We start from the raw sequence: 54,902 nt of genomic DNA, 5'->3' as shown, positions 1-54,902 counted from the left end.
GCCGCCTCGTGCAGACGTGGGAGTTCGAGGGCAACCCGGGGCATCCGAACCTCGAGATCCTGGAGTTCGCCGACCTCGACGCCGGCCGCAGCCGCCTGACGGGGCTCTCCGTCTTCCCGACGCTCGAGGACCGCGACGGAATGCTCGCCGACATGGACGGTGGCATGGACGAGAACTTCAACCGCCTCGACGGGCTCATCGCCGCGGGCGAGTTGGGCTGAGTGGCCCTCGAGGTTCAGTCGCCGGGCGCCAGCACGAGCAGGTCGCCGACTTCGCATCCGAGTGCGTCACAGATCGCCCGCAGCGTCGAGAACCGGATGGCGCGGGCCCGGTCGTTCTTGAGCACCGAGAGGTTGACGATGGTCAGGGCGAAGGGGTCGGCTCCGGATCGGCCGAGTCCGACGGCTCCGGCGACGGGGTCGGGATGGGGGGAATGCTCAGAGTCGGCTCAGGCTCAGGCTCGGGCTCGGGTGACGGACTCTCCGACGGGGCGGCCGGCTCGTCGCTGGGCTGCTCCGTCGGTGCGGCGGGGGTCTCGGATATTGTCGGCGAAGGGCTGTTCGTCGGCAAAGGTGCCGCAGTGGGGACGAGGCGCAGCAGAACCAGGAGAAGCGCGACGAGGAGTATGAGCGCGAGGGCCCCGAGGATCCAGGGCAGTACGGCCCTGCGCGATCGGGCCGGCGGCGCGGCGAATGCGGGAGCCATGTTGGCATCCGCTTCGCTCCCGGCGATCGGCACGTAGGGGAAGAGCGGCTCGGTGGGGCCCGTGGCCGCTGCCTCGTTTGGCGCGAGCCGATCGTTCGGCGCCGACGGATCGTACGGCTCAGTCGGGGCATCCGGTCCCGCCGGATTCCGTGATGCATCGGGCAACGGCTTCGTCGGCGTAGCGTCGGCGTCGCCTTCAGCGTCGGGCTCCTGCATCCTGTCGTCCATGATCGCCTCCGGCCATAGGCTACTCACCGCTCGTGGATCGAGGCCTCGTGCTCCCAGCAGGCTCCCAGCTTTCCCGGTGAGTCGCTAACGTGGTGAGCGGGGGTTCGGATGCGAAGGCTTCTCGGTGCTTCGGCGACAGCGGCCGTTCTGGCCGTCGTGCTCTCCGGATGCTCGCTGTGGCATGACGGGGAAGACGTCGTCGGGCAGGTGCAGGAGGGCATCGTCGCGCACCAGGTGCTCACGGAACTCACCGATGAGCTGCGCGCCCGTGACGGCGTGGAGTCGGCCGAGTCCAGCGTCGTGCCGATCTACCGGACGGCCAGTGTGACCGTCGCACTCCGGGACGGGGTGCCGGCCAGCACGATCGGCGAGGTCGCGACCCGGATCGACGACGTGCTGCGCGGCCCGGACCTGCAACCGTTCGACCGCGAGTTCTCGGTGCAGGCCGGCGATGCCGGTATCCGCCAGACCTCCTTCGAGCGCACGCCCGTCGACTATGCCGCCGAACTCGCGTATTGGGGTGAGATCCAGTCCGTCGTCGGCACCGGCCTCACCATGACCCTCGGCGCAGACCGCGCGGGAGCGTTGCAGCGCATCCTGTCGACGCAGACGGATGCGACGGTTGCGACGCTCGCCGAACACTACGACGACATCGCGGCGACTGTGCCACCCGCGGGCACCGCCACGATGTGGCGGCTGCCGGGGATCCTCGGCTACGCCGACTGGCTCGGCCCGCTCCCGGAGCGCAGCATCCTGACCTTCATGGCGGCCATGGCGGCCGTCACCAACCTGCTCGACGACTCGGTACAGGAGACGCCGCCGGGGTTCTATACGGTGCTGTCCGACAGCCGGCGCTCGTTCCCGCCGCGGTTCGCCCTGGTCGCGAACGCGCCGGGCACCGAGGTGGATGCCGACGCGACCTGGCAACTCACGCTCAGCATGGCGCGCGGGGCGCTCGCCACCGGGCTGCCGGCCTTCCAGGTCGCCGTTCAGGGCTACGGTGACGACTCCTTCAGCGACGCCAACTTCCACGTCGGCGACTGCGCGGACGTGAACCCGCCGACCGCATCCGACCACAAGCTCGTCGCCGACCTCGCGGATGCCGGAATCCCGCTCCCCGCCGACGCGGCCGCCGGCATCTGCCTGGCCTTCGCCACCCCGTAACCGGGCAGCGCGCGCCTCCCCGCCTCCCCACTCGCCCACACATCCGTTGACTCGGGTCATTCTGCGGGTCGGACTCCACCGCAGGCCGCAGAATGACCCGAGTCAACGGAGGGGGAAGCGGGCATAACGCCGATGGCGAACAGGGGCAGTATCCGCAGCCTCCCCTCGTTACTCTCTTTGTAACGGCACCCACACCTGCGCGGTGCCCGAGGAGATGTGAGATGTTCGAGAGATTCACCGATCGTGCCCGTCGCGTGGTTGTCCTGGCCCAGGAAGAGGCCAAGATGCTCAACCACAACTACATCGGCACGGAGCACATCCTGCTCGGCCTGATCCACGAGGGCGAGGGGGTCGCCGCCAAGGCGCTCGAATCGCTCGGGATCTCGCTGGATGCCGTGCGCGAGCAGGTGCAGGACATCATCGGCCAGGGCCAGCAGCAGCCCACCGGGCACATCCCGTTCACCCCGCGCGCCAAGAAGGTGCTCGAGCTGAGCCTGCGCGAGGCGCTGCAGCTCGGCCACAACTACATCGGCACGGAGCACATCCTGCTCGGCCTCATCCGCGAGGGTGAAGGCGTCGCTGCCCAGGTGCTCGTCAAGCTCGGTGCGGACCTCAACCGCGTTCGCCAGCAGGTCATCCAGCTGCTCTCCGGCTACCAGGGCAAGGAGCAGGTGCAGGTCGGCGCGAACGAGCAGGCCGGCGCGCAGGCAGGCAGCCAGATCCTCGACCAGTTCGGTCGCAACCTCACGCAGGCCGCCCGCGACGGCAAGCTCGACCCGGTCATCGGGCGCGAGAAGGAGATGGAGCGGGTCATGCAGATCCTCTCCCGCCGTTCCAAGAACAACCCCGTCCTGATCGGCGAGCCCGGCGTCGGCAAGACCGCCGTCGTCGAGGGCCTCGCCCAGGCGATCGTGCGCGGCGACGTGCCCGAGACCCTCAAGGACAAGCAGCTCTACACGCTCGACCTGGGCAGCCTCATCGCCGGTAGCCGCTACCGCGGTGACTTCGAGGAGCGCCTCAAGAAGGTGACCAAGGAGATCCGCACGCGCGGCGACATCATCACCTTCATCGACGAGATCCACACCCTCGTCGGCGCCGGGGCAGCCGAGGGCGCGATCGACGCCGCCAGCATCCTGAAGCCGCTGCTCGCCCGCGGTGAGCTGCAGACGATCGGCGCGACGACGCTCGACGAGTACCGCAAGCACTTCGAGAAGGATGCCGCGCTCGAGCGCCGCTTCCAGCCCGTGCAGGTGCACGAGCCGACCCTGCCGCACACCATCAACATCCTCAAGGGACTGCGCGACAAGTACGAGTCGTTCCACAAGGTGTCGATCACGGATGGCGCTCTCGTCTCGGCGGCGAACCTCGCCGACCGTTACGTGAGCGACCGCTTCCTGCCGGACAAGGCCATCGACCTGATCGATGAGGCGGGCGCTCGTCTGCGCCTGTCGATCCTCTCCGCCCCGCCGGAGCTGCGCGAGTTCGACGACCGCATCGCGGGCGTTCGCGGCCAGAAGGAGGCCGCGATCGAGGAGCAGGACTTCGAGAAGGCCGCGTCCCTGCGCGACGAGGAGAAGAAGCTGCTCGGTGAGCGGCTGCGCCTCGAGAAGCAGTGGAAGAACGGCGAGGCCGGCACGACCGGCGTCGTCGACGAGGGCATCATCGCCGAGGTTCTCGCCGCGGCGACCGGCATCCCGGTGTTCAAGCTCACCGAGGAGGAGACCGCGCGTCTCGTCTTCATGGAGAAGGCGCTGCACGAGCGCGTCATCGGCCAGGAGGAGGCCGTCGCGGTGCTCGCGAAGACCATCCGCCGCACGCGGGCCGGCCTCAAGGACCCGAAGCGGCCATCCGGTTCGTTCATCTTCGCCGGTCCGACCGGTGTCGGTAAGACGGAGCTCGCCAAGGCGCTCGCCGAGTTCCTCTTCGACGACGAGAACGCGCTCATCTCGCTCGACATGAGCGAGTACGGCGAGAAGCACACCGTCTCGCGGCTGTTCGGTGCCCCTCCAGGGTTCGTCGGCTTCGAGGAGGGCGGCCAGCTCACCGAGAAGGTGCGCCGCAAGCCGTTCAGCGTCGTGCTCTTCGACGAGATCGAGAAGGCGCACCCCGACATCTTCAACTCGCTGCTTCAGATTCTTGAAGAGGGTCGGTTGACGGATGGCCAGGGCCGCGTCGTCGACTTCAAGAACACCGTCATCATCATGACCACGAACCTCGGGACGAAGGACATCACCGGCGGCCCGGTCGGCTTCCAGGTCGAGGGCGACACCGCGACCGGTTACGACCGGATGCGCGGCAAGGTCGTGGAGGAGCTCAAGAAGCACTTCAAGCCCGAGTTCCTGAACCGTGTCGACGAGACGATCGTGTTCCCGCAGCTCAGCAAGCCGGAGCTCCTGCAGATCGTGGACCTGTTCACGAAGCGCCTGAGCGACCGGATGCTGGACCGCGACCTGACCGTGGACCTCACCCCCGCTGCCAAGGAGCGGCTCATCGACGTCGGGTTCGACCCGGCGCTCGGAGCACGGCCGCTGCGTCGCGCGATGCAGCGCGAGGTCGAGGACCGGCTGAGCGAGCGCATCCTGCAGGGTGAGCTCACGGCGGGCGACCACGTGCACGTCGACTTCGTCGAGGGCGAGTTCGTCTTCACGACGAGCCGGCAGCTGGGTCGCGAGAAGATCGACGAGCTCGAGGCGTCCGCGGCCGCCAAGTAGCGCGCACGTCGCAATATGCATCCGCTTGCCGCGGCGCCCGACGGCCCGGTGGCGATCCCACCGGTCGTCGAGCGGCTCGCGGCGGGCGATGCTGTTACTCCCGTCTGGCGCAACGAGCTGGGTGGGCTCACTTTCCGGCTCGGCGACGATCGGTATGTGAAGTGGTTTGCCGGTGGTCACCCGGAGATCGACTTCGCCGCTGAAGCTGAGCGACTCGTCTGGGCAGGCCCGTTCGTGACGGTGCCCGAGGTGCTCGAGGTCGGCAGGGCTGGCGACGACCAATGGCTCGTCACCGCTGCGATCGCTGGGGGGTCGGCCGTGTCCCCACGGTGGCTCGCGGATCCGCAGCGCGCGGCGGAGGAGCTCGGGCGTGGGCTGAGGATGCTGCATGACACTCTGCCGGTCGCCGCGTGCCCGTTCACCTGGTCGGTGGAGGAGCGCGTGGCACGCTTCGAAGAGCGGGTCGCAGCTGGCCCGGGGCCCGGCGACACGAGGCCCGGCAACACGACGCCCACCGACTGGATGCCCGAACACCGCGGCCTCTCGATCGAGAACGTGCGCGAGACGCTGAACCGGATGCCGCCCCTCGACCTCGTCGTCTGCCACGGCGACGCCTGCGCCCCGAACACGCTCATCGACGACAGCGGCCGTTTCACCGGCCACGTCGATCTCGGTATACTCGGCGTCGCCGACCGCTGGGCCGACCTCGCCGTCGCGGCGTGGAGCACCGTGTGGAACTACGGTCCGGGGTACGAGTCGGCGGTCTACGCGGCGTACGGCGTCGAAGCCGGCGATGCCGACGCGGCGGAGCGCATCCGGTACTACCGCCTGTTGTGGGATGTCTCATAGGCGGCATCTTCGTCGCTCCCGTGACCGGCCATAGGATCGATCCATGACCTTCCCGGTGCGCCCCGCCCGCACGAGCGACGTGTGGTTCATCCGCGAACTCGTCGAACCGCTCGTGCAGCGGCGCATCCTGCTCGGCAAGGAGACGGTCGTCTTCTTCGAGGCGATCCAGGAGTTCCGGGTCGCCGAGGACGGCGAGGGCAACCCGATCGGATGCGGTGCGCTGCACGTCATGTGGGAGGACCTCGCCGAGGTGCGCACGCTCGCCGTGGCATCCGAGTGGCTGCACAAGGGGGTCGGCCACGCGCTCCTCGCACAGCTCGAGGCGGATGCGCGCTCGCTCGGCCTCAGCCGGTTGTTCTGCCTCACCTTCGAGGTCGACTTCTTCGAGAGGAACGGCTTCGAGCAGATGGAGGATGGCGAGATCGACCCGGAGGTCTACTCCGAGCTCGTGCGGTCTCCGGATGAGGGCGTCGCCGAGTTCCTGGACCTCGCGCGCGTGAAGCCCAACACCCTCGGCAACACGCGCATGATCAAGTACCTTAACTAGCGGCACGCCGTCCCCGACCGCCGGTTCCGGCGGCACGCCGTCTACCCTTAGGTCATGTCGACGTTCCGCAATCCCGTCGGCCCCCAGCCGAGCAACGTGTACTGGCGACGGCGCCTCGTCGTCGGACTTCTCCTGCTCGCCGTGATCGTCATTATCATCCTCCTCTTCATCCAGCCGCGCGGCGAGACGCCCAAGACCCCGAACGTCAAGGAGACGAACTCCCAATCGGAGGCCCCGACCGATCCGGATGCCGCGTGCGCCGCGGGCGTCGTCGAACTGGAGGCGGTCACCGACAAGTCGACCTATGCCGCGGGCGAGAACCCGATGATCCACCTCACCGTGACGAACACGGGTGCGACATCGTGCACGATCAACGCGGGCACCACCCAGCAGGAGTACCTCATCACGAGCGGCGACGAGCTCTACTGGAATTCGAAGGACTGCCAGTCGGATGCCGTGGACGCCCCGGTCATCCTGGAGCCGAACGTGCCGCAATCGACGAATCCGATCGCCTGGGACCGCACCCGGTCGTCGCCGACGACGTGCGACACGGATCGCCCGATGGTTCCGGCTGGTGGTGCCAGCTACCACCTCAACATCAACCTCGGCGACCTCAAGTCGAACGATGTGCAGTTCATCCTGAACTAGTACCGCTCCTCTGGGAGCGGCGCAATGACTAGAAGGGTGCAACGCCGCCGGTCGCGGGGAACGCGGCCGCGATGGCGTCCTGCAGCTGGCCGGCCCCCGCATCCAGCACCGTGTCGAAGCCGAGTCGCTTCGCCTCGGCGATCCGCTGCTTCGCATTCGACACCGGCCGGATCTCCCCGGCCAGGCTGATCTCGCCCACTGCGGCGAGCGTGCGCGGCAGAGCCTGCTCGCGGCCGGCGCTCGCCAGGGCGAGGGCGATCGCGAGGTCGGCGCCCGGCTCGGTCACCTTGATGCCGCCCACCGTCGACACGTAGACATCCCTGTCGCCGAGCTTGAGACCTGCGCGCCGGTCGAGCACTGCGAGCAGCATGGCCACGCGCGAGGAGTCGACGCCGTTGACGACCCGCCGCGGCTGCGGGGAGGGGGTCGACCCGATGAGTGCCTGCACCTCGACTGGCAGCGACCGCCGCCCCTCGACTGCGACCATGACGCAGGTCCCGCTCACGGCCTGCTTGCTGCGGCTGAGGAACAGCCCGCTCGGGTCGGTGACCTCGGCGATGCCGTCCCCGGTCATCTCGAAGCAGCCGACCTCGTCGGTCGGTCCGAACCGGTTCTTCTGCGCGCGGATGAATCGCAGCGCGGTCTGGCGGTCGCCCTCGAAGTGGCAGACGACATCCACGAGATGTTCGAGCAGGCGGGGGCCGGCGATCGAGCCGTCCTTCGTGACGTGCCCGACGAGCAGCACGGGCAGGTTGCGGTCCTTCGACACCCGGATGAGCGTCGCCGCCACCTCCCGCACCTGCGATGGGCCCCCCGCGAGCCCTTCGCTCAGCGAGCTCGAGACGGTCTGCACCGAGTCGACGATGAGCAGTTGCGGCCTGACCTGGTCGATCTGGCCGAGCACCGTGGCGAGATCGGTCTCGGCGGCGAGGTAGAGGTCGTCGTCGAGGGCGCCGGTGCGCTGCGCGCGCAGCCGCACCTGGCTGGCCGACTCCTCCGCCGTGATGTAGAGCACGCGCTGACCGGTGCGGGCGGCGCGGCTCGCGACCTCGAGCAGGAGCGTCGACTTGCCGACCCCCGGCTCACCGCTCAGCAGGATCGTCGCCCCCGGCACGATGCCGCCGCCGAGCACGCGGTCGAACTCGCCGATGCCGCTCGGCCAGTGGGCGACATCCGCAGCGCCGATCTCGGTGATGGGACGGGCGGCGCGCTCGTCGGCGACCCGAACCGGCTTGATCGAGCGGATGATCCCGGTCGCCTCGGCCGTGTCGACGATCGTGCCCCACGCCTGGCACTCGCCGCAGCGACCGACCCATTTGACGGAGGTCCAGCCGCACTCGGTGCAGCGATAGTCGGTCGTCGGGCGGGCCATGATGACAGCCTACGGCCGGCCACCGTCATGGATCAGGCCTTTGACCGCGACCGCGACGTCGGGTTGACTGGGCGCATGAGGATCTCAGGAGTCGTGGTCGATGTGGAGGATTCCGTCGAGGCGGCGGACTTCTACGCGACGGTGCTCGGCCTTCCCGTCACCCGCGAACCCGGTGCCGCGGTCGTGCAGGTGGGTGCCACGACACTGACCCTGCGACACAATCCGGAGACCCGCGGAGTGCACCACCTCGCGTTCACGATCCCGTCGAACAAGTTCGACGCGGCCAAACGGTGGGTGTCGCAGCGCGCGGAGGTCATGTCCAGGGGCGGGGAGGACGAGTTCGAGTACGACGCGGGCTGGAATGCCCGCTCGTTCTACTTCGCCGGACCGAACGGCTCGGTGCTCGAGTTCATCATCCGGCGCGACCTCGGCAACGCCGTCGACGGAGACTTCGGCAGCGGCGACCTGCTGTGCGTCAGCGAGGTCGGGGTGGCGGTTCCGGATGTCCTGGCGACGGCCGGCATGCTCGCCGCCGAGGCGGGCGTCGAGCCCTACGGCCTCGAGCCACGGGACCGGTTCGCCCCGGTCGGCGACATCGACGGGCTCGTCATCCTCGTGTCGCCGGACCGTACCTGGTTCCCCGCCGAGGACCGGTTGTCCGCGGAATCGCGGATCCTCATCGACGCGGTGGGAGACCGGCCGGGAGACTTCGCACTCGGCTCCGAGAGCGTGTTGTCGATCCGGAGCGAGTAGCCCCGGTAGCGGTCAGGTCCGGCCCGGCTGGATCCGGCTCACGCCTCGCCGGCCTCCTTCGCCAGGTAATCCAACACGCTGAGGGCCGTGAGGTCATCGGTGACGATGAGCGAGCTGAGCCCGGTCCGTGCGAGGCCGACCAGTGCCGAAACCTTGTCCTCCCCGCACAGCAGGGCGATGGAGGTCTTGATCCTCTTGAGTTGTGGAAGGCTCACGGTGATGAGTCGCTCGGTCCATTCGTGCTGGATGATGTCGCCGTGCACGTTGTAGAGGTGGCCCAGGATGTTGCCCACAACTCCGAGTTCGGCGAACTCCTCGGCGATGAGGGCGTCGTTGCTCCCGGTCCAGGCGTAGGCCGAGGTCTGCAGCATCCCCGGTGCGCCGATCCCGTAGACGGCGGCATCCAGGTGATCCCATCGCTCGGTGGTCTCACGCACGGTGTCGTTGGTCAGGATCGTCGTGCGCGACTCCAGTGAGTCGCACAGTGCGGGGGCGTGCAACGGGTAGCTCGTGGCCTGGAACCGTTCCGCCATGCCCCGCACGAGCGTGTTGGCGTCGAGGTGCGAGTAGGCGGCGTTCCAGCCGCCCATGAGCGGAAGGATGCCGAGGCGGGGCCTTGGCGTCTTGCGCATGGAGGCGAGCATGCCGTTGATGGTGTGTCCCGCCGAGACGCCCACGAGCCCGTCGGAGGGCAGCCTCTCGACGATGTAGGGCGCCGCGGCGGCGCCGCAGATGCGCGATTGCTTGACCGAGTCGACACGATGGCCGGGGGTGATGACGAAGGATGTTCCGAGCTGCGAGCTCAGTCGGATCGCGAGGTCGTCGAAGTCCGATTCTGCGGCGGCCACACTGATCGTCACGACCTTGCGCTCGCGGGCGAGGCGGTTCATCCGGGAGATCGTGGCGGGGGACAGCGAGGTGATCTCGCTGATCTCCTTGAGGTTCAGTTCCCGGATGTAGTAGAGGTGCGCGACCAGTCTGAGCATGGAGTCTTCGTGCGCACTCGCCCTGCGACCCACGGGGGCCTCCTCTCACGTCCGTCGAGGTGACGTTGCCCACTTTAGACCGCGGATACATCCGGAATCCGCGTCATTCTTGACAACGCTCTTCGACGACTGGTAGACACGTCTGAAATGCATATCTTTTTATGAAAACTTTTTCATAGCATACAACGAGGTGTGAGCGGGAGCAATGAGGATTCTGGTCGCAGGTCACGGAGAGTTGCCTGAAGCGTTGGTGAGCAGCGCGCGGATGATCGGTGGCGAACTGCCGGATGTCGCCTCTCTGGGCCTCTTCCCCGGGGAGACGCCGCAGGAGCTCCGGGACCGGATGCTGCAGCTCCTCGCGGACTCGGCCGCCGACCTCATCCTCACCGACCTCGCCGGCGGGACCCCCGACAACGTGGCCAACCTCATCGCCAAGGCCGGCCAGCTCGGCAGCGTGCGCTGGATCGTCGCCGGGGCATCGCTTCCGCTGCTCCTGGAGTTCGCGCTCTCGGCCACCCCCGTCGACGGCGTCGACCCCGCTGAACTCATCGCCGAGACGGGCGCTGTCATCCGCTACACGAACCCCGGACCGCTGGATTGACCAAGCGGGCCCGGGACACCACCCAGTGCAAGGAGGCACTTTTTAAATGACATTATCTCTGGTAAGAGTCGACGATCGCCTGATCCATGGTCAGGTCATCGCCGTCTGGTATCGGGCCCTCGGGGCCGACGTCATCGTCGTCGCTGACGACGAGACGGCGGCCGACGAGTTCCTCTCAGACGTGTTGGTCCTCGCAGCCCCAGCCGGGGTCGAGGTCGAGGTCTACACAGTGGACGACGCAGCAGCCCGGATCACGGAGCTCGCCGAATCGTCCGACCGCGCCTTCGTGCTGGTCCGAAGCCCCATCTCGGTCCTGCGGATGGTGGAGCAGGGAGTGCCCATTCCGTTGCTGAACATCGGCGGAATGGGTGCTGCGTCAAACCGTTCGAAGCTGTATCGCAACATCTCAGCGAGCGCATCCGAAATCGACGCGATGCACGCACTCGAACGGCTGGGAACCAAGGTGGAGATCCGCATAGTCGCGGACGACAGCGCGGTTCCGTTCTCATCAGTTGCCCCTCCGGCAACCAACTCGAATGGAGTCTGAACATGGTTAAGAATCCGAAGGGAGAGCGTCGGCTTTCACGCGGCGCGAAGATATCACTGGTGATATCTACCCTTGTGGTCATCATCGGGATCCCGACAGCGGTCCAGGCGATGACGCTCACGGAGGTCGAGCCGTCCACAACGGTCACGATCTCGCTCTTCCAGTCGATCCTCATCGGACTCGGCTACTACCTGTCGCAGTCCCCGTGGATCGCCGGCCTCAGCTTCTACACGCTGAACCGACCGCTCGTCGCGGGCCTGCTCGTGGGTGTCATCCTCGGAGACCCGGGACAGGGCGCGCTCATCGGTGCGGCCATCAACCTCATCTACCTCGGCTTCATCTCGGCCGGCGGCGCCATTCCGGGTGACCCCGGGCTGGCCGGATGGGTCGGAACGACGATCGCGATCGCCGGAAGCCTCAACTACGGGGCGGCCCTTGCAATCGCAGTCCCGATCGGGCTCCTCGGAACGGTGGTCTGGAACGCGAGGATGACGGTCGACTCGGCCTTCATGCACATGGCGGACCGGGCGGCCGATCGAGCCGACATCGGCGGGGTCGTTCGCGCGAACATCCTCTACCCGCAGGCGTGGCTGTTCCTCATCACCTTCGTGCCGGTGACCATCGCGGTCTTCATCGGCGCAAGCTTCATCGGTGATGTGATCAACGGATTCCCCGTGTGGCTGCTGGGCGGTCTCGCGATCGCCGGAGGCATCCTGCCCGCGATCGGCATCGCCATGAACATGAAGTTCATCTTCCTGGGCTCGGCGATTCCTTACTTCTTCGTGGGCTACCTCGTCATGGTCGTCCTCGGTAACGAGGTGTCGATCATGGTGCTCGCCGTCATCGGTGTCGCGCTCGCCTTCCTCCACGTGGTCTTCCTCGGGGACCGCGTGAGCAATGCCAGCAAACCCAAGTCCGAAAAGCTTCGCTCGGACAAGTCAGCAGAATCGGAGGCAGCACGATGAGCTCCACGGAAACCGCAACCAGCGGTGCGACCGCCGCAGGCGGCGAAAAGAGGATCACCCGCAAAGATCTGCTGATGTCCTGGCTGATCTGGACGTTCTTCTCCCACTCCAACTACAACTACGAGCGGCTTCAGGCGTCGGCATTCGCCCACGCGATGACGCCGATCATCAAGCGGTTGTACGGCGGGGACAAGGAGCAGACCAGGGAAGCGCTCCAGCGCCACCTCGTGTTCTTCAACACGTCACCGGACTTCGGTGCGGTCATCCACGGCGTCACGATCGCCATGGAGGAGCAGAAGGCCAACGGCGAGGAGATCACCGACAACGCCATCACGTCGACCAAGACGGGCCTCATGGGCCCGATGGCCGGCATCGGTGACACGATCGGCCAGGGCATCGTCGTTCCGCTGCTCATCGCACTCGGGATCAGCATCACCGGTCTCGGCGCCCAGGTTCAGCAGAGCGGGGATCTGACCGGCATCACCGGCAATCCGCTCGGCCCGATCCTGTACTTCATCCTCGTCGCCGTGTTCAGCATCGGCGTGACGTACATCATGTACACCCAGGGGTACAAGCAGGGTCGATCGTTCGTCACCTCCGTGCTCAAGTCGGGGTTGATGGACAAGGTGATCCTGGGAGCGAGTGTTCTCGGAAACATCGTCCTCGGCGGCCTGACGGCTCAGTTCGTCAAGGTCTACGTGGGATGGACGGTCCAGGCCGGCGAGACGACGGTGCGTATCCAGCAGGATGTCCTCGACAAGATCCTCCCGGGACTGCTCCCGCTGGCTCTCGTCGTGCTCACCTGGTGGCTGCTCAAGCGCGGCTGGCACCCGATCAAGCTCCTCGTGATCTACGTCATCGTGTGCGTCGTGGGTGCGATCCCGTTCATGGGTCCGCAGCCGCAGTACATCACCGACGCGTGTGGTTCGTCGATCCTGCAGCCCTACGGGCCCTGCGCGGATCCACTTCCGCCGGCTGAAGGGGAGTAGAGAAACCATCATGTCGGATCAGCGACCCGCGACGGGGTGGGCGAAAACCCGCTCCGCAGCCAGTATCGGCGCCCTGCTCGCCGTGCTGACTGCAGCGTCCTACGCGACGGTGAACGCACTCCTGCGTTCCGTCGCCGCGGATGTCGACCCCTTCGCGGGTTCGCTGATCCGGCAGCTCCCCCTCCTGGTGCTTGCCACGACCGCACTCCTCGTGCTGCGGCCTCCGGCCCTCCGGCCCCGGTCGCCGGAGTTCATCGGAGCACGCTTCGTCGGCCTCCTCATGGCGGCTGGCGTCATCAGCTTCCTGGTCGGGAACGTGTTCCTGTTCACCGGCCTCAACTGGGTGGGGCTTGCCGTGGCGACCGCGGCGAGCCAAGGCGGCATCGTGCTCGGCAGCGCGCTCGTCTCCGCCGTCGTGCTGCGTGAACCGCCCACTCGCAGCCAGCTCATCGGCATCGGCATCGTGGCGATCGGCCTCGCCACCATCGCGATCCCCGGCTTCACGAGCATCCAGATCGACGGATTCGCCGTCCTCGGCTTCGTGCTGAGCATGTGCGCCGGGGTCTGCTACATGCTCAGCAACGCGGCCAGCCGCACGGTGCAGCGCCGCCCCCGCACCTTCATTACGGCGTTGGCATTGACCAACCTCGGAGGCGTGATCGCCCTCCTCGTCGCCGTGCTCATCCGCAGCGGCGGCCGCCTGGGCGAGGTGTACAGCGCACTGAGCCCCCACCAGATCCTCATTCTTCTGCTGGCCGGCACGGTCAACGCCGTCGCCCTCGCCTCCGTCACCCTTGCCGTGCGATACACGACGGTGACCTCGGTGAGCGCGCTCGGCAGCCTCGTGATCGTGTTCGGCATCTTCGTGGCCTGGATCGTCTTCCACGAGCAGATCGCCGTCGCCGTCATCGTCGGCGCAGCAATCATCATCCTCGGGGTGCTCATCACCCTCAGACCTCCGGCGACTCCCGCCGGGATGCCGGTCGAACCGGTACTCGACGCTGATTCCGCGACAATCCCGGGCGCGGACGCGTACACCTCGATGAAGGAAGGCACCACATGACAACCACCGCAGAGACTGATGTGAAGTCGAGCTTCCGGGCCGGCGCGATCACCGGCGTGGGGAAGGTCGAACTCGTCGACATCCCCACCCCGACTCCGAACTATGGTGAGGCGCTCATCCGCATCGAGGCGACGGCGATCTGCACCTGGGAGCAGCGCACCTACAGCGGTGCGCAGTCCAACAAGTTCCCGTTCATCGGCGGGCATGAGGTCGCGGGGACGATCGTCTCCTTCGGCCCCGGATACCGGGGGACCCTCGCCGTCGGCGACCGGGTCGCCCTCGGCGGGTCCGCCTGCGGCAGCTGCCACTGGTGCTACACCGGCAAGGATCGCGCCTGCGCCCAGCACTACGACGGTGCGGTGGCGTACGACGAGGGCTGGGGGCCGGGAGGCTTCTCCGAGCTGAAGGTGCACCCCGCGGACGGCCTCTTCCCGATCGGTGAGGTACCTGCGGAGATCGGATGCCTGGCCGAACCGCTCTCCTGCGCGCTGCATGCCGCACGGCTCTCCGGTGCCGAGGTCGGCCAGGACGTCGTCATCCTCGGTGCGGGCGTCATGGGACTCATGAACCTCATCGCGATGAAGAAGCGCGGTGCACGCGTCATCGTCTCCGAAGTCGATGCCGGTCGCCTCGCCAAGGCCAAGGCCATGGGCGCCGACGTCACGATCGACGCCTCCCAGCAGGACCCGGTCGCGGTGGTCAAGGAGCTGACGGACGGACGCGGCGCGGACATCGTCATCGCGGCCATCGGGCACCGGGTCGCCAACGAGCAGGGTATGCAGATGATCGCCGAGCGCGGGACCTTCGTGGTCTTCGCCTCCGCACATCCGGAGACCCCGATCGAGGTCGCGCCGAACGACCTGCACAACAACGAGCGTCGCGTCATCGGCGTCGTCTCGAGCGAGAAGCAGGACTTCTACGTCGCAGCCAAGCTCATCCGTCAGGGGCAGGTCGACCTCACCCCGCTCATCCAGAACCGGTATCCGCTCTCGAACCTGAGCGGTGCGCTCGACGAGGCGATCCTGCCGGGCACCTATCGCATCATCGTCGAGAACTGACGGCGGACCGTCGACCCGCCGTACCAACCGCTTTCGCAATCACAGCAAAGAAAGAAACAGGAGAACCACATAATGAAGCGCAGAATGAAGCAGATCTTCGGGTCAGACGGACGCATGTTGATGGTCGCGATGGACCACACGGCCTTCCTCCAGGAGCCGGTCGATGGCCTCGTGAACTACGGCAAGACGATCAGCGACTCCGTCGCGGCGGGAGCGGACGCGTTCCTCTCTCCGATCGGATCGGCCCAGCGCTATGACGAGGAGTTCGGCCGGTCCTCGGTCGTCGTGAGCGTCGACACCCGCGCACCATTCGCTTCGGAGGCGGTCGCCCGCGCGCTCGCGATCGGCGCGGACGGCATCAAGGCCATGGTCTACCCGTTCGCGGATGAGGACTGGGTGAACCAGTCCGCCGCCCTGGCAGCCCAGGCATCCGCCGTCGGCCTGCCGTACCTGGCCGAGCCGGTTCCGGGCGGATTCTCCCGGTCCGACATGCGCACGCCCGAGATCATCGCCGCGGGTGCTCGGGTTGCCGCAGAGACCGGAGCCGACATGATCAAGACGTTCTACACGGGCGACGCGAAGTCGATGCGCAGGGTCGTCGACTACGCCGGCGTGCCGGTCATCATCCTCGGCGGCCACGCGAAGGACACCCTCGAGGAGTTCTACGGGCCGATCTGGGACGCCATCAACCACGGCGGCGTCGTGGGCGTCGCGGTGGGGACGAACATCTGGTCGTCGAAGAACCCCGGTGGGGTCGTTCGCGGACTCAACGCGATCCTGCACGAGAACGCGACCGTCGAGCAGGCAGTATCGGCGGCGAAGTGATGTCAGCCGCAACATCGAACGACCCGCGCTGGAACCTTCTCGACGGAACGCTTCCCATGCTCGTGGGTGGAGAGCTGGTCACGGATGGCGAGACCTCCGACATCGTGTCGTCGCGGGATCGCCGGGTGGCCGGCCGGTTCGCGGTCGCCGATGAGGCGCTCGTGGAGCGCGCCGTCGCGACCGCGCGCGGCGCGGCGGCCGGCTGGGCCGGACTCACCGGCTTCGAGCGGGGCAAGTACCTGCTCAAGATCGCCGACATCATGGAGAAGCACGCGGCGGACTTCGAGTTCCTCGACGCCATCGACATCGGCAAGCCGGTGACGGCGGTGCGCTACAGCGACATGCCGGTGTCGCTCTCAGCGCTCGCCTACTTCGCGGGTCGCGCGCAGGATCTCGGTGGGCGCAGTGTCGAGGTCGGCGACCCGATGGTGAGCCACCGGGCCCGCCTCGAGCCCTACGGCGTCGTGCTGGAGGTCCTGCCGTGGAACGGGCCGTTGTGGACCGGCGTACAGCGGATGGCCGCCATCCTTGCCGCAGGCAACGTGGCGATCATGAAGCCGTCCGAGCTCGCCTCGGCGTCCTTTTCCTACCTCGCCTCGCTCATCGCCGACGTTCTCCCTCCCGGGGTGCTGACAGTTCTCAACGGTCGTGGGTCGCAGGTCGGCGCGCAGCTGGTGAAGCATCCGGATGTCGCCATGGTGTCGCTGACCGGCGGAATCGAGACGGGCGTACGGATCCTCCAGGACACCGCGGCCCAGGTCAAGCGCGTCTCGCTCGAGCTGGGGGGCAAGAACCCCAACATCGTGCTCGACGACGCGGACCTGGACACGGCGGTCATGTGGAGCACCATGGGCGCGTTCTCGAACTCGGGCCAGATCTGCGTGTGCGGGTCGCGGGTCCTGGTTCAGCGGGGCATCTACGATGCGTTCTCGGCTCGCCTCGTCGAGGCGGCGAAGACCCGCGTCGTCGGGGATCCGCTGCTCGAGAGCACCGAGATGGGGCCGGTCGTCGGCGAGGACCACTACTCCAAGGTCTGGAGCTACATCGATGGTGCGATCGCAGGCGGCGAGGGTGAGCTTCTCGCCGGTGGCCAGCGGTACACCGAGGGTCCGCTCAGCGAAGGCTGGTTCGTTCCGCCCACCGTCTTCGGCGGCGTGGACCCCAGCTGCACCATCGCACGCGAGGAGGTCTTCGGCCCGGTCGTGACCCTCACGCCGGTGGACGACCTGGACGAGGCGCTCAGCATCGCCAACGACACGCGGTACGGCCTTGCCTCCGGCATCTTCACGACGAGTGTGGACAGTGCGGAGAAGGCTGCGCGTGAGCTGCAGGCGGGCCAGGTGTACGTCAACCAGTGGTTCGCCCCTGGCGGTCTGCAGGCGCCCTCGCAGGGATACAAGACGAGTGGGCTGGGTGGCGTCGGGATCGAGAAGTATCTTCAGACGAAGAACATCTTCATCCGGAGCACCCCGGGGAACCAGTAGACGGAGAGCCGTGAACAACAGCATCGAACTCGTCGAAGACGGCGCCGCCGTCAGCGCGGAGGTCATCGTCGGATCGAAGTCCGGGCTCCACGCCCGGCCGGCGGCCATGGTGGTCGCGTTGGCCGGAACGCTGGAGCCCCCGGTCACACTCCGCAAGCCGGATGGCACCGCGGTCAACGCCCGCAGCATCGTCAAAGTGCTCTCCCAGAACTTCTGCCACGGCGATCCCGTCGTGGTGGAGGCGACCGGGGACGGCGCGTGGGAGTCCGTGAGCCAGATGGCCGACCTGGTGTCGAGGGAACTCGATCATGAGGAGCCCTAAGGGGTTCCGGATCAGGGAAGCGCTGTGAAGTACAACGGTCTCGGTGTCGGTCTCGGCGTGGTCGTCGGTCCGGTGCGGCGGATGTTCACCGCCGTGCCGGAGCCGACCGACACCGTCTCCACGCTGTCCACGGAGGAGGAGACCGCCAGGGCGCGTGACGCGCTCGAGCAGGTGGCCGGCGAGCTCGAGGCGCGGGCGCAGCGGGCCGGTGGAGACGCCGCAGACGTGCTCACCGCGCAGGCCATGATGGCCAGGGACCCGGATGTCTGGGAGGACATCGAGGCGCAGCTCGCGCAGAAGAAGACCGCCGAGTGGGCGGTGGCCCAGGCCTTCCGCACGTTCGTCGCCATGCTCCAGTCCCTCGGGGGCACGCAGGCCGAGCGCGCGAGCGATCTCGTGGACGTCTCCCGCCGGACCGTGGCGGCGATCATGGGGGTGTCGGCGGGGGATGTCCCCGATTCCGACGAGCCGTTCGTGCTCGTGGCCGAGGACCTTTCGCCGGCCGACACCGCCGTACTGGACCTGACCCGGGTGCTCGCGCTCGTGACATCCGGTGGCAGCCCGACGGCTCACACGGCCATCCTGGCGCGAGCCAAGGGTCTTGTCGCGGTCGTCTCGGCGGCCGGCGTGCAGGACATCCCCGAGGACGAGATGGTCGTCGTCGACGCGGCCGAGGGGACCATCGAGTGCTCCCCGAGCGAGGAGCGCGTCGCCGAGGTGCGCGCGCGGATGAACGAGGTCGATGACGACGACGCCAGGGAGCCCGGCCGGATGTCCGACGGGACCGCCGTCCCGCTCCTGGCCAATGTCGGCTCGGTGGAGAACGTGCAGAATGCCGTGGCCAAGGGGGCGGAAGGGGTCGGACTCCTGCGCACGGAGTTCATGTTCCTCGAGGAGACCGAAGCTCCCACTGTCGAGGAGCAGATCGCCCGCTACAGCGAGATCCTCGAGGCGCTGGAGGGCCGCAAGGCGGTCGCGCGCACCCTCGACGCCGGTGCCGACAAGCCGCTCGCCTTCCTCCCGCTCGGTAAGGAGGAGAACCCGGCGCTCGGGGTGCGCGGCATCCGGACCGTTCGCGACCACGAGCCGCTCATGCGCGACCAGCTGACGGCGCTCGCCGCCGCTGCGGCCGCGGTCCCGTCCGACCTCTGGGTCATGGCGCCCATGGTCGCCGACGCGACCGAGGCCGAGTGGTTCGCCACCATGGCCCGGGAGGCGGGCGTAGCGAGGGTCGGGGTCATGATCGAGGTGCCGTCGAGCGCGATCGTCGCCGACCAGATCTTCGGCGTCGTCGACTTCGTGAGCATCGGGACGAACGACCTCACCCAGTACACGCTCGCCGCTGACCGCCAGAACGGGGCCGTCGCGTCGTACCAGGATGCCTGGCACCCGTCGGTGCTGCGGCTCATCGGCATGGTCGGCGACGCGGCGACCGCCTCGGGGAAGCCGCTGAGCGTGTGCGGCGAGGCGGCATCCGACCCCCTGCTCGCGGTCGTGCTCGTCGGGCTCGGTGTCACGAGCCTGTCCATGGTGCCGAACGCGCTCAAGGAGGTGCGGGCGACCCTGCTGCGCTACAGCATGGAGGAGGCCCGGATGCTGGCGCAGGTCGCGCTGGCGACAACGGATGCCGGGAACGCCCGGGGCGCGGTCAAGGCGGCGCTTCCGCGGCCGCCCCGCTGATCTCAGGAGGCAGGGATGACCGAATTCGCCGTGAGTGTGACGGGTGTGCGCTTCGAACTCTTCGTGCGGGACGTGGCCACCACGGTCGGCTTCTACCAGGCGACGCTGGGACTCACGCCTCCCGACGGGTGGTCGCCGGACGGCTACGTCCCGCTGCGCTCGGGGGTCGCGACGATCGGCGTGCAGAGCCCGGACAACCTGCATGCCGGCCACCACTTCAGCGCCGAGCGACTGGCCGGGCCGCGGGGAGTCGGTGTCGAGATCGTCCTTGAGGTGGACGACGTCGATGCGGCGTACGCGGCGGCGAGCTCGCACGCGGACGCGCTGGGCGGCGTGTGCGAGCCGCTCAAGGCACGGCCGTGGGGGACCAGGGACTTCCGGCTCGTCGACCCGGACGGCTACTACGTGCGCGTGACCTCGGTGCGGCAGCGGTAGTCGACCGGGTCCGATCGGCAGCGCCCGGCTCGCAGCACCCGTCGTTCACGGTGTCGGTGGTCCGAGTGAGGATGACCGGATGGAGACGACGACCTTCGCGCTGGGCTCTGGACGGGTAGTCGGGGTGACCGAGTTCGGCAACCCCGAAGCCGAGCAGGTCGTCGTGCTCGCGCATCCGGCTCCGGGGTCGTCGCTCTTCGACCCCGATCCCGTGGCGACATCGGGCCGGATCGTGCGTGTCATCGCCGTCGATCGACCCGGATACGGGTTGTCGGAGCCGCTGCCCGAGGGTGAACCCTTCACGATCGCACAGGCTGCGGATGACGTGGCTGAGGTTCTGAGGTCACGGGGTGTCGAGCGGTTCGGCGCGGCAGGGTGGTCGGCGGGAGGTCGCATCGCTCTCGCACTGGCTGCGATGCATCCGGGGCTCGTCGATCGTGTCGCGATTGCCGGCACGCCCGCTCCGGACGGGGAGGTCCCGTGGATACCGGACGACCTCCGGGGAGGTCTTGAAGCGCTCGCGACGATGGCCCCGGCCGATGCACTGATGGCGCTCACCGGGCAGTTCGACGCGCTGGTCGGGGCGAAGCCGACCGGTCGCGACCTCGTGGGTTTCCTCATCCCGCCGGGCGCGGATGAAGCGATGCTGCCGGCAGCCGAGGACAGGCTCGTGGTCATGCTCGACAACGCGGTTCGGCAGAGCAACGCGGGGATGGCGGCGGACATCCTGAGCTACACCGTGCTCGACCAGGGCTTCGACCTCGCGGAGGTGCAGGCGAAGGCCCTCCTGATCTACGGGGCGAAGGATGCGATCGGCGGACGGCATGCGACGTGGTACCAGCGGGCGCTCCCGGATGCGAGGGTCGAGATGGACCCGAACGCCGGCCACCTGGTCGTCGTCCCCCACTGGGACCGGATGCTGTCGCACCTGGCACCGGGGTCGAAGCCGCGCGGGTCGAAGCCGCACCGATGCGTGTACTAAACTCTCTCCCGGTACCGTGTCCGAGCGGCCGAAGGTGCAACTCTCGAAAAGTTGTGTGGGTGAAAGCCCACCGTGGGTTCAAATCCCACCGGTACCGCCAAGGGAAATCCTGTCGACGAGGGGCTGGTCTCCGGCGCCTCGGCTGCCATCAACGGTTCGCTTCCAGCGGATATGGCTCAGGGGGAGTTGGGAGCGCCTGCGCCAGGGATCGCCTAGAGCAGGAACATGGTCGCCAGCAGGCCCACCGTGGTCATGGTGATCGCGTAGGGGAGCGCCATCCACAGCATCCGGACGTATCCCAGTCGCGTCAGAGGCGCGATCGCCGAGGTGAGCAGGAAGAGGAACGCTGCTTGTCCGTTCGGGGTCGCGACACTGGGGATGTTGGTGCCGGCGTTGATCGCGATGGCGAGCAGCTCGAACTGCTCCCGGTCGATGGTTCCCGAGGCGAAGGCCTGAGCCACTTCATTGATATAGATCGTGGCGACGAAGACGTTGTCGCTGATGGCCGAGAGCGCGCCGGATGCGACGAAGATCCCCATGAGCTGCTGCGAGCCGCTCTGTGCGAGCACCAGATCGATGACCGGTTTGAAGAGGTCCTGGTCGTGGATCACGGCCACGATGGCGAAGAAGACGACCAGCAGGGCGGTGAACGGCAGGGCCTCCTGGAAGGCGCGGCCGAGGGTGCGCTCGTTGATCACGCCGTTGAAGGCGGTGGCGAGCACGATGATCGCGAGACCGATGAGCCCGACCTCGGCGACGTGAAGCGCGAGGCCCACGACCAGGAGCAGAGCGGTGACACCCTGCACGGCGAGCCGGGCTCGCTGTTGCGGAGACCGATCCTCACTCTGCTGCTGGTCCCAGCGGACCATGACCTCCCGCACCGACGCCGGCAGCTGGGCACCGTAGCCGAACCAGCGGGTCTTCTCGAGCAGTGCGGTCGTCAGCAGTCCGATGATGAGGACCGGCACCGAGATCGGCACCATCCTCATGAGGAACTCGCCGAAGTTCCACCCGACGGTTTCGCCGATGAGCAGGTTCTGCGGCTCTCCGACGAGGGTGGCGAGACCACCCAGCGCGGTGCCGACCATCGCGTGCATGAGGAGGTTCCGAAGGAACGCGCGAAAGCGGTCCAGGTCGCCGCGAAGCGGGTCGCTGACAAGTTCGTCGTCGTCGTGATCGTGGTCGTCGTCGTAGCCGCGTCCGGACGCGAATCGATGGAACACCGTGTAGAAGCCGAGGGCCACGGCGATGACGACCGCGGCGATGGTGAGGGCATCGAGGAAGGCCGACAGTAGTGCGGCGACACCCGTGAAGGTCAGGGACAGCAGCAGCTTGGACTTCACATGGATGACCAGCTTGGTGAAGACCAGCAGCAGGATGTCCCGCATGAAGTAGATTCCCGCGACCATGAACATCAGAAGCAGGATGACGGAGAAGTTCGCTCGCGCCTCGTCATAGACCGATCCGGCACTGGTCATCCCGAGTGCGACCGCCTCGATCGCCAGAAGTCCGCCGGCCTGCAGCGGGTAGCACTGCAATGCCATGGCCAGGCAGAAGATGAACTCCGCCACGACCAGCCATCCGGCCACGAACGGCCCGGCCAGGATCAGCACGAAGGGGTTGGCGATCAGGAAGCCCAGAATCGCGAGCTTGTACCAGCGGGGGGCACTGCCGAGGAAGTTGCGGCTGAGAGAAGAGGCGACGGTGCGCACCATGTGGGAGTCCTGACGTGGGGTCGGCGAGTGTATCGCCGACCAGTCTTCCCGGCACTCCGGTCTCGAGTCTATCGGCGGCCGCGAGCCAAGGCTCCACGCTCGTGAAGAATGGGCTTTCCCGACCTCGAGAAGAGGTATAACATCATACAAACATGAACCCCAGAGTTGTGGAGCCCAGCAGATGAGCACAGCGTCCCCCGTCGACAAGAGCGCAGCAGGCCTCGATGAGCGCCAGTTTCACATCGGTGTTGCGCCGGGCGAGGTGTCCACCGTCGCCCTCCTCCCGGGGGACCCGTTTCGCGTTCCCCTCGTCGCCGAGTTCCTCACCGACGTGCAGACCGTCGCTCACAATCGCGAGCACATGACCATGACCGGCCTGTACAAGGGTCGCAAGATCACGGCGACCTCCACCGGAATGGGCTGCCCCTCGACCGCGATCGCCGTCGAGGAGCTCATCCGGGTCGGGGTCACCTCCTTCATCAGGGTGGGGTCTTCCGCCGGCCTCCAGCCGGGGGTCAAGCCGGGGGACCTGCTGGTCAGTGAGGGTTCGCTCCGCAACGACGGGACGACCGCCGCCTACGCCCACCACGGTTATCCTGCCGTCCCGGACCTCCGCATCGCGCTCGAGCTCGCCGAGGTCGCCCGCGAGCTCACGAAGGGAACGGATGCCGCCGTCCACTCCGGCATCAATGCGAGTGACGACGCCTTCTACGCCGAGACGCCGGAATGGATCGCCGAGCTCAACCGCCTCGGTGTGCTCAACGTCGAAATGGAAAGCGCTGCGCTGTACGTCGTCGCCCGGTTGCGCGGCGTGCGTGCGGGCATGATCTGCTCTACCTCCAGCAACCTGTTCGACGGCACGAGCCTCTACTCGGGGGTGGAGGAGGCGCTCAAGGAGGGCTGGATGCGCAGCATCGAAGCCGCCCTCGAGGTCGCCGTCCGCCTGGAGTTGTGACGTGCTGATCAACCTGCACAGTCATCTCGAAGGGCGCGTGCGTCCGGAGACGGCGGCAGAGTTGGCCGCGATCGAGGGGTTGCCGACTCTCAGTGACGGTTGGCAGCGGGCCATCCGACTGGGCGGCCCGGCCGATCTCACGGTGTATCTGGAAAAGGTCGCGTCGACCTATCCGTTCTTTCGGACGCCGGATGCCGCGCGCCGCATCGCCCGTGAGGCCGTCGAGGATGCCGCCGCATCCGGTCACGACTACCTCGAGCTGCGCTTCGGCCCGGCGACCCACGCACGGGACGAGCGGCGGATGCGCGATGTCGTGCTCGCCGTCGCTGAGGGGATGCGCGAAGCGAGCACGGCAAGCGGTGTTCCCAGTGGACTCGTCCTGGCGGCACTTCGCCATCACACCGCCGAGGTCAACGAGTCGGTTGCCCGGGTCGCCGCATTGTGTGCGGGGGCCGGCGTGGTCGGCTTCGACCTGGCCGGCGACGAACTGCTCCATCCCGCACTCGAGCCACACATCTCCGCTTTCGACATCGCGCGTGCAGCAGGACTCGGCATCACCTGCCATGCCGCAGAGGCGGCGAGCGCGCACGCCGCCCGCGAGGCCGTGACGCTCCTCGGGGCCACGCGAATCGGCCATGGTGCGCACATCATCGATGATCCCGAGGTGCTCAGCTGGGTGGCGGATGCCGGGGTCGTCGTTGAGATCTGCCCCACCTCGAACTGGTACACAGGCGCCATCGCGTCCGTCGCAGACCATCCGGCGCCGGCGTTCCGCGACGCGGGGGTGCGGCTCGTGCTGGGTGATGATAACCCGATGCAGACCGGGGCCGACCTCCGCTATGAGCGTGCGGTGCTGACTGCGGACCTGGGCTTCGACGATGAGGATCTCGATCTCCTCGACCGCACGAGCGTCGAGGCCGCCTTCCTCGAGGACGGCACGAGAGCGAGGCTGCGCGGCCGACTCTCCCCTTAGAGCTCGTTTCCTCGTTGCGCACGCGAGGATAAGAGGTATAACTTCATACAACCTGACTATCACAACCACCAGAACTGGAGACACCATGCGAAGAGGCACCACAGTCACCACACTCGTCTCGGTCGGCGCACTCGTCGCCCTCGCCCTGAGCGGATGTGAGGGGGCCCCTGAGGCACCCTCGTCCGGCGAGCTCGGCGCGAACGATTTCCTCGCCTGCGCCGTGTCCGACCTCACCGGATTCAAGGACAAGGACTTCAACGAACTCACCTACAACGGTGTTCAGGCCGCCGTCGACGAGCTCGGCGCGAAGATCGCCAGCGCCGAGTCCTCCTCCGAGGACCAATACGCCGGAAACATCTCCGCTCTCGTCGGCGAGGGCTGCGATCTCATCGTCACGGTCGGCTTCGCGCTCGCGAATGCGACGCGAGATGCGGCCAAGGTCGAGACCGATGTCGACTTCGCGCTCATCGACAGCACAGTGAGCAACGACGACTTCAGCCCCCTCGAACTCGACAACGTCAAGCCGGTGCTCTTCGACACGGCCCAGGCCGCCGCCCTCGCCGGCTACCTGGCGGCGGGTGCCACCAAGACCGGCACCGTCGGCACATTCGGCGGTATGCCGTTCCCGTCGGTCACGGTCTTCATGGATGGCTTCGCCGACGGCGTCGCCCACTACAACACGGTGCACGGCACGTCGGTCAAGCTCGTCGGGTGGGACAAAGCAACCCAGAACGGGGTCTTCGTCGGCAGCTTCGATGACCAGAACCAGGCGAAGACGATCACCGAGGGGATGCTCGACCAGGGCGTCGACATCGTCATGCCGGTCGCCGGAACCCTCTTCAAAGCATCGATCCAGGCGATGCTCGACCACAACGTCGACGGCGCGATCATCGGAGTCAACTCGGACGCCTATGTCAGTGCCCCCGAGTTCCAGTCCTACTACCTGACGTCGGTGCTCAAGAACCTCACCCGCGCAGCGCAGGAGGTCACTCTCGCGACCGCCAAGGGCGAATTCGACAACACGCCGTATGTCGGCACCCTCGCCAACGATGGTGTCGGAATCGCGCCGACGCACGATTGGGAGGCGAAGCTCGATCCGAAGCTCCTCGACGAGGTGCAGCAACTGCAGGCAGACATCATCTCCGGCGCCTTCAAGGTCGAGTCCCTGTCATCGCCGCAGGGATGACCGGGTCGCAGGGAGACCCGGCCCCACCCGGTCTGGTCTCCCTGCGCACCGACATCGCCGCTTTCGCAGGGCTCACCGGCTGGGGGTACTTCCCGGTCGCCTTCGTCGGCAGGGTGCCGTTCGCGATGATGATCATCGGCGTGCTGACCATGATCGCCACCGTGCGAGAGTCGGTCGCGGAGGCCGGTGTGGCGGCCGCGTGCGCCGGAATCGGCACCGCGGTGCTCGGTCCCAGCATCGGCTGGCTCGCCGACAGGTTCGGCGAGCGAACGGTTCTCCTGATGGTCAGCGTCATGAGCATTGCGACGGTCGGCCTGTTCCTCGCCCTGGTTCTCGCTGGCGCCCACTTCATCCTGATCGCTGTCGTCGCCGGCCTGCTGGGCGGAACGACACCGCAGGTCTCTCCCTTCTCCCGCGCTCGGTTGGCTGGGATCGCTGCTCGCCCACGCAGTGTCCAGCGGCGCACGCGGGCGGTCTCCGTGGTGATGAGTTACGAGTCCGCCATGGACGAGGCATCCTTCGTGATCGGCCCTGTACTGGTCGGGCTCCTGACAGCATTTTTCGCGCCGTGGGCGCCCCTCGCACTCGGTGCCATGCTCACGGCGTTCGTCGTGGTCGCCTTCGCGCTGCACCCCACGGCACGCCGGATGCCAGCCGCTGAATCCGGGCGCATCGCATCCACTGCACCGACTGCACCGCGAGGGGGCACTGCCACTCTCGCCGACGGCAGAGTCCTGACCGGCCGCATCCTTGTGCTCTCGACCGCGATGGCCCTGGTGGGGGCCATCTTCGGCACGATCCTGACCGCGCTGACCGAGTTCATGCGCACGATGGATGCGGGTGAGCAGACCGGCATCGTCTACGGTGCCATGAGCGCGGGGGCGATTCTGAGCGCGATCGTCATCGTCGCGATCCCCCCGCGCGTCACACTCGAGGCCCGCTGGATCGTCTTCGCAGGGATGAGCACCGTGGGGGCCGTGGCTCTCGCCTGCGTCACGAACCTCCCCTGGGCGGTCGGTGCGTTGTTCCTGTGCGGGTGCGGGGTGGGGGCGTCCCTCGTCACCCTGTTCAGTCTCGGAGCTGCGGCGTCACCTGTCGGCCGGTCGGCCACAGTCATGACGATGCTGCAGAGCTCGCTCGTGGTCGGCCAGGCCGTCGCGGCCGCCGTCGGCGGATTCATCGTGCAGGGCTTCGGATCATCCGTGGGGTTCTGGACGACGGCGATCTTCGCGCTCGCGCTCGTGGTCGTCGCCGTGCTGCACAGCGCGCTGGTCGGCACCCCGCGCGGCGCGGTCGGGGTGGCAGAAGGGGCCTAGGCCGGCCGCCACTGGGCGATTTCGAGGTGACCGAATGCCGGCGGAAGCGCGCATTTGGATACATAGGCCGGAGTGTCGCCGAGGTGAGCCGTCTGGGTGAGGACGAGAAGCGAGTCGCTCGCTTTGACGTCGAGCTGATGCGCTCGGGTCGGTCCCGCGACCGAGGCAGCGATCCGGCAAGTGCCCGCTGTGAAGACCGGGCCGAGACGCTCGGTGATCGCCTTCAGGAGAGTCGTCGACACGGATGCCGCCTCGTGCAGGGATGTCGCAACACCCGAATCCAGCGTGGCGAGGTAACTCTCATCCGGCAGGTATTCCTGCACGAGTGCCACTCGTGTGTCGTCCTTCGAGACGATGCATTCCCGGAACCAGAACTTCGCATCCGCGGGGAGCTCCAGATACTCCGAGACGAAGTCCGTCGCCGTCTGGCGGGTGAACTCGACGACCTCCGCGCTCACCGTCCCGCCCTCCTCCGTGAGCACGTCCTCGAGCGGACGGAACTCTCCGAACTTCTGCGACGGGATCGAATCCGCCACGAACCGTCCGACCCCGCGCTTGGTGGTGATGAGCCCGTCCTCTTCGAGCAGCATGAGCGCCTCGCGGACGACGGTGCGACTCACACCGAGCGCGAGGCCCAGCTCGGTCTCCCGGGGCAGCAGGCCCCCGGGCAGCAGGCCGTGGGACCGGATGGCGTCGGCGATCCGCGAGTACACGGCAACCCGCAGCGGCTGGCCCGGCGGGGTCAGCAGTGGTTCTGCGAAGGCGGAGACGGGGTCGCTCACCACGAGCTCCCCGACGATGCAGATCTCATGCGTTGAGCCTAGTTGTTGCGTCGGGCCCGGTGGATCGTCCGACCGGCGCCCGATCACACCCGGCTTCCAGAGCATCGCGGAGAGGGCCAGCCAGAGCAGCAGCGACACGCGCCGTTCACAGGCCGCTCCCAAGTGCCGCCGCTAACGTCTGAGGCGGACTTCGTACGGCGATTCCGCGAGTCCGCGGCACGGGCCAACACTCCCATGACACCTCTGCACATTCCCTTCGCAAGTCCCCTCGCAAGGCACCGCCGCGTCAGGATGTCGTCGCACTCGCGGCTGCACCTCGCCATCGGTGCGAGCGTCGCCGCCTTCGCGATCATCGCGATCACAGTTGTCGCACCCCCCGCGCCCGCCACTGCTGAGGAGATACTCGCCGCCTACAACGACATTCACGGGCAGGAGGTCACCGTGCCGCCGGCAGCGGCCGTCGCGGCGGTGACCCGCGACTCCTACAGGATCATGCCGGGCATCCCGCAGCTCGCCGCGAGCGGAACCAACCACGACTGGGCGAAGATCGTCCTCCTCTCGGGAGGGTGGCCCGTCACCGAGGAGAACGTCACCGTGCTCCTGCGCTGGATGCGCCAGGAGAACGGCCCCGACAACTGGTGGAACCGCAACAACCCCCTGAACAACGGATACGGTTCTGGCGGCGGCGGGGGAACCGGCAGCTATGCGAACCTCGTCATCGCCGCGCAGATGGCGGCCGAGAACCTGCAGCGGCATCCGGGGTATGCGGCGATCATCGCCGGCTTCGCGGCGTCGTCGCCCACCGAGGTCACCGAGCACGCCATCTGGTTCTCGCCGTGGGCATCCGGCCACTACGCGGACGGTGCGCACTGGCACTACAGCCCAGTGCCCGTCGTGAAGGCGCCTGCGGGCGCCTGGGGGCTGTGACGCCGGATGGCATGCAGCCCTTCCCGGGGCTCACTTCACGCGTGCGACTGCGAAGCCGTCCCAGCCCTTCACGCCCACCGTCTGGATCGCCGTGGCCTCCAGCCGCGGGTCCTCGGCCACGGCGTCGAGGAAGGCACGCGTGCCCACGACCGACTCGTCGGTGCCGTCCTCGTCGACGACGTGCCCGTTGCGTACGACGTTGTCGCAGACGATGACGCTCCCGGGCCTCGTGAGCATCATCGCCCACTGGAGATATCTCGCATTGTTGACCTTGTCGGCATCGAGGAAGACGAAGTCGAAAGGCGCGGCTCCATCGCTCACGAGTTGCGCGAGCGACTCGGCGGCCGGGGCGACGCGGATCTCGACGTGCTCGGCGACGCCCGCGTGCAGAAGATTGGAATGGGCGACCTCGGCGTGCTTCGGCATCGACTCGAGCGTGACGATGCGTCCGCCCGCCGGCAGTCCGCGCGCCAACCAGATCGTGCTGTAGCCGCCGAGCGTGCCGATCTCGAGCACCCGGCGGGCGCCGCAGAGCTTCACGAGCAGCATGAGGAGCTTGCCCTGGGTGGGCGCGACATCGATGGCAGGCAAGCCGGCCTCGGTGTTGGCCCGTAAGGCGCCGGTGAGGCCGGCATCCGGTCTGACGAGCAGCTGCGAAAAGTAGTGGTCGACGTCGTTCCACGATTGCTGGTTCATCGCTCCATTGTCACCCCGGATGCTCGGTGGGCGACCTGCGCGCCACCGCTGGTATAGTTCTCTGGGTCGGCTTTCGCCGGCAGGACTGCGCCCGTAGCTCAGCGGATAGAGCAATTGACTACGGATCAATAGGCCGGGGGTTCAAATCCCTCCGGGCGCACCAAACCGATGACTTCGGCATCCGACCCCATCAGCGTGCCTGCAGCGCCTCGAACGGCGCGAGCGTCACCAACTCGCCGACCTGGCGGGCGAGGTCGTCGTCGAGGGTGACGAACGCATCCGCCTGCAGCTGGGCGATGGCGATGTACTCGGCGACAGCAGTGTCCTCGTGGTCGAGCCGCCTGGCCACGTGCCACGCCGTGGCCCGCGACACCCGGTCGCCCAGCAGACGGATGCGCATGGTCGTGACCCGGTCGAGGATGGCGTGCGCCTCCGCATCGTCGAGTTCGCCCCGCCGCACCGCCCGGTAGACGATCGACAGTGCGTGCGACTGGAGCAGCTTCGGTGCGACCAGCTGGTGCTCGTCCGGCACCGCGATGTCTTCGCGGGCGAGGCGCACCGCGGTCAGGGCATCGATCGCGAAACGCGTCATGACGCCATTGTGCATCGATGCTCCGACGTCGGCGACCTCCGTCAGCGAAACTCCCGCCACTCGGTCACCGGATAACCCGACTCGGCGAGAATCGTGACGCGCCGCGCCCCATCCGGTTCGAGGGCGATCTCGGGCTGAACGGTGTAGCGCGGGCGAGCCCGCGCCGCAGCGAGAGCCTCCGCGCTGTTGCTGCTCTCGGCGAGCCGGGCGAGGTTCACCATGGTCGGGAAGATGATGGGACGTTCGCCGGAGCGGGCGAGTTCCACCGCACGGGCGGGCGACATCCACTCCGCCGTGAGCGTCTCCGCGCCATCCGGGACCGCCACCACGTCACGCGACACCGCCGCGAGGAAGAAGTGGGTGTCGAAGCGCCGCGGCTCGACGACCGGCGTGATCCAGTGCCCGAAGTGCGCGAGCGCATCCAGGCGGATGCGCACGCCGGCCTCGGTGACCGCCTCGCGAAACTCCTGCCCGGCCCGCGCTGGCGCCGTGCCGACTGCCTGGTCGTCCGCGAGCAGGATGCCGGTCTCCTCCCACACCTCCCGGATGGCGCCGATGCGCACGGCGCGCTCGTCGCTCGTGACCTCGTCGAAGTCCGTGGCGAGTTCCCGCCATCCCGGGTCGTGGTCACCGGGGTCGATCGCGCCGCCGGGGAACACGAGAGCAGAGGCGAACGCCCCGCGCGCCGCCCGGCTCACCAAGAGCACCTCGAAGGGGTCGTCGCGCAGCAGCAGTACCGTCGCCGAGCTGCGCGGGGCGGATACCACCGGTCCCTGACTCGTCACCCTCGCCATGATACGAGGGTGCCGGCGACCACGGCACGGTTCGGCATCGGAGCACAGTGCTCCCTATCCCTGCGAGCAGCGATCCGTTAGTCTCCCAGCATGCAGCAGGTCGCGGAATGCGTGATCCCGCCGCGCTCGACAACGCTCGTCGAACCGGCGATCGTCGCGCGCATCCGGGACTGCGTGATCGGCGACGACCGGCTCATGGACGGGCCCTACGGCAGCAAGCCGGTCACCTACGCCGACTACACCGCGAGCGGTCGCTCGCTCAGCTTCCTCGAGGACTTCCTGCGCGACGAGGTGCTGCCGCGCTACGCGAACACCCACACCGAGTCGAGCGGCACCGGCCTGCAGACCACGCGGCTGCGTGAGGATGCGCGCGACACCATCCGCCGGGCCGTCAACGGCGACGACGACACCATGGTCATCTTCACCGGGAGCGGGTCGACGGGGGCGATCGACAAGCTCGTCGGCATCCTCGGCCTGCGCCTGCCGCGCGAGCTCGACGAGCGTCACGGCCTCGACGCGCGCATCCCGAAGCGCGAGCGCCCGGTCGTCTTCATCGGACCGTACGAACACCACAGCAACGAGTTGCCGTGGCGGGAGTCGATCGCGGATGTCGTCACCATCCACGAGGACCCCGACGGCCACATCGACCAGGCTCAACTCGCCGACGAACTGCGGATGTACGCCGACCGACCGCTCAAGATCGGCTCGTTCAGCGCGGCGAGCAACGTCACCGGCATCCTGAGCGACACGCACGCGATCACCCGGCTGCTGCACGAGCACGGGGCGCTCGCGTTCTGGGACTTCGCCGCCGCCGCCCCCTACGTCGACATCGAGGTCGACCGGCGCGGCGGTCAGCCGATCGAGCGCAAGGACGCCATCTTCCTCTCCCCGCACAAGTTCATCGGCGGCCCGGGAACCCCGGGCGTGCTCATCGTCGACCGCGCGCTGCTGCGCAACGCCGTCCCGGATGTCGTCGGCGGCGGCACGGTCAGCTACGTCAACCCCGACCATCATCGCTACCTCGTGAACCCCGAGCACCGGGAGGAGGCCGGCACCCCGGCGATCATCGAGTCGATCCGCGCCGGGCTCGTCTTCCAGCTCAAGGAGGCCGTCGGGGTCGAGACGATCCAGGCGCTCGAGCACGACTTCCTGCGCCGGGCGATCGCGGCCTGGGGCGCGCATCCGTCGATCGAGGTCCTCGGCAACCCGGATGCGGAGCGCCTCTCGATCGTCTCCTTCGTCGTGAAGCGCCCGGACGGCAAGTACCTGCACCACAACGCCGTCGTCGCCATGCTCAACGACGTGTTCGGCATCCAGAGCCGGGGCGGATGCTCGTGCGCCGGTCCCTACGGGCACCGGCTCCTCGGTATCGACCTCGAACGCTCCCAGGAGTTCGAGCAGCAGATCCTCGGAGGCTGCGAGGGCATCAAACCCGGGTGGGTGCGCGTCAACTTCAACTACTTCATCAGCGACGAGGTGTTCCGCTACATCGTCAAGGCGGTCGTGATCATCGCCGAGCACGGCTGGCGCCTGCTGCCCGACTACCGGTTCGACGCGGCATCCGGGCTCTGGAAGCATCGCGTCGGCCCGGTCGAGCCGCCGCTGCGGTTCGCACAACTGACCTACGGCCCGGATGGCGTGCTCGCCTTCCCGCGACACGACGACGTCGCCCCGGCCTCGGTGTACGCCGACACCCTCGCTGCCGCGCGCGAGCTGTTCGCGGGGCTTCCGGATGCCGACCCCGGCACCGCGAGCGTCGCGGCGGTCCTCGGCGAGGACTTCGAGCATCTGCGTTGGTTCGAGCTGCCGGCGGAGTGCCTGGCGTAGTCACTGTTCCCTGAACGCGGCCCGACTCCTCAGGGAGCGGCACCGCGCTGACTCCTCAGAGACCGGTAGCCATAGAATTGTGTGACCATGCCGAACCCCGCCGCCGCTCCCGAACCTGCCAGCGGGGCTCGCCGCATCGTCGTCTTCGGCGACGTCATCGACGATGTCGTCGTCGTGCCGTCCGGCCCCATCCGCCACGACACCGACACCCCCAGCTCGATCCGCCAGCGGGCGGGCGGTTCAGCCGCGAACGCGGCATCCTGGCTCGGCGCTCAGGGCGCGGCCGTCGACTTCGTCGGCCGGGTCGGCGCGGGCGATGTCGCACGCCACAGCGATATCCTCGCGGGGTTCGGCGTGACGCCGCACCTCATCGGCGACACCGAGCATCCGACCGGGGCGATCATCGTCATCGTCGAGGGCAACAGCCGCAGCATGCTCACCGAACGAGGCGCCAACGACCTCCTGAGCGCGGACGACGTGTCCGACGAGCTGCTCGATCACGCCTCCGTCGTGCACTTCACCGGCTACACGATCTATCACGGGGACGGCGCGGGTGACGATCACGCGGCCGTGCGCCGCCTGTTCGATCGGGCCGCCGCGCGCGGAGTCCCGGTGTCGGTCGACCCGGCATCCGCCGGCAGCCTCGAGGACTTCGGCGCCGAGGCGTTCCTGGCCGTCATCGCCGGCGCCGGACTGCTGTTCCCGAACCTCGACGAAGGCCGCGCCCTCACCGGGCTCGACGACCCGATGGAGATCGCTGCCGCGCTCGGCCAACGGTTTCCGCTCGTGGCGCTCACCCTCGGGGCGGACGGCGTCATCGTCGTCGAGACCGGCCACGATCCGGTGCGCATCCCGGTCGTCGAGTCGAGGATCGTCGACCCGACGGGTGCGGGGGACTCCTTCGTCGCCGGGTTCCTCGCCTCGTGGACTGAGAATGGCGACGCCGTGACAGCGGCGAAGGCAGGAGCTGCGGTCGCGGCCGGCGCGGTCACGCAGGTCGGCGGGCGGCCTTCGCAGGCCTGACCACGCGGTGCCGAGTGCACCGGCTGATCCCGCGCCGACTGAGCGGGGCGATCACGGTCGGGCGGATGCCGCCCCGAGCCGCAACCGGTCGCACAGTTCCGTGAGCTGCCGCAGTTCGTCATCGGTCAGCGCATCGCCGACACGATCGACGATCGACTCCATGTGGCGCACGGCCGCGCGGCGGAACGCGGCGAAGCCGGCATCCGTGAGGATCACGATGATGCCGCGCCCGTCATCCGGGTCGGCGATCTTCGCGACGAAACCGCGGCCCACCAGTCGGTCGATGAGCCGGCTGACGCTGGGCTGCGAGATGAGCAGGTTCTCGCCGAGGTCCCGGATGCGCAGGCGCCGTTCCGGCGCGCGCGAGAGGGTGAAGAGCACGTCGTAGTCGTTGAGTGAGACCTCGCCGGCGGGGAACTCCGCTGACAGCCGGCGCATGACGGAGACCTGGGCGCGGAACAGCGCCTCCCAGGCGGCCACCGCGGTTGCTGCGTCGGTCACGGTCCTCCCCTTGTCCTCGGCTCAACTCTACAAAGCCGAGGTGGATGCGATGACCACCGTGCCGTCGCGCCGGCAGGGCGTGGTGGCGGGGGACGGACTGAGGGCCCGTCGCAGAGGCTAGCGACGGGCCCTCTTCCCTTGCACCAAGAGTGTCCTGCAATCACATTCCGCAGTAGCTGCCACAGCAAACAACTTCTGCTCTTGAACTATATAACAGTTCGATAACGGGCGTCTAGTTATACTTCTGTTATTTTCTTGCGAGTTTGCCGAGGATGCGCACGCGATCGGTTCAGGATGCTGATCCGTTGCGCGGGAGGGTGACGCGCTCGACCCTCGACCTCAGGCCCGGCGCTCGCCGATGACGACAACCGAGTTGAAGTGCTCCGAACGTGCGACGACCGGCGCGAGGCCCGCCCGGGCGAAGACCATGGATGCGGCATCCGCCTGGTCCTCGCCCACCTCGATGAAGAGCATCCCGCCGGTCGCCAGCCAGACGGGGGCCTCGCCCGCGACGCGGCGGAGAACGTCCAGACCGTCGGCGCCGCCATCCAGGGTCAGTCTCGGCTCGTGGTCGCGGGCCTCCGGCGGGAGAAGCGCGATCGCCTCGGTGGGGACGTAGGGCACGTTGGCGGTGAGGATGTCGACGTGGCCGCGCAGGACATCCGGGAGCGGGTCGAAGAGGTCGCCCTCGAACACGCGGCCACCGGAGAGCTCGAAATTGCGGCGGGCATTGCGGACCGCCGCAGGCTCGACATCGGATGCGTAGAGCTCCGCACCCTCGATGGCGGAACTGATCGCGATGCCGATCGCGCCGCATCCGCAGCACAGGTCGAGGACGACGGCCCCCGAGTTCGCGCGGGCGATCGCCTCCCGCACCAGGAACTCGGTGCGGCGCCGCGGGACGAAGACCCCCGGGTCGATGGCGATCCGCATGCCGAAGAACTCGACCCAGCCGAGGAGGTATTCGAGCGGCCGGCCTTCGGCGCGCTGCGCCACCAGGTCGTCGAGTTCTGCGGGCGACGCGGCGGTCTCGACGAGCAGCCTGGCTTCGTCTTCTGCGAAGACGCAGCCGGCTGCGCGCAGGCGGGCGACCACGGCATCCGTCTCGTCGGCGGAGAGGGCAACGGGCATCGCACCCCTTTCGTCACCCCACAGTATCGACCAATGCGACCGGCGCCGGGCAATGCATCGCGCGGTGCGCCGCAGGGGTGGATCGGCGGATGTCGGCGACCGCGCTCGGCGACATCCGTGTTCTCCGCGGCAATGACGCCGGCCGGGATACCCGTCGCACCAGGCGCCGCAGGGGCGGCGGCGCCGACACAGCTCAGAAGTCGGGGCTGGGCGTCGTCGCGTGCCGCACCGAGACATCCGCGTGGCGGTCGAAACGGTAGCCGACGCCGCGCACGGTGCGCACGATGTCCTCGTAGCCGCCGAGCTTGGAGCGCAGACGCCGGACGTGCACGTCGATCGTGCGCTCGTTCGGAACGTCCTCGTCGCCGTCGCCCCACAGCGAGGTGATGAGCTCCGACCTGGCGACGGTGCGACCGACGCGCAGCACGAGGTACTGCAGCAGCTCGAACTCCTTGTAGGTGAGCGGCGCGGTCTGCTCGTCGAGCTGCACGCGTTTGCGCGACAGGTCGACGATGACGCCTTCGCGGCGACCACCCTCCTCGACGGGATCCTCCTGCCGGTGGCGGGCGAGGGCGGCGGGGTCCTGCAGTGCGAGCCGCACGACGTCGACGTCGCGGCCACCGGAACCGCGGGGGGCGAGGGCGACGGCGGCGTAGGTCTCGGATGCCGGCGCGAGCTCGGCGGTCAGCCGGCGCAGGGCGGTGACGAGCGAGCCGAGATCGGTTCCGGATGCCGCGGCCTTCGCCTCGTCGATGCCGACGTAGAGGACGAAGCCGCGGGCTTCCGGCCCGTTGGGTATTGCGCGGATCCGCGCCGCGCCCGGCGGCGAGGCCGACTCCGGAACCGGCTCCGGCACGGCGTGCAGGGCTGCGGGCGAGTAGTTGTGGGTATGGTCGAGTTCGATGGTTGCGAGTGACATGATGTCGAATCCCTGTGGGATCGGGTGAAGGCCCTCTGATGAGAAGGTTCCGCCTTCGGTAACTTCAGTGCGTGAAGGATGCGCGATCGCGATGAGGATCGGCATCCGGGAACCGCGTGCTCAGCCTGAGCGCGGTTCGGCGAGAGGTTGGCCGACTAGGCACACATTCGACAACAGGAGACGGCACGCGACGGCATCATCGTGCCGACGACCCCGTGGGCCTCTACGGAGGTCAGGGTGTGCGCGTTCAGAGTCATGACGCAACTATCCTGCACCGACGCAACTTTTGTCAAACCGGTTGCTGTGTTATCCGCGAATGATGGTGGTTCGGACGAGCGATGGCGCCGAGGCGGTATCTTTCGTCCGAACCACGATCACTCGGCGATGAGAACTCGCGCACTCAGTCGACCGTGCCGTACAGGCGGTCGCCGGCATCCCCGAGTCCCGGCACGATGTAGCCGACCTCGTTGAGTTTCTCGTCGAGGGCGCCGAGCACGATCGTGACCTCGCGGCCCTCGGTCGCCTTCTCGATCGCGGCGAGGCCCTCCGGTGCGCCGAGCAGGCACACCGCGGTCACGTCGACGGCGCCGCGGTCGAACAGGTAGTTGATCGCCGCGAGCAGCGACCCGCCCGTCGCGAGCATCGGGTCGAGCACGAAGCACTGGCGGTTGGAGAGGTCGTCGGGCAGCCGTTCGGCGTAGATGGCCGGCTGCAGCGTCTCCTCGTTCCGGACCATGCCGAGGAACCCGACCTCCGCGGTGGGGACGAGCTTGACCATGCCCTCCAGCATCCCCAGCCCGGCGCGCAGAATGGGCACGACGAGCGGTCGGGGCTTGCTGATCGCCAGTCCGGATGCCTCGGCGACGGGCGTGCGCACCGTCACCTTGTCGACGCGTACGTTTCGCGTCGCCTCGTAGGCGAGCAGTGTGACGAGTTCCTCGGTGAGTGCGCGGAACACCGGCGACGGAGTCCTCTCGTCCCTCAGAACCGTGATCTTGTGGGTGATGAGCGGGTGGTCGGCAACGTGGACTCGCATAGGCTCAATCTACTTGACAGCGGAGGTGACGGCGGTGGCGGATTTCGACGGGTGGATGTCCGAAGCGCTCGCCGAGGCGCGCGCCTGCCCGGCGACCGGGGACGTGCCCGTCGGCGCCATCCTCATCGGAGCGGATGGCGCCGTGATCGGGCGCGGTCGCAACGAGCGCGAGCTCACCGGGGACCCGACGGCGCACGCGGAGGTGCTCGCGATCCGGGCCGCTGCCGAGGCGCTCGGCACCTGGCAGCTCACCGGGACGACACTCGTGGTCACCCTCGAGCCGTGCGCGATGTGTGCGGGGGCGATTCTCGCGGCGCGCGTCCCGACCGTCGTCTTCGGCGCGTGGGACGAGAAGGCGGGGGCGGCCGGCAGCGTGCACGACCTGTTGCGCGACCGCCGGCTGCCGCACCGCGTCGAGGTGCACGCCGGCATCCGGGAGGCCGAGAGCGCCGAGCTGCTCAGGGAGTTCTTCGCCGCCCGGCGCTAGAGACCGAGCCCGTCGAGCCACTCGCTGAACATCGCACGGGAGGCGAGCTGCATGGGCGGCTGGTGCCCGCGGCCCAGCGCACGCCACTCGTCCGCGTCGACGCCCTCCTCGGCAAAGAGTTCCGTCGAGTTGAGCGTCCACACCTCATGCATGTCGTCGGTCACCTCCGGGTGGAACTGCACCGCGAGCCCGAAGTCGCCGATCGCGAACGCCTCGTTGTCGTAGGCGTCACCGCTCGCGAGCAGTGTCGCGCGCTCGGGCAGCGTGTAGTGATCTCCGTGCCACTCGAGCATCCCGACGCCCGCGACGTGGCGGATCGGCGAGGCGAGCCCGGCTTCGGTGAGCTCGACCTCGCGATAGCCGAGATCCGGTTTCTCGCCCTTGTAGTTGTGTCCGCCGAGCGCACCGGCCATGAGCTGGGCTCCCAGGCAGATCCCGAAGATCGGCTTCTCGGCGTCGATGCGCCCGCGGATGTACACGAGTTCGTCGGCCAGGTGCGGATGCAGGTCGGTCTCGTAGGCTCCCTGCTCGCCGCCGAGCACGATGAGCAGGTCGCCGTCCTCCGGGTCGAGCGCCGTGACGTCTTCGACCGCCGCGTCGACGATCCGGATGTCGTAGCCGCGTTCGCGCAGGACCGGTTCGAGGTTGCCGAGCGTGATGTGGTCGTTGTGCCGGAGCACGATCGCTCGCCGTGGCGCCGGGCCGGCGCCGACCTCCGCCGCGGTCAATCCGACGCCTTGATGACGATCGAGTCGGTGGGCGGGTTGCCCTTGCGCGGCGCGTGATAGATGTCCGGTTCGATGAAGATGACCCGCGCGATGGGGACGGCAGCGCGCACCCGCTCCTCGAGCGAGTCGATGGCGGCCGCGACATCCTGGAGCTTCCTCTTCGGGGCGAAGGCGACCTTCGCCGCGACCAGCAACTCCTCGGGGCCGAGGTAGAGGGTCTTCATGTAGATGAGGGCCTCGACCGATGCCTCCTCGTTGATGGCGTCGCGGATGGCGGCCACATCGGCCGGCCTGGCGCCCTCGCCGACGAGCAGGCTCTTCGTCTCGATTCCGAGGACGACCGCGACGAGAACGAGGAGAACGCCGATCGCGAGGGTTCCGACGGCGTCCCACACGCTGTTGCCGGTGATGACGGTGAGCCCGACGCCGAGGAAGGCGAAGACCAGACCGGTGAGTGCGGCGACATCCTCGAGGAGCACGACCGGGAGTTCCGGGGCCTTCGCGTGGCGCACGAACTGCACCCAGGTCTCGTTGCCGCGGACGTGGTTGGACTCCCGCACCGCGGTGCGCAGCGAGAACGACTCGAGCACGATCGCGACGAGCAGCACAGCGATCGGCAGCCAGGCGTACTTGAGCTCATGCGGGTGATTGAGCTTGTTGACGCCCTCATAGATCGAGAACACGCCGCCGATCGAGAACAGGATGATGGAGACCACGAAAGCGTAGACGTAGCGCTCGCGGCCGTAACCGAACGGGTGATCTTCGTCGGCTTTGCGCTTCGCCTGCTGCGAGCCGAGCAGCAGCAGACCCTGGTTGCCGGTGTCTGCGACCGAGTGCACGGCCTCGGCCAGCATCGAGGCCGAGCCGGAGATCGCCCAGGCGATGAACTTGGTGATGGTGATGCCGAGGTTCGCGAGCAGCGCCGCGATGATCGCCTTCTTGCCACCGGTCGTACTCATCGTTCTTCTCGTTTCGTGTCCACGCGTCAATCCTAGGATGGTCGCATGGTGACTCTCCCAGCAGTGGCGATCCTCGGGGCTGGTTCGATGGGCGGCGCGATCCTGAGCGGGCTGCTCGGGCCGGGTGTCACGGTCGAGGGCGGCATCCGGGTGACGAATCGCACCGAGCAGAAGGCGGCGGCGTTGCGCTCGGATGGCGTAGCCAGTTTCTCGACGGAGTCCGACCCGCGGGCGAACCTCGCGGCCGTGAGCGGGGCGAAGATCGTGCTCGCGGCGGTCAAGCCGGCGATGGTCCCCGATCTGCTGCGCGAGGTCGGAGACGCCCTCGATCCGGATGCGATCGTCGTGAGTGTGGCCGCCGGTGTGACGACCCGGACCATGGAGGCGCTCCTTCCGGAGCCCGTCGGGGTCCTGCGCGCCATGCCCAACACCCCGGCGATCGTGGGCCGTGCCGTGACCGGGCTGAGCGCCGGCAGCCGGTCGACGGCGGAGCACCTCGCGCTCGCGACGGCGCTGTTCGAGACCGTCGGAACGGTCGTCGTGGTTCCGGAGGAACGCATCGACGCGCTCAGCACCATCTCGGGCTCCGGCCCGGCCTACGTGTTCTACCTCATCGAGCAGTTCACCGCGACGGCGATGGGACTCGGGTTCAGCCCTGAGGAGGCGGCGACGCTCGTGAACACGACGTTCCTCGGGGCGAGCGAACTGCTTGCGGCATCCGGGAAGACGCCTGAGGAACTGCGCATCCAGGTGACGAGCCCGAAGGGAACGACGGAGCGGGCGATCGCCGAACTCGAGAAGGCCGATCTCAAGGGGCTCTTCGACAAGGCGACCGCGGCCGCGCTGGAGCGCGCGCAAGAACTCGCGGCAGGTTAGCTCTGCAGCGCGGAGAACTTCTCGATCGCGCCCGATTTGCCGCTCACGATGATGAGGTCGTGGTTGGAGATCACCGTCTCGGCCGTTGCGTAGGTGAATTCCGCCCCCGGCGACTTCACCCCGACGACCGTGACACCGAACTTCTTCCGGATGTCCGTCTCCGACAGCGGTACCCCCCGAATCGACTTCGGCGGGTACATCTTCACCATCGCGAAGTCATCGTCGAACTCGATGAAGTCGAGCATCCGGCCGGAGACGAGGTGGGCGACTCGCTCGCCGGCCTCCGCCTCGGGGTAGATGACGTGGTTGGCGCCGATGCGCGCCAGGATCTTGCCGTGCGACTGGCTGATCGCCTTGGCCCAGATCTGCGGGATCTTGAGGTCGACGAGGTTCGCGGTGATGAGCACACTCGCCTCGATCGAGGAGCCGACCGCGACGACGGCGACGGAGAAGTCCTGCGCACCGATCTGCTTGAGCGCTTCGATGCTGCGCGCATCCGCCTGCACGGCGTGCGTGACGCGGTCAGCCCACTTCTGCACGAGTGCGAGGCTGTCGTCGACCGCGAGCACCTCCCGGCCGAGACGGTCGAGCTGGCCGGCGGCGCCGGCACCGAATCGCCCGAGTCCGATCACCAGGACGGGCGCGTTGTGGGCAATCTTCTCAACCAACGATGGGCCTCTCTTCTGCTCGCGTGAACAACTGTCGGCGTTGGCTGGCAGCGAGCGCTGCGGCAAGGGTCACTGTACCAACGCGACCCGCCCACATGGTGGCGGCGAGGATGTATTTGCCGGCATCCGGGAGATTCTCGGTCACCCCGGTCGACAGGCCGCAGGTTCCGAACGCGGAGATCACGTCGAAGAGCACCTTGTCGAGTGGTGCGGTCGTCGTCTGCAGGATGGCGATGGTGGCGACGGCGACGATCGTGGCGCCCCACAGGACGACGCTCACCGCGAGACGGAGGACATCCGGCGGTATGCGCCGTTGGAACACCTGGATGTCGCTGTCGCCCCGAGCCTCGGCGAAGGCGGCGAGGAAGAGCACGGCGAGGGTCGTGACCTTGATGCCGCCCGCGGTGGAGGCGGAGCCGCCACCGACGAACATGAGCATGTCCATGACGAGCAGGCTCGAGTCGTGCATCTGGCCGATGTCGACCGTGGAGAAACCACCCGACCTCGTCATGACCGACAGGAAGGTGGCCGTCATCGGGCGGACGACGGGGTCCTGCGCGCCGATCGTGGCCGAGTTGTTCCATTCGAGCGCGTAGATCGCGATCGCGCCGGCGACGACGAGGATGCCGGTCGTCACGAGGGTGAGCTTGACATGAAGCGACCAGCGGCGCGGGGTCCTCCAGTACCGTGCCAGGGCGAAGATGACGGGGAAGCCGAGACTTCCGAGGATGACGGCGAGCGAGATGGCGGAGAGCATCCACGGGTCGGCCGCGAACGGTTCGAGGCCCTCAGGGGTGGGCACGAAACCCGTGTTGGTGAACGCCGAGGTCGCGAAGTAGAACCCCTGCCAGATCGAAGACCACAGGTCCTTGCCGGCCAGGAGGAGACGTGGCGCGATGAGCAGCGTGATGAAGGCCTCGATCGCGAGGACGCTGATCGCGACCGTCGCCAGGAGTCCGCCGATCTCGCCGAGCCGGATGGCCTGGCTCTCAGAGACGGGGCCGGAGTGCAGGCGTAGCGCGTTCGTGTCGCTGGCGGCGAGCAGCTTGGCCTTGAGGCCGAGCCGGCGCGAGACGATGAGCCCGAGCATGCTCGCGAGGGTGAGGACGCCGATGCCGCCGACTTCGAGGCCCACGAGGATCGCGACATTGCCGAAGGTCGACCAGTGGCTGGCCATGTCGACGGTGGCGAGTCCGGTGACGCAGATCGCGGACATGGCCGTGAAGAACGCGTCCGCGAGTGGAGTTCCCGAACGGTCGATCGTCGCGATCGGCAGCGACAGCACCGCGGTGAGCAGGAGCACCAGACCGGTGAAGACGAGGATCGCGAAGCGGGCGGGCGAGGAGGCCGCGAAGAAGTCGACGAAGTCGCGTATCCGCTCGAACACGGAACCGCGGGCGACGGCCCTGGCACGCATCCTGTCCCCTTTTTGCCGACTGGACCAGCCGCACGTGGGTGCAGCAGCTTGTCATGGTACTCCCCAGCTACGGCCGGTACCCTGTTTGGATGGCAGACATCTTCGACGTCATCGCGGACTCGACTCGCCGGGAGCTTCTGCGGGTGCTGCTCGAGCGTTCCATCGCCTCCGACCATGAGGTGGGCGAGTTGAGCGTGAGCGAACTCGTCGAGGCGCTCGGCCTCAGCCAGCCGACGGTTTCCAAACACCTCAAGGTGCTGCGCGACGCCGGTCTCGTCGTGGTGCGCGATGAAGGCCAGCACCGGTTCTACCGGCTGGAGGCGGAGCCCCTCGAGGATGTCGAGGACTGGCTCATCCCCTTCCTGAGCGCCGACTTCGACGGTGGCGAGTCCGATGACGCAGCATCCACCGTCTTCGCGGCATGGTCGGGTTCCGGCCTTCCCGCTCCGCTGCGCAGGGTGGCCGATACGATCGAGCATTCGGCGGATGCCGGCACCGCGGTGGGACGCACCGTCGCCGAGGCCTCGCACCAGGTGCGCACGGTCATCGAGGGGGCGACTCACGCGATCGAGGAGGCTTCCGCGAAGGTGGAGAAGAAGGTCATCGACCCGATTCGCGAGAAACTGGGTCGGCGCCACGACGATTCCTGAGCCGGAATCGGGAGTGACCCCCGATAGGGTCATGGACAAGAAGTCACTTTGGCCCCTAAAGTATCGAATTAGCACTCTGGTAACACCCGATTCGAGTGCCTTGACTCAAGGGGTTCTGTCCGATGGCAAGCGATCTCTCCGACGTGAGGTTTCTCACGGTCGCGGAAGTGGCCGAGATGATGCGCGTCTCGAAGATGACCGTGTATCGGCTCGTCCATGCCGGCGAGCTGCCGGCCATCCGGTTCGGACGCTCGTTCCGCGTTCCGGAGTCGGCCGTGCAGGCGGCGATCGACACGCACGTCTCCGACAGCGACATCGCCGCCGGCTGAGCCGCACGTCTCCGGCTGAACCGCACGTCTCCGTTGAGCCGCACGTCTCCAGTTGAGCCGTATTTCTCCGGTTGAGCTTGTCGAAACCGCCCGGTCGTCGCACCGGATTACGATCCGCTAGACTTGCCCGAGGCATTTTCCGCGGTTCGGAACGAACCCGGTCGTCACGGTTCACGAATCGGTGGAGCCGCAATTCTATGAGGTGTGTATGGGTTCAGTAATCAAGAAGCGTCGCAAGCGCATGGCGAAGAAGAAGCACCGCAAGCTGCTTCGCAAAACGCGTCACCAGCGCCGCAACAAGAAGTAGCGACGAGTTCGCTGCGAAGGACGCCAGGCTAGTCGGCCTGGCGTTTTTTGTCGCCGCCCGCTTCCTTCCCCGATCTCCGTGCCGCCCGGATACTGGATGCTCGGAGCCGTAGCTGCAGCCAGCCGTGCGTCTTCGCGTGGCGCGCGAGAGCGGCATCCGGGTTCACGACGACCGGATGCCCGACGAGACCGAGCAGCGGGATGTCGTTGCGGGAGTCCGAGTACGCCCAGCACTCGGTGAGGTCGGCGCCCAGACGAGTGGCGAGTGCGTGGGCGGCATCCGCTTTTCGCCTGCCGTGGAGGACCTCGCCGACGAGACGACCGGTGAGGATGCCGTCGACGGCTTCGATCTCGGTGCCCAGCGCCCCACTGAGACCCAGTCTTCCGGCGATGACCTTCGCGATCGCCGTCGGGGTCGCTGTGATGAGCCAGACCTGGTGACTGCGGGCGAGGTGGTCGTTCGCCAGGGCCACCGACTCCGGCCAGAGTTTCGGGCTGATGTAGCGGTCGTAGACCTCGTTGGCGAGTTCGACGAGGTCGGCCTCCGAGTAGCCGCCGGCCAGTTCGAGTGCGCGCTCGCGCACCCGCTCGAGGTGCAGGTTGTTCTCGCCGACCGCGATGAACCGAAGCTGTTGCCAGCCGAAGACGAGCAGGTCGCGGACCGTGAGCATGCCGCGCCGGAACGCCCCGCGTCCGAGGTGGTAGATGCTCGCGCCGCGCAGGAGCGTGTTGTCCACGTCGAAGAACGCGATGATGCATCCGCCGGTCGGCGCGGTCGGGGTCGAGGCCATTCCGACCATGCTAGCCGCGCGAACTAAGCTCGCAGTGTGGCCAACACCCAGCTCACCATCATCGGAAAACCGGACTGCCATCTGTGCGACGTCGCGGCCGGCGTGATCGACGGCGTCATCGCCGAGCTCGGCTCCTCGGCGGAGGTCGAGGTCGAGAAGCTGTCCATTCTCGACGACCCCGAGCTGCATGAACGCTACTGGGAGCAGATCCCGGTCATCCTCGTCGACGGTGTCGAGCACGCGCACTGGCATGTCGACCCGGCGGCCCTGCGCGCCGCGATCCTCGGCGCATCCTGACGGCACCCTGATCGGCGGATGCAGTACCTTCGTCACGTTGACCGTTGCGTCGCCGACGGCAGTGCTTAGGATGAGTCCAACCGTCATCAGGGGCGGACTTAAGGAGCACGACCATGAAGATCCAGATCGTCAAGGGCAAGTCCACCAGCCAGCCGTACTTCTGGCGCATCGTCGCGAGCAACGGCCAGACGCTCGCGGTGAGCGAGAACTACGTGGCCAAGGCATCCGCCAAGAGCGCGGCGGAGTCCGTGATCAAGAACGCGGGCGGCGCCAAGATCGAGGATCTCACCTAGAACGGGTTGCTCACGCCGCTGCTCCCCAGGGGAGCAGTGGCGTGTCCGGTGGAGCGCAGCGGTGTGTCTCACACGATGGAGGCGGCTTGCTCCGGCTTCCGATCCCTCACCGCCCGTTCGGTCATGAAGGCGACGCTCAGTGCGAGCGCGGCGATCACGTAGATCAAATACGTGAAGAAGAACGGCGCCAGGATGCCGCAAACACCGCCGACCACCGCTACCACGCGCACCCAGACCGGCATCCGGGTTTTCACGGCGAGCACGATCGCGATCACACCGACGGACAGGGCCGGTCCGCACACCGCGAGCAGGTTTCCGATCTCGGTCAGGAGGTAGACCGCACTGTGCGGGGCCTGCTGCTGCACCGCGCTGCCACCCTCCACCATCCCGACCGCCACGCCACCGGCCAGGAAGGACCCGGCCACGCTGAGGGCGGCGGCGACGGTGGCGAGAGCGGACAGCGGCTGGCCGATGCCGGGGATTCGGCGCAGGCCCGCACCGAACACGACGAGCGCGAGGGCACCCAGTGCGGCGACGTACCAGACGATGAAGGCGACCGTGGCGTGCGACGGAGCGATGTAGTCGACGATCTTCGCGTCGGAGTAGTCGCCGCCGGGCGCCCCGGAGAGCATGAAGGCGATGAAGGTCGCCAGGACGTACACGAGCAGGCCGAGGCCGGCGGAGCGTGGAACGATGGATGTGGACATTGCTTCCTCCCCGAGGGTGAGCCGCCCGGATCTCGGGCCGCACTCCGAACGGTAGGAGCCCGTGCCCCCGGTGCGCGTCGTGAGGGCTGACGATCTTCGCGTCATCCGGTAGGTCCGCACACCGGTCGTCTCGTCGGGCGACGTCATTCGCGATGACAATGCGGGGGTCCTGCGCTAGGAGGATGCGCGCACGTGGGACACGTCGTACGGTGAGAGCGTGAGGCCTCGGAGCTGGGCGTTTGATATCGCGATCGCCGTCGCGGTTGCCGTCTCGGGCATCCTCGAGGCGTTCTGGGGCGTGAACGCCACCCAGCTGCAGGGCCCGCCGGCCGCCGAGGCCGCGGTCTACGTGATCACGGGGCTGCTCCTGGTGATCCGCCGCGTCACACCGCTATGGTGCCTGGCCGGGATCACCGCTGTCAGCGTCATCGAGTTCGCGATCTTCGGCGCGCCGGAGGGGCTCGGGGTCGCCCTGCCGGGCATGATCGCCGGCTACTCGGTCGGCCGGTACGTCGACCGGCGGAGGTCGTGGTGGGGGCTCGTGCTGCTCGCCGCGCTGTGGGTCGCGTGGGACCTCTTCGACCCGATCGTCACGACGCCGCTCATGCGCCTCGAGCAGCTCGGCTGGTTCTCGCCGTGGGTGGTTGCCTGGCTCGTCGGGGCGCTCGTGCGCAGCCAGGTTCTGCATGTCGCGCAGCGGCGTGCCGTACGCACGGAGCTGGAGGCGCGCGCTGCGGTCGAGGAGCGCAACCGCATCGCCCGGGAACTGCACGATGTGATCGGGCACAGCGTGAGTGTGATGACGGTGCAGGCATCCGCGGTGCGTCGACGGCTCACTTCGGACCAGGTCGCCGAGCGCCAGGCGCTCGAGACCGTGGAGGCTGTCGGACGGGAGGCGCTCGTCGAGATGCGGAGGGTCGTGGGGATGCTGCGCCAGGATGACGATGACTTCGACCGGCATCCCGCCCCTGGCCTCGACCAGCTCGAAGCGCTCGTGGCGAAGTTCCGGGATGCCGGCCTTCCCGTCACCCCTCACGTGGTGGGCGACGGAGCGGAATCGACGCCAGGGATCGACCTGACCGCGTACCGCATCGTCCAGGAGGGCCTCACGAACGCGCTCCGGCATGCGGTGTCGCCGCACGAGGTCGAGGTGACGGTGACCCACGGTGCGGACGACATCGTCATCACGATCCGGGACGACGGATCCGCCGTCGCCCCGCACACCGAGCCTGGCCACGGCCTCCTCGGCATGCGGGAGCGCGTCTCGCTGTACGGTGGCACGCTCATCGCCCGCCCGCGCGAGCGGGGCGGGTTCGAACTCATCGCACGCCTGCCGCGCACACAGGATGCCGCGGGCGGGGATGCCACCACCCAGGCGACCAGCGCACGGGCGACCATCGCACAGGCCACAGGCGGAGGTGCAGCGTGAGCATCGGCATCCTCATCGCCGACGACCAGGCCCTCGTGCGGCGCGGGTTCCGGATGATCCTGGAGATCGAACCCGACCTGGAAGTGCTCGGTGACGCGATCGACGGGGACGACGCGATCGCCCAGGCCCGGATCCTGCAACCCGACATCGTGCTCATGGATGTTCGGATGCCCGGCACCGACGGCATCGAGGCCACCCGGCGCATCGTCGCCGATCCGGCGATCAGTGCCGGCACCCGCGTCGTCATGCTCACCACCTTCGACATGGACCAGTATGTGTACGACGCGCTGCAGGCGGGCGCCAGCGGCTTCCTGCTGAAGGACGTGCAGCCGGAACTGCTGGTCTCAGGCATCCGCTCGGTGCACGCCGGCGAATCGCTGCTCGCCCCGAGCGTCACACGGCGGATGATCACGGCGTTCCTGCAGCGGGCGCCGGTGACGCCGGTCTCGACGGAAAGATTCACGCGGCTCACGCCCCGCGAGCAGGATATCCTGTGGCTGCTCGCCCGCGGCCTCACCAACGCGGAGATCGCCGAGACGCTCTTCGTGTCCGAGACGACAGTGAAGACGCACGTCGGCCGCGTGCTCGCGAAGCTCGAGCTGCGCGATCGCGTGCAGGCCGTGATCTACGCATACGAGCACGGCGTCGCGGAGCCCGCCCCCGCCCAGGACTAGGGTGTCGACACGAGTCCTGATGCGACCAGGCGAGTGAGGTGCCACGGCGAACCACCCGGTGATCGCCTCCCCAAGCGACGCAGAGGCGCCCGCTCGTCGGCCGCTCGACCTGGGGTCGCTACGGCAGCAGCCGCGTGGGCCCGCGGAAGAGGTAGGTGGCCTCGCGCAGGTTCGGCAGTCCGAGCAGGAGCATGAGCACGCGCGAAAGCCCCATGCCGAATCCGCCGTGCGGCGGCACCCCGTAGCGGAAGAAGTCGAGGTAGAAGGCGAGCTCTTCGGGGTCGAGGCCCTTGTCGCGCGCCTGTGCCTCGAGAACGTCGATGCGGTGCTCGCGCTGCGCGCCGGTGGAGATCTCGACGCCGTTGAAGATGAGGTCATAGCTTCTCGTGAGCGTCGCATCCGCCTCGTGGCGCATGTGATAGAACGGCCGGATGCTCGAGGCGTAGTCGGTGAGGAACACGAACTCGTGTCCGAACTGCTCCTTGACGTAGGCCGCGATCTGGCGCTCGCCCTCGGGGTCCATGTCGTCGTCGTGGCGCGGAACCTCATAGCCGCGCTCGGCGACGATGCGCTTCGCCTCGGCGAGCGGGATGCGCGGGAACGGCGTGGTCGGCACCGTCACCACGACCCCGAACGCCTCCTCGATCTCGGCGCCGTGCTTCTCCTTGACCGCCGTGAGGCCGGCGACCATGAGCTCCTCGTGGAGCCCCATGACGTCCTCGTGGCTGTCGATCCAGCTGAGCTCGGAGTCGACGCTCATGAACTCGGTGGCGTGCCGGCTCGTGAAGCTCGGGTCGGCGCGGAACGCGGGTCCGATCTCGAACACGCGGCCGAAGCCGGCCGGCTGCGCCATCTGCTTGAAGAATTGCGGGCTCTGCGCCAGGTAGGCCTTGGTGTCGAAGTACTTGACCTCGAACAGCTCCGCCTTCGACTCGCTCGCGCTCGCCATGAGCTTCGGGGTGTGGATCTCGACGAAGTCGTGCTCGACCCAGTAGGTGCGCCAGGCGTGCTCGAGGGTCGTCTGGATGCGGAAGATCAGGTTGTTGCGCGGCACGCGCAGGTCGAGGAAGCGCCAGTCCATGCGCTTGTCGATGCCGGTGTCCTCGGCGATGGGCGACTCGAGCGCCTCGGAGACGACCTCGATCGACTCGATGAGCACCTCGATACCACCGAGCTTGACCCGCTCGTCGTGCTTGAGGATGCCGGAGACGGTGAGGAAGCTGCCGTGGCCGAGAGCGGAGATCGTGTCGGCGATGGGATCGGTCTCCTCCGCACGCGGATGGACGAGCTGCACGGCCCCTGACTCGTCGCGCAGCACGACGAACTGCACCTTCTTCTGGTCGCGCACCGTATCCACCCAGCCGGACACCGTGACGGGCCCGTCGTTCGAGGCGGCGAGGTTCTTGATGAGGGTGCGTTGGGTCACTCCCGAAGTTTACCGGGCAGGACTTACCTAGGATGGATGGGTGCCCGCATCACTCGTCCACCTGGTCCGCCATGGGGAGGTTCACAACCCCCACGGCGTGCTCTACGGACGGTTGCCGGGGTACCACCTCTCCGAGCTGGGCACGCGGATGGCGGCGGCGGCAGCAGCATCCGTCAAGGCCGACGGGCGTCCGGTCACGCGGCTCGTCGCTTCCCCGCTGCAGCGCGCGCAGGAATCGGCCCGGCCTTTCGCCGAACTGTTCGAAATACCTGTCGAGACCGATGAGCGACTCATCGAGCCGACCAACCGTTTCGAGGGCCGCACCTTCGAGTTCGGCCCGCAGGTCATCCTGCGCCCGCAGTCTTGGCCGTGGGTCGTCAACCCGTTCCGCCCGAGCTGGGGGGAGGCGTACCGTTCGATCGCCGACCGGATGCTGGCCGCGCTCGACGACGCCTGGAGCGGCACCGAGAGCGGTGACGTCGTCCTCGTGAGCCACCAGCTCCCCATCTGGACCCTGACGAGCGAGCTCGCCGGTCGTCGCCTGTGGCACGATCCGCGTCAGCGCCGCTGCAGCCTCTCCAGCATCACGACCTTCGAGCGGCGTGGGGACACCTTCGCCGAGGTCGGCTACCGCGATCCGGCCGCAGACCTGCTCGCCCAGGCCGTCGACACCGGGGCCGTCTGATGCGCGGGCGCAGGATTCTGGGACTGGCCGCGCTCGCGACCGCTGCGACGCTCGCGCTGGCAGGCTGCACCACCGACCAGCTCGCGCTCGACTACGGTTCAGGCGGCAACAAGAACTACGTCGCCGGCGACGGCAGTGTGCTCGAGATCGAGCAGGACCAGCGCACGCAGAAGGTCGAGTTCGAGGGGGTCACGGATGCCGGGCTCGATGTCTCCAGCGAGGACTACCTCGGCGAGGTGCTCGTCGTGAACTTCTGGGCGAGCTACTGCGCCCCGTGCCGCGTCGAGGCTCCCGAGCTCGAGAAGCTCTCCCAGAAATGGTCGGAGAAGGGGGCGGTGTTCCTCGGCGTCAACACCTACGACGAGCCGGGGACCTCCCTCGCCTTCGCGAGGACCTACGGCGTCACCTACCCTTCGGTGATCGATGCGAAGACCGCTGCGGTTCAGCTCGCCTTCGCCGGCACGGTGGCGCCGAGCGCACTGCCGACCACCATCGTGCTCGATCGCGAGGGCAGGGTCGCAGCACGCATCCTCGGTCAGCTCCCGGCCGCGTCGATCCTCGATGCGATCATCAAGACGCTCGTCGCCGAGGGCGAGAAGTGATCAACCCGATCGGCGAGCTCGTTCTGAGCGGCAACCTCCTCCTCGCCGTGCCGATCGCCCTGCTCGCCGGACTTATCTCCTTCGTCTCGCCGTGCATCCTGCCGCTCGTTCCCGGCTACCTCGGCTTTGTCGGCGGCTTCACCGGCAGCGGGGAGGGGGCGACCGATCGTTCCAATCGCAACCGTCTGCTGCTCGGCGTGCTGCTCTTCGTGGTCGGGTTCAGCCTCGTCTTCGTCACCTTCGGCCTCGTCTTCGGTGTGGCCGGGCTGCTGCTGAAGCAATGGCTCGACCTGATCACCCGCATCGCCGGCGTGATCATCATCGTCATGGGCCTCGTCTTCATCGGGCAGTTCACCTTCCTGCAGCGCACCATCAAACCGCGCTGGCGCATCGCCACCGGGCTCGCCGGCGCCCCATTCCTCGGGGTCGTCTTCGGCCTCGGCTGGGCGCCCTGCATCGGCCCGACCCTCGCCGCGGTGCTCGCCCTCAGCCTCGACGGCGGCTCGCCGGCGCGCGGCGCTCTGCTCGGCGCGGTCTACTGCCTCGGCCTCGGCATCCCCTTCCTGCTCGTGGCGCTCGGATTCGGCTGGGTGAGCGGGTCGGTCGCCTGGCTGAAGCGCAACATCCGGGTCGTCAACATCGTCGGGGGCGTCATGCTCGTCGCCATCGGACTACTCATGGTCACCGGCCTCTGGCAGGCCATCGTCTCGTCCCTCGGGGCGGTGATCGGAGCCTTTGTCACGCCCCTATGACCACATCGAGGGCTCCGGGCCGTCCACGCCCGATCCCGGCATCACCCAGCCGAAGCTCGGCATCGTCGGCTACCTGAGGTTCTTCTGGCGCCAGCTCACGAGCATGCGCACCGCGATCGTGCTCCTGCTGCTGCTCGCCATCGCCGCAGTGCCCGGGTCGATGTGGCCGCAGCGCAGCTCGGACCCGAACGGCGTCATCCAGTTCTTCGCGAACAATGCAGAACTCGCGCCAGTGCTCGACAAGCTGCAGCTCTTCGACGTCTACACCTCGGCCTGGTTCTCGGCGATCTACCTGCTGCTGTTCGTCTCGCTCATCGGATGCGTACTGCCCCGAACCCTCCACCACCTGCGCGCCCTGCGCGCCGCTCCCCCGAAGACGCCGGTCCGACTCGAGCGGCTCTCCGCCTACGCGACGGCCGACGACGACGAGACGGATGCGGCATCCGCGATCGAATCGGCCCGTGCCCTCCTGCGCGGCAGCGGCTACCGCGTGACGCTGTACGAGGGAGCGAAGCACCTTTCGGTGTCGGCGGAGCGCGGCTACCTGCGCGAGACGGGCAACCTGGTGTTCCACACGGCGCTCATCGGCGTGCTCGTCGCGGTGGGCCTCGGCGGCGGTTTCGGCTACACCGGGCAGAAGGTGCTCGTCGAGGGGCAGTCCTTCGCGAACGTGCGCGGCGCCTACGACTCCTTCACGCCGGGGCGTTTCTTCACCGACGCGGCGCTCACCCCGTACCGCATCACGCTCGACGACTTCGAGGCCACCTACGAGGAGCAGAGCATCGTCGCCTACGGGCAGCCGATCGACTATTCGGCGCACCTCACCACCTGGCTCCCCGGCGAGGAGGGCACGAAGGGAACGGTCAAGGTCAACGAGCCGCTCGAACTCGGCGGCACCCACCTGTACCTTCTCGGCAACGGCTACGCGCCGACCATCACGGTGCGCGACGGCAACGGCAACATCGCGTTCACGGCCTCCGTCCCCTTCCTCCCGCAGGACTCGAACCTCACCTCCACCGGCGTCGTCAGGGTTCCGGATGCCCTCCCCGAGCAGCTGGCCATGATCGGCTTCTTCTACCCGACGGCCCGCGAACTGCCGAACGGCGCACTCACCTCGATCCACCCGGACCTGCGCGACCCCATGCTGACCCTGCGCGTCTATAAAGGCGACCTGGGTCTCGACAGCGGCGTGCCGCAGAACGTCTACGCGCTGGACCCGAGTGGGCTCACGGCGATCGCCGGCGACGGGGCCGATGCCCCAGCGCTCGAACTGCAGCCGGGGGAGACCGCGGAACTGCCCGACGGCCTCGGCTCGGTGACCTTCGATTCGGCGTCGCCGGATGCGGCAGCCGACGACTGGTCGCACAGCGTCCCGCGGTTCGCCTCGCTCGACATCCACCACGATCCTGCGCAGGGCTGGGTGCTGCTGTTCGCCGTGCTCGCCGTCGCCGGGCTCCTCACCTCGCTCTTCATCCCGCGCCGCCGGGTGTGGGTCAAGGCCACCGAGCGCAAGGGCGGCATCCGGCTCGAATACGCCGGCCTCGCGCGCGGCGAGGACCCAGGCCTCGAAGCCGCGGTCGCCGACATCGCGGCACGCCATACTTCCCGAATGAAGGCTTAGGCTGGAGCCCGTGACCGAAACCTTCGCGTCGTACTCCCTCGTCGCCATCTACTCGGCGATGGCCGTGTACCTCATCGCCTTCGTGTTCTTCACGCTCGACCTCGCCAAGCGCTCGGCGGAGTCCACCACCAAGGCCACGGCAGCAGTCGCGCGCGAGGGCGGCGCCGTCGCGGCATCCGGTGGCGGCATCGTCGCGACCCTGCAGCGTCCGACGACAACGGCTGCGGATGCCGAACCGGCCGGGGGCCCCAGCCGCCGCATGGAGCGGGCCGCCTTCTCGCTCACCGCCATCGCCTGGGTGCTGCACGTCGCCGGTGCGGTGCTCCGGGGGTTCGCCGACGGGCACGTGCCCTGGTCGAACATGTTCGAGTTCTCACTCGTCTCCTCCGGCATCGTCGTCGGGGTGTTCCTGTTCATCCAGTTCTGGCAGGACCTGCGCTTCCTCGGCACCTACATCACCGGGTTCTCGCTCGTCGTGCTCGGCGTCGGCACGGTCAACTTCTACGTCGCCGTGACGCCGCTGCCGCCGGCGCTGCAGTCGTACTGGCTCATCATCCACGTGTTCGTCGCGACGCTCGGCACCGCGTTCTTCGGGGTCGGTGCAGGGCTCTCGATCGTGCAACTGCTGCAGACTCGCCGTGAGGCCGACCGGCTCAGCCGCCTGCGCTTCCTCGGTACGATGCCGGACTCCGAGAGGCTCGAGAACCTCGCCTACCGGGTCATCGTCGTCGGTTTCGTGTTCTGGACCTTCACCCTCATCGCCGGCTCGATCTGGGCGGAGCGCGCCTGGGGCCGCTACTGGGGCTGGGACACCAAAGAAGTCTGGACCTTCATCATCTGGGTGCTGTTCGCCGGGTACATCCACGCGCGGGCGACCCGCGGCTGGCGCGGCACCCGTTCGGCCTGGCTCGCCCTCGTGGGCATGGGCGCCGTCGCGTTCAACTACACGATCGTGAACCTGTTCTTCAAGGGGCTGCACGTTTATTCAGGGCTCTGAACCTCGGAGGCCGGCGCCTCGGCGACCATCCGCGGCGAAGCGCTTCTTCGCCTGGCGGTGGTGGCGCGGCTGGAGGGGCTGGCTTGTCTTCGCGGTGATCACCGCGATCGGCTGCACCTTCGGCGGCATCGCCCTCGCGCGCGCGTTCGCTCCCGCGCCCGACCCGTGGAGTCAGTTCCCCGGAGTGCCGCAGGTGTCGACGGACCAGATTTTGCAGAACCAGACCATTGAGGAGCTCGAGCCGCGCGTCGACGCCGCGATGGCAGACATCCGGGAGGCGATCACGGCCGAGTTCGGCTTCGAGTGGGTCGCGAAGGGCGAGGCGGTGACCGAGCGCGTATCCAACCGGTACCACGGAACCTCGCTGCTCAACACTTGGGACAGCGTGACCTGGCAGACCACGGCGACCCTGCGCGACCGGGCCGACAAGGACCGCGCGGTCGCCATTGTCACGAAGATCATGAAGCATCACGGTTTCGGCGAACCTGCCCTGGCCAACGTTCAGGGGCCGGCCGGCATCCAGGACTTCGGCGGGTTCACCCTCGAGACCCAAGGCCGCTGGGTGCTCGCCGGTCAGCCGCCCGAGGTGAGCCGCGGCAGCCTGCAGTTCACCATCCTCGACCTCACCCAGGACCAGACCGGCATCCTCACGGCGGCGTCGGATGCCGCGGTCGCCTCACTCGGCTGGGAGCCCGAATACCTGTCGGTCGCCTATCACGGCGACTTCATGCTGAGCGAGGCCGACCGGGCCGAGTTCGAGCGGCGGGCTGAGCGTTACAAAGGGCATATCGCACCGGTGCCTGGGCGCAACAACGACTGAGCGGCCGGCGGTGGGGCGGATCGCGCCCGGGCTAGGTGTACTGACCCGGATCGTTGTTGACGTAGGAGAGACCTCCGTAGTCGAGTTGGAGCTGTCTAGTT

At 67.9% G+C, this 54,902-nt stretch carries 60 protein-coding genes, 2 tRNA genes and 1 pseudogene (1 of these 63 running past the window's edge); 43 read left to right on the top strand and 20 right to left on the bottom strand.

Annotated features, from left to right (window positions below; all coding sequences use genetic code 11):
• On the top strand, positions 1-221 hold the end of the coding sequence (locus tag ABD678_RS00315) for an SRPBCC family protein (protein WP_344752571.1). 265 nt of this gene lie to the left of the window's left edge; 221 of the gene's 486 nt are visible here — the last part of the coding sequence; its start codon lies beyond the left edge, outside the window; its stop codon occupies positions 219-221.
• Between the two features lie 14 nt (positions 222-235).
• Here the strand turns inward: ABD678_RS00315 and ABD678_RS00310 are convergent.
• Positions 236-367, bottom strand: a pseudogene (locus ABD678_RS00310) (helix-turn-helix domain-containing protein); the annotation flags it as partial.
• Positions 364-960 (bottom strand): hypothetical protein, encoded by a 597-nt coding sequence (locus ABD678_RS00305; protein WP_344752569.1) that lies wholly within the window; start codon positions 958-960, stop codon positions 364-366. The gene ABD678_RS00305 and the pseudogene ABD678_RS00310, both read right to left, overlap by 4 nt.
• A gap of 81 nt (positions 961-1,041) precedes the next feature.
• Between ABD678_RS00305 and ABD678_RS00300 the strand changes: the two genes are divergently transcribed.
• The 5 genes from ABD678_RS00300 to ABD678_RS00280 all read left to right on the top strand — a co-directional run bounded on the left by ABD678_RS00300 (position 1,042) and on the right by ABD678_RS00280 (position 6,852).
• Positions 1,042-2,097 (top strand): hypothetical protein, encoded by a 1,056-nt coding sequence (locus ABD678_RS00300; RefSeq protein ID WP_344752567.1) that lies wholly within the window; start codon positions 1,042-1,044, stop codon positions 2,095-2,097.
• 221 nt (positions 2,098-2,318) lie between these two features.
• Positions 2,319-4,808, top strand: coding sequence for an ATP-dependent Clp protease ATP-binding subunit (locus ABD678_RS00295; RefSeq protein ID WP_344752565.1), 2,490 nt, complete (start codon positions 2,319-2,321; stop codon positions 4,806-4,808).
• Between the two features lie 15 nt (positions 4,809-4,823).
• Positions 4,824-5,657: an aminoglycoside 3'-phosphotransferase gene (locus tag ABD678_RS00290; protein WP_344752563.1), complete on the top strand. Its 834-nt coding sequence runs from the start codon at positions 4,824-4,826 to the stop codon at positions 5,655-5,657.
• Positions 5,658-5,700: 43 nt separating this feature from the next.
• The gene (locus ABD678_RS00285; RefSeq protein ID WP_344752561.1) at positions 5,701-6,204 is read left to right on the top strand and encodes an amino-acid N-acetyltransferase; all 504 of its coding nucleotides are present in this window, start codon (positions 5,701-5,703) and stop codon (positions 6,202-6,204) included.
• Between the two features lie 54 nt (positions 6,205-6,258).
• The gene (locus tag ABD678_RS00280; protein WP_344752559.1) at positions 6,259-6,852 is read left to right on the top strand and encodes a hypothetical protein; all 594 of its coding nucleotides are present in this window, start codon (positions 6,259-6,261) and stop codon (positions 6,850-6,852) included.
• Between the two features lie 28 nt (positions 6,853-6,880).
• Here ABD678_RS00280 and radA read toward each other — a convergent pair whose 3' ends face one another.
• Entirely contained in the window at positions 6,881-8,224 is a 1,344-nt protein-coding gene (gene radA / locus ABD678_RS00275; RefSeq protein ID WP_344752557.1) for a DNA repair protein RadA, read from the bottom strand.
• Positions 8,225-8,299: 75 nt separating this feature from the next.
• Here radA and ABD678_RS00270 point away from each other — a divergent pair, with 75 nt between their 5' ends.
• Complete coding sequence (locus ABD678_RS00270; protein WP_344752555.1) at positions 8,300-8,977, top strand: VOC family protein; 678 nt, start codon at positions 8,300-8,302, stop codon at positions 8,975-8,977.
• Between the two features lie 38 nt (positions 8,978-9,015).
• Here the strand turns inward: ABD678_RS00270 and ABD678_RS00265 are convergent, their stop codons facing one another.
• Entirely contained in the window at positions 9,016-9,963 is a 948-nt protein-coding gene (locus ABD678_RS00265; protein WP_344752553.1) for a sugar-binding transcriptional regulator, read from the bottom strand.
• A 205-nt stretch (positions 9,964-10,168) separates the two neighbouring features.
• Between ABD678_RS00265 and ABD678_RS00260 the strand changes: the two genes are divergently transcribed.
• The 13 genes from ABD678_RS00260 to ABD678_RS00200 all read left to right on the top strand — a co-directional run bounded on the left by ABD678_RS00260 (position 10,169) and on the right by ABD678_RS00200 (position 21,014).
• Complete coding sequence (locus tag ABD678_RS00260; RefSeq protein ID WP_344752551.1) at positions 10,169-10,564, top strand: PTS sugar transporter subunit IIA; 396 nt, start codon at positions 10,169-10,171, stop codon at positions 10,562-10,564.
• Positions 10,565-10,610: 46 nt separating this feature from the next.
• Positions 10,611-11,111 carry a PTS system mannose/fructose/N-acetylgalactosamine-transporter subunit IIB gene (locus ABD678_RS00255; RefSeq protein WP_344752549.1) on the top strand — a complete coding sequence of 167 codons (501 nt, stop codon included), beginning with the start codon at positions 10,611-10,613 and terminating at the stop codon, positions 11,109-11,111.
• Between the two features lie 59 nt (positions 11,112-11,170).
• Positions 11,171-12,076, top strand: a complete 906-nt coding sequence (locus tag ABD678_RS00250; RefSeq protein ID WP_344752546.1) for a PTS mannose/fructose/sorbose/N-acetylgalactosamine transporter subunit IIC — start codon at positions 11,171-11,173, stop codon at positions 12,074-12,076.
• A complete protein-coding gene (locus ABD678_RS00245) occupies positions 12,073-13,065 on the top strand; it encodes a PTS system mannose/fructose/sorbose family transporter subunit IID (RefSeq protein WP_344752544.1) in 993 nt (330 codons plus the stop codon). Before ABD678_RS00250 ends, ABD678_RS00245 begins: the two co-directional genes overlap by 4 nt.
• A 10-nt stretch (positions 13,066-13,075) precedes the next feature.
• Entirely contained in the window at positions 13,076-14,128 is a 1,053-nt protein-coding gene (locus tag ABD678_RS00240) for a DMT family transporter (protein ID WP_344752542.1), read from the top strand.
• Positions 14,125-15,186 carry a zinc-dependent alcohol dehydrogenase gene (locus tag ABD678_RS00235; protein ID WP_344752540.1) on the top strand — a complete coding sequence of 354 codons (1,062 nt, stop codon included), beginning with the start codon at positions 14,125-14,127 and terminating at the stop codon, positions 15,184-15,186. Before ABD678_RS00240 ends, ABD678_RS00235 begins: the two co-directional genes overlap by 4 nt.
• A gap of 84 nt (positions 15,187-15,270) precedes the next feature.
• Positions 15,271-16,011, top strand: coding sequence for a class I fructose-bisphosphate aldolase (locus tag ABD678_RS00230; RefSeq protein ID WP_344752538.1), 741 nt, complete (start codon positions 15,271-15,273; stop codon positions 16,009-16,011).
• Positions 16,011-17,495 carry an aldehyde dehydrogenase family protein gene (locus ABD678_RS00225; protein WP_344752536.1) on the top strand — a complete coding sequence of 495 codons (1,485 nt, stop codon included), beginning with the start codon at positions 16,011-16,013 and terminating at the stop codon, positions 17,493-17,495. Before ABD678_RS00230 ends, ABD678_RS00225 begins: the two co-directional genes overlap by 1 nt.
• Before the next feature lie 10 nt (positions 17,496-17,505).
• Positions 17,506-17,817 carry an HPr family phosphocarrier protein gene (locus ABD678_RS00220; RefSeq protein ID WP_344752534.1) on the top strand — a complete coding sequence of 104 codons (312 nt, stop codon included), beginning with the start codon at positions 17,506-17,508 and terminating at the stop codon, positions 17,815-17,817.
• Between the two features lie 24 nt (positions 17,818-17,841).
• Positions 17,842-19,497, top strand: coding sequence for a phosphoenolpyruvate--protein phosphotransferase (gene ptsP, locus ABD678_RS00215; RefSeq protein WP_344752531.1), 1,656 nt, complete (start codon positions 17,842-17,844; stop codon positions 19,495-19,497).
• Positions 19,498-19,512: 15 nt separating this feature from the next.
• Entirely contained in the window at positions 19,513-19,932 is a 420-nt protein-coding gene (locus ABD678_RS00210; RefSeq protein ID WP_344752529.1) for a VOC family protein, read from the top strand.
• 79 nt (positions 19,933-20,011) lie between these two features.
• Complete coding sequence (locus tag ABD678_RS00205; protein WP_344752527.1) at positions 20,012-20,914, top strand: alpha/beta fold hydrolase; 903 nt, start codon at positions 20,012-20,014, stop codon at positions 20,912-20,914.
• Positions 20,915-20,924: 10 nt separating this feature from the next.
• A tRNA-Ser gene (locus tag ABD678_RS00200) sits at positions 20,925-21,014 on the top strand.
• Positions 21,015-21,126: 112 nt separating this feature from the next.
• Here ABD678_RS00200 and nhaB read toward each other — a convergent pair.
• Positions 21,127-22,629: a sodium/proton antiporter NhaB gene (nhaB, locus tag ABD678_RS00195; protein ID WP_344752525.1), complete on the bottom strand. Its 1,503-nt coding sequence runs from the start codon at positions 22,627-22,629 to the stop codon at positions 21,127-21,129.
• Between the two features lie 181 nt (positions 22,630-22,810).
• Between nhaB and ABD678_RS00190 the strand changes: the two genes are divergently transcribed.
• From ABD678_RS00190 to ABD678_RS00175, 4 genes are all read left to right on the top strand, one after another.
• Positions 22,811-23,584: a nucleoside phosphorylase gene (locus ABD678_RS00190; protein WP_344752523.1), complete on the top strand. Its 774-nt coding sequence runs from the start codon at positions 22,811-22,813 to the stop codon at positions 23,582-23,584.
• Between the two features lies 1 nt (position 23,585).
• Positions 23,586-24,557 (top strand): adenosine deaminase, encoded by a 972-nt coding sequence (add, locus tag ABD678_RS00185; protein ID WP_344752521.1) that lies wholly within the window; start codon positions 23,586-23,588, stop codon positions 24,555-24,557.
• 85 nt (positions 24,558-24,642) lie between these two features.
• Positions 24,643-25,743, top strand: coding sequence for a BMP family lipoprotein (locus ABD678_RS00180; RefSeq protein ID WP_344752519.1), 1,101 nt, complete (start codon positions 24,643-24,645; stop codon positions 25,741-25,743).
• Positions 25,740-27,059 carry an MFS transporter gene (locus tag ABD678_RS00175; protein ID WP_344752517.1) on the top strand — a complete coding sequence of 440 codons (1,320 nt, stop codon included), beginning with the start codon at positions 25,740-25,742 and terminating at the stop codon, positions 27,057-27,059. The genes ABD678_RS00180 and ABD678_RS00175 overlap by 4 nt, the downstream gene beginning before the upstream one ends.
• Here ABD678_RS00175 and ABD678_RS00170 read toward each other — a convergent pair.
• On the bottom strand, positions 27,056-27,979 hold the full coding sequence (locus tag ABD678_RS00170; RefSeq protein WP_344752515.1) for a GntR family transcriptional regulator: 924 nt from the start codon (positions 27,977-27,979) through the stop codon (positions 27,056-27,058). The genes ABD678_RS00175 and ABD678_RS00170 overlap by 4 nt on opposite strands.
• 153 nt (positions 27,980-28,132) lie before the next feature.
• On the opposite strand from ABD678_RS00170, the gene ABD678_RS00165 reads away from it, so the two are divergent.
• A complete protein-coding gene (locus ABD678_RS00165) occupies positions 28,133-28,768 on the top strand; it encodes a hypothetical protein (RefSeq protein WP_344752513.1) in 636 nt (211 codons plus the stop codon).
• 30 nt (positions 28,769-28,798) lie between these two features.
• Here ABD678_RS00165 and ABD678_RS00160 read toward each other — a convergent pair whose 3' ends face one another.
• Positions 28,799-29,464: an O-methyltransferase gene (locus tag ABD678_RS00160; protein WP_344752511.1), complete on the bottom strand. Its 666-nt coding sequence runs from the start codon at positions 29,462-29,464 to the stop codon at positions 28,799-28,801.
• A gap of 87 nt (positions 29,465-29,551) precedes the next feature.
• Here ABD678_RS00160 and ABD678_RS00155 point away from each other — a divergent pair.
• Positions 29,552-29,627: transfer RNA gene (locus ABD678_RS00155), tRNA-Arg, on the top strand.
• A gap of 27 nt (positions 29,628-29,654) precedes the next feature.
• On the opposite strand, the gene ABD678_RS00150 is transcribed toward ABD678_RS00155, so the two are convergent.
• Together ABD678_RS00150 and ABD678_RS00145 are read right to left on the bottom strand one after the other, a co-directional pair.
• On the bottom strand, positions 29,655-30,056 hold the full coding sequence (locus tag ABD678_RS00150; protein WP_344752509.1) for a type II toxin-antitoxin system VapC family toxin: 402 nt from the start codon (positions 30,054-30,056) through the stop codon (positions 29,655-29,657).
• A 41-nt stretch (positions 30,057-30,097) separates the two neighbouring features.
• Entirely contained in the window at positions 30,098-30,841 is a 744-nt protein-coding gene (locus tag ABD678_RS00145) for an NUDIX hydrolase (protein ID WP_344752507.1), read from the bottom strand.
• 99 nt (positions 30,842-30,940) lie between these two features.
• On the opposite strand from ABD678_RS00145, the gene ABD678_RS00140 reads away from it, so the two are divergent.
• Both ABD678_RS00140 and ABD678_RS00135 read left to right on the top strand, forming a co-directional pair.
• The gene (locus tag ABD678_RS00140; protein WP_344752505.1) at positions 30,941-32,677 is read left to right on the top strand and encodes an aminotransferase class V-fold PLP-dependent enzyme; all 1,737 of its coding nucleotides are present in this window, start codon (positions 30,941-30,943) and stop codon (positions 32,675-32,677) included.
• 87 nt (positions 32,678-32,764) lie between these two features.
• Entirely contained in the window at positions 32,765-33,700 is a 936-nt protein-coding gene (locus ABD678_RS00135; protein WP_344752503.1) for a carbohydrate kinase family protein, read from the top strand.
• 51 nt (positions 33,701-33,751) lie between these two features.
• Here ABD678_RS00135 and ABD678_RS00130 read toward each other — a convergent pair whose 3' ends face one another.
• The 4 genes from ABD678_RS00130 to upp form a co-directional block, all read right to left on the bottom strand.
• On the bottom strand, positions 33,752-34,201 hold the full coding sequence (locus tag ABD678_RS00130; RefSeq protein WP_344752501.1) for a MarR family winged helix-turn-helix transcriptional regulator: 450 nt from the start codon (positions 34,199-34,201) through the stop codon (positions 33,752-33,754).
• Between the two features lie 339 nt (positions 34,202-34,540).
• Positions 34,541-35,332, bottom strand: a complete 792-nt coding sequence (locus ABD678_RS00125) for a putative protein N(5)-glutamine methyltransferase (RefSeq protein WP_344752499.1) — start codon at positions 35,330-35,332, stop codon at positions 34,541-34,543.
• Between the two features lie 193 nt (positions 35,333-35,525).
• Positions 35,526-36,251 (bottom strand): winged helix-turn-helix domain-containing protein, encoded by a 726-nt coding sequence (locus ABD678_RS00120; protein ID WP_344752497.1) that lies wholly within the window; start codon positions 36,249-36,251, stop codon positions 35,526-35,528.
• 400 nt (positions 36,252-36,651) lie between these two features.
• On the bottom strand, positions 36,652-37,287 hold the full coding sequence (gene upp, locus ABD678_RS00115; protein ID WP_344752495.1) for a uracil phosphoribosyltransferase: 636 nt from the start codon (positions 37,285-37,287) through the stop codon (positions 36,652-36,654).
• 55 nt (positions 37,288-37,342) lie between these two features.
• On the opposite strand from upp, the gene ABD678_RS00110 reads away from it, so the two are divergent.
• Positions 37,343-37,774 (top strand): nucleoside deaminase, encoded by a 432-nt coding sequence (locus ABD678_RS00110; protein WP_344753509.1) that lies wholly within the window; start codon positions 37,343-37,345, stop codon positions 37,772-37,774.
• On the opposite strand, the gene ABD678_RS00105 is transcribed toward ABD678_RS00110, so the two are convergent.
• Both ABD678_RS00105 and ABD678_RS00100 read right to left on the bottom strand, forming a co-directional pair.
• Positions 37,771-38,502 carry a glutamine amidotransferase-related protein gene (locus ABD678_RS00105; protein WP_344752493.1) on the bottom strand — a complete coding sequence of 244 codons (732 nt, stop codon included), beginning with the start codon at positions 38,500-38,502 and terminating at the stop codon, positions 37,771-37,773. The two genes, ABD678_RS00110 and ABD678_RS00105, sit on opposite strands and share 4 nt — an antisense overlap.
• A complete protein-coding gene (locus ABD678_RS00100; protein ID WP_344752491.1) occupies positions 38,499-39,461 on the bottom strand; it encodes a cation diffusion facilitator family transporter in 963 nt (320 codons plus the stop codon). Before ABD678_RS00100 ends, ABD678_RS00105 begins: the two co-directional genes overlap by 4 nt.
• A 45-nt stretch (positions 39,462-39,506) precedes the next feature.
• On the opposite strand from ABD678_RS00100, the gene proC reads away from it, so the two are divergent.
• Positions 39,507-40,337, top strand: a complete 831-nt coding sequence (gene proC / locus ABD678_RS00095; protein ID WP_344752489.1) for a pyrroline-5-carboxylate reductase — start codon at positions 39,507-39,509, stop codon at positions 40,335-40,337.
• Here the strand turns inward: proC and ABD678_RS00090 are convergent.
• The gene (locus ABD678_RS00090) at positions 40,334-41,005 is read right to left on the bottom strand and encodes a potassium channel family protein (protein WP_344752487.1); all 672 of its coding nucleotides are present in this window, start codon (positions 41,003-41,005) and stop codon (positions 40,334-40,336) included. The two genes, proC and ABD678_RS00090, sit on opposite strands and share 4 nt — an antisense overlap.
• Positions 40,998-42,422, bottom strand: a complete 1,425-nt coding sequence (locus ABD678_RS00085; protein ID WP_344752485.1) for a TrkH family potassium uptake protein — start codon at positions 42,420-42,422, stop codon at positions 40,998-41,000. The genes ABD678_RS00090 and ABD678_RS00085 overlap by 8 nt, the downstream gene beginning before the upstream one ends.
• 89 nt (positions 42,423-42,511) lie before the next feature.
• Between ABD678_RS00085 and ABD678_RS00080 the strand changes: the two genes are divergently transcribed.
• The 3 genes from ABD678_RS00080 to ABD678_RS00070 all read left to right on the top strand — a co-directional run bounded on the left by ABD678_RS00080 (position 42,512) and on the right by ABD678_RS00070 (position 43,708).
• Positions 42,512-43,072: an ArsR/SmtB family transcription factor gene (locus ABD678_RS00080; RefSeq protein WP_344752483.1), complete on the top strand. Its 561-nt coding sequence runs from the start codon at positions 42,512-42,514 to the stop codon at positions 43,070-43,072.
• Between the two features lie 122 nt (positions 43,073-43,194).
• Complete coding sequence (locus ABD678_RS00075) at positions 43,195-43,401, top strand: helix-turn-helix domain-containing protein (RefSeq protein WP_344752481.1); 207 nt, start codon at positions 43,195-43,197, stop codon at positions 43,399-43,401.
• Positions 43,402-43,609: 208 nt separating this feature from the next.
• Positions 43,610-43,708, top strand: coding sequence for a 30S ribosomal protein bS22 (locus ABD678_RS00070; protein ID WP_003792170.1), 99 nt, complete (start codon positions 43,610-43,612; stop codon positions 43,706-43,708).
• Positions 43,709-43,736: 28 nt separating this feature from the next.
• On the opposite strand, the gene ABD678_RS00065 is transcribed toward ABD678_RS00070, so the two are convergent.
• The gene (locus ABD678_RS00065) at positions 43,737-44,498 is read right to left on the bottom strand and encodes an HAD family hydrolase (RefSeq protein WP_344752479.1); all 762 of its coding nucleotides are present in this window, start codon (positions 44,496-44,498) and stop codon (positions 43,737-43,739) included.
• A 36-nt stretch (positions 44,499-44,534) separates the two neighbouring features.
• On the opposite strand from ABD678_RS00065, the gene ABD678_RS00060 reads away from it, so the two are divergent.
• Both ABD678_RS00060 and ABD678_RS00055 read left to right on the top strand, forming a co-directional pair.
• Positions 44,535-44,795 (top strand): glutaredoxin family protein, encoded by a 261-nt coding sequence (locus ABD678_RS00060; RefSeq protein WP_344752477.1) that lies wholly within the window; start codon positions 44,535-44,537, stop codon positions 44,793-44,795.
• A gap of 113 nt (positions 44,796-44,908) precedes the next feature.
• The gene (locus ABD678_RS00055) at positions 44,909-45,088 is read left to right on the top strand and encodes a YegP family protein (protein ID WP_104095978.1); all 180 of its coding nucleotides are present in this window, start codon (positions 44,909-44,911) and stop codon (positions 45,086-45,088) included.
• A gap of 68 nt (positions 45,089-45,156) precedes the next feature.
• On the opposite strand, the gene ABD678_RS00050 is transcribed toward ABD678_RS00055, so the two are convergent.
• Complete coding sequence (locus ABD678_RS00050; protein WP_344752472.1) at positions 45,157-45,795, bottom strand: hypothetical protein; 639 nt, start codon at positions 45,793-45,795, stop codon at positions 45,157-45,159.
• A gap of 217 nt (positions 45,796-46,012) precedes the next feature.
• Between ABD678_RS00050 and ABD678_RS00045 the strand changes: the two genes are divergently transcribed.
• Together ABD678_RS00045 and ABD678_RS00040 are read left to right on the top strand one after the other, a co-directional pair.
• Positions 46,013-47,224, top strand: a complete 1,212-nt coding sequence (locus tag ABD678_RS00045; RefSeq protein ID WP_344752470.1) for a sensor histidine kinase — start codon at positions 46,013-46,015, stop codon at positions 47,222-47,224.
• Entirely contained in the window at positions 47,221-47,898 is a 678-nt protein-coding gene (locus tag ABD678_RS00040) for a response regulator transcription factor (RefSeq protein WP_344752467.1), read from the top strand. Before ABD678_RS00045 ends, ABD678_RS00040 begins: the two co-directional genes overlap by 4 nt.
• 118 nt (positions 47,899-48,016) lie before the next feature.
• Here ABD678_RS00040 and aspS read toward each other — a convergent pair whose 3' ends face one another.
• Positions 48,017-49,324 carry an aspartate--tRNA(Asn) ligase gene (gene aspS / locus ABD678_RS00035; RefSeq protein WP_344752465.1) on the bottom strand — a complete coding sequence of 436 codons (1,308 nt, stop codon included), beginning with the start codon at positions 49,322-49,324 and terminating at the stop codon, positions 48,017-48,019.
• Positions 49,325-49,364: 40 nt separating this feature from the next.
• On the opposite strand from aspS, the gene ABD678_RS00030 reads away from it, so the two are divergent.
• From ABD678_RS00030 to ABD678_RS00005, 6 genes are all read left to right on the top strand, one after another.
• On the top strand, positions 49,365-50,009 hold the full coding sequence (locus ABD678_RS00030) for a histidine phosphatase family protein (RefSeq protein ID WP_344752463.1): 645 nt from the start codon (positions 49,365-49,367) through the stop codon (positions 50,007-50,009).
• Complete coding sequence (locus ABD678_RS00025) at positions 50,009-50,611, top strand: TlpA family protein disulfide reductase (protein WP_344752461.1); 603 nt, start codon at positions 50,009-50,011, stop codon at positions 50,609-50,611. The genes ABD678_RS00030 and ABD678_RS00025 overlap by 1 nt, the downstream gene beginning before the upstream one ends.
• Positions 50,611-51,363: a cytochrome c biogenesis CcdA family protein gene (locus ABD678_RS00020; RefSeq protein WP_344753507.1), complete on the top strand. Its 753-nt coding sequence runs from the start codon at positions 50,611-50,613 to the stop codon at positions 51,361-51,363. Before ABD678_RS00025 ends, ABD678_RS00020 begins: the two co-directional genes overlap by 1 nt.
• Positions 51,347-52,984: a cytochrome c biogenesis protein ResB gene (resB, locus tag ABD678_RS00015; RefSeq protein WP_344752459.1), complete on the top strand. Its 1,638-nt coding sequence runs from the start codon at positions 51,347-51,349 to the stop codon at positions 52,982-52,984. Before ABD678_RS00020 ends, resB begins: the two co-directional genes overlap by 17 nt.
• Before the next feature lie 10 nt (positions 52,985-52,994).
• Entirely contained in the window at positions 52,995-53,981 is a 987-nt protein-coding gene (ccsB, locus tag ABD678_RS00010; protein WP_344752457.1) for a c-type cytochrome biogenesis protein CcsB, read from the top strand.
• 94 nt (positions 53,982-54,075) lie between these two features.
• Complete coding sequence (locus tag ABD678_RS00005) at positions 54,076-54,801, top strand: hypothetical protein (RefSeq protein WP_344752455.1); 726 nt, start codon at positions 54,076-54,078, stop codon at positions 54,799-54,801.
• Positions 54,802-54,902 lie beyond the last annotated feature (101 nt).

This window comes from Leifsonella bigeumensis (assembly GCF_039537265.1).
In the GTDB taxonomy this organism is placed as follows: Bacteria; Actinomycetota; Actinomycetes; order Actinomycetales; family Microbacteriaceae; genus Terrimesophilobacter; species Terrimesophilobacter bigeumensis.
The sequence above is the reverse complement of the archived record's forward strand: the minus strand, read 5'-3'. Positions and strand labels throughout refer to the sequence as shown.

Excerpts from the sequence above, each read along its gene's own strand:
- ABD678_RS00300 (WP_344752567.1), top strand. The coding sequence starts at position 1,042 with ATGCGAAGGCTTCTCGGTGCTTCGGCGACAGCGGCCGTTCTGGCCGTC.
- ABD678_RS00295 (WP_344752565.1), top strand. The coding sequence starts at position 2,319 with ATGTTCGAGAGATTCACCGATCGTGCCCGTCGCGTGGTTGTCCTGGCC.
- ABD678_RS00290 (WP_344752563.1), top strand. The coding sequence starts at position 4,824 with ATGCATCCGCTTGCCGCGGCGCCCGACGGCCCGGTGGCGATCCCACCG.
- ABD678_RS00285 (WP_344752561.1), top strand. The coding sequence starts at position 5,701 with ATGACCTTCCCGGTGCGCCCCGCCCGCACGAGCGACGTGTGGTTCATC.
- ABD678_RS00280 (WP_344752559.1), top strand. The coding sequence starts at position 6,259 with ATGTCGACGTTCCGCAATCCCGTCGGCCCCCAGCCGAGCAACGTGTAC.
- radA (WP_344752557.1), bottom strand. The coding sequence starts at position 8,224 with ATGGCCCGCCCGACGACCGACTATCGCTGCACCGAGTGCGGCTGGACC.
- ABD678_RS00270 (WP_344752555.1), top strand. The coding sequence starts at position 8,300 with ATGAGGATCTCAGGAGTCGTGGTCGATGTGGAGGATTCCGTCGAGGCG.
- ABD678_RS00265 (WP_344752553.1), bottom strand. The coding sequence starts at position 9,963 with ATGCTCAGACTGGTCGCGCACCTCTACTACATCCGGGAACTGAACCTC.
- ABD678_RS00260 (WP_344752551.1), top strand. The coding sequence starts at position 10,169 with ATGAGGATTCTGGTCGCAGGTCACGGAGAGTTGCCTGAAGCGTTGGTG.
- ABD678_RS00255 (WP_344752549.1), top strand. The coding sequence starts at position 10,611 with ATGACATTATCTCTGGTAAGAGTCGACGATCGCCTGATCCATGGTCAG.
- ABD678_RS00245 (WP_344752544.1), top strand. The coding sequence starts at position 12,073 with ATGAGCTCCACGGAAACCGCAACCAGCGGTGCGACCGCCGCAGGCGGC.
- ABD678_RS00240 (WP_344752542.1), top strand. The coding sequence starts at position 13,076 with ATGTCGGATCAGCGACCCGCGACGGGGTGGGCGAAAACCCGCTCCGCA.
- ABD678_RS00235 (WP_344752540.1), top strand. The coding sequence starts at position 14,125 with ATGACAACCACCGCAGAGACTGATGTGAAGTCGAGCTTCCGGGCCGGC.
- ABD678_RS00230 (WP_344752538.1), top strand. The coding sequence starts at position 15,271 with ATGAAGCAGATCTTCGGGTCAGACGGACGCATGTTGATGGTCGCGATG.
- ABD678_RS00225 (WP_344752536.1), top strand. The coding sequence starts at position 16,011 with ATGTCAGCCGCAACATCGAACGACCCGCGCTGGAACCTTCTCGACGGA.
- ABD678_RS00210 (WP_344752529.1), top strand. The coding sequence starts at position 19,513 with ATGACCGAATTCGCCGTGAGTGTGACGGGTGTGCGCTTCGAACTCTTC.
- ABD678_RS00205 (WP_344752527.1), top strand. The coding sequence starts at position 20,012 with ATGGAGACGACGACCTTCGCGCTGGGCTCTGGACGGGTAGTCGGGGTG.
- nhaB (WP_344752525.1), bottom strand. The coding sequence starts at position 22,629 with ATGGTGCGCACCGTCGCCTCTTCTCTCAGCCGCAACTTCCTCGGCAGT.
- ABD678_RS00190 (WP_344752523.1), top strand. The coding sequence starts at position 22,811 with ATGAGCACAGCGTCCCCCGTCGACAAGAGCGCAGCAGGCCTCGATGAG.
- ABD678_RS00180 (WP_344752519.1), top strand. The coding sequence starts at position 24,643 with ATGCGAAGAGGCACCACAGTCACCACACTCGTCTCGGTCGGCGCACTC.
- ABD678_RS00175 (WP_344752517.1), top strand. The coding sequence starts at position 25,740 with ATGACCGGGTCGCAGGGAGACCCGGCCCCACCCGGTCTGGTCTCCCTG.
- ABD678_RS00165 (WP_344752513.1), top strand. The coding sequence starts at position 28,133 with ATGTCGTCGCACTCGCGGCTGCACCTCGCCATCGGTGCGAGCGTCGCC.
- ABD678_RS00160 (WP_344752511.1), bottom strand. The coding sequence starts at position 29,464 with ATGAACCAGCAATCGTGGAACGACGTCGACCACTACTTTTCGCAGCTG.
- ABD678_RS00150 (WP_344752509.1), bottom strand. The coding sequence starts at position 30,056 with ATGACGCGTTTCGCGATCGATGCCCTGACCGCGGTGCGCCTCGCCCGC.
- ABD678_RS00140 (WP_344752505.1), top strand. The coding sequence starts at position 30,941 with ATGCAGCAGGTCGCGGAATGCGTGATCCCGCCGCGCTCGACAACGCTC.
- ABD678_RS00135 (WP_344752503.1), top strand. The coding sequence starts at position 32,765 with ATGCCGAACCCCGCCGCCGCTCCCGAACCTGCCAGCGGGGCTCGCCGC.
- ABD678_RS00125 (WP_344752499.1), bottom strand. The coding sequence starts at position 35,332 with ATGCCCGTTGCCCTCTCCGCCGACGAGACGGATGCCGTGGTCGCCCGC.
- ABD678_RS00120 (WP_344752497.1), bottom strand. The coding sequence starts at position 36,251 with ATGTCACTCGCAACCATCGAACTCGACCATACCCACAACTACTCGCCC.
- upp (WP_344752495.1), bottom strand. The coding sequence starts at position 37,287 with ATGCGAGTCCACGTTGCCGACCACCCGCTCATCACCCACAAGATCACG.
- ABD678_RS00110 (WP_344753509.1), top strand. The coding sequence starts at position 37,343 with ATGTCCGAAGCGCTCGCCGAGGCGCGCGCCTGCCCGGCGACCGGGGAC.
- ABD678_RS00100 (WP_344752491.1), bottom strand. The coding sequence starts at position 39,461 with ATGAGTACGACCGGTGGCAAGAAGGCGATCATCGCGGCGCTGCTCGCG.
- proC (WP_344752489.1), top strand. The coding sequence starts at position 39,507 with ATGGTGACTCTCCCAGCAGTGGCGATCCTCGGGGCTGGTTCGATGGGC.
- ABD678_RS00085 (WP_344752485.1), bottom strand. The coding sequence starts at position 42,422 with ATGCGTGCCAGGGCCGTCGCCCGCGGTTCCGTGTTCGAGCGGATACGC.
- ABD678_RS00080 (WP_344752483.1), top strand. The coding sequence starts at position 42,512 with ATGGCAGACATCTTCGACGTCATCGCGGACTCGACTCGCCGGGAGCTT.
- ABD678_RS00075 (WP_344752481.1), top strand. The coding sequence starts at position 43,195 with ATGGCAAGCGATCTCTCCGACGTGAGGTTTCTCACGGTCGCGGAAGTG.
- ABD678_RS00070 (WP_003792170.1), top strand. The coding sequence starts at position 43,610 with ATGGGTTCAGTAATCAAGAAGCGTCGCAAGCGCATGGCGAAGAAGAAG.
- ABD678_RS00065 (WP_344752479.1), bottom strand. The coding sequence starts at position 44,498 with ATGGCCTCGACCCCGACCGCGCCGACCGGCGGATGCATCATCGCGTTC.
- ABD678_RS00055 (WP_104095978.1), top strand. The coding sequence starts at position 44,909 with ATGAAGATCCAGATCGTCAAGGGCAAGTCCACCAGCCAGCCGTACTTC.
- ABD678_RS00050 (WP_344752472.1), bottom strand. The coding sequence starts at position 45,795 with ATGTCCACATCCATCGTTCCACGCTCCGCCGGCCTCGGCCTGCTCGTG.
- ABD678_RS00025 (WP_344752461.1), top strand. The coding sequence starts at position 50,009 with ATGCGCGGGCGCAGGATTCTGGGACTGGCCGCGCTCGCGACCGCTGCG.